This is a genomic window from Sodalis sp. (in: enterobacteria), assembly GCF_051710625.1.
Taxonomy (GTDB): Bacteria; Pseudomonadota; Gammaproteobacteria; order Enterobacterales; family Enterobacteriaceae; genus JBPESN01.
In genome coordinates, this window is sequence record NZ_JBPESN010000017.1 from 1 (window position 1) to 45,952 (window position 45,952).

Here is a 45,952-nt window from a genome sequence, read left to right on the forward strand (position 1 = left end):
GAACGCCATGCAGGGGGCGGTCATCAATACCCAGATCGAGCAGAAAAATATTCTGACGGCCGCCGGAATGCAGCCCAATCCGGCGCAACATAACCAGCTGGCCGAGGCCATCAAGGGGTTGATTGCGGAAGCCCGGCAGGAGAATGAAAAACGCAGCCTGCTCAGGAAAAACAACGGCGCAGATATCCCGGATAAGGCGGCGTTCGTAACTAATCTGGGGTTAAAAAATACCGTTGAACAGGCACAAAACGCACTGGACAAACGTACCGGTGGCACGGTTAACGGCAGTCTGCAGATCACCCATTCGGTCAATGTCGGCGACAGCGATTCAGGGCTGATTGCCAGTGGCAAAGGCAGCGTGGCGCTGTACGCCAACAATGTTAAAACCGGCGAATGGAATACCCAGCGCCTGCATTGGGTACAAGACCTTGAAGTGGGTGGAAAACTGACCGCCAGTGGTGGAGCGACCTTTGGCAAAGCCGTCTCGCTATCCGGTGGCGGCTATCTCATGGATATTCTCCATTTTTATGGCCGGGGCAAAGCGGCAACGAGACACGTTCAGGTGAATGCCGCTATTACCCTTATCCAGGCAATCCCATGAGCGCGGAATTTTACGGTACCGATGTGGTGGGCAGTCATTATGAACATCGCCTTATTATTAATCGCGGTAACGATAACATTAAGTGGTTCGTTTTTAAGGATGACGGTAGCGCTTATGCCATGCAGGGGCACTGGCAAAATAACTCGGACCGGCGAATAAAAAGCGATATTGCGAAAAATAGAAAATGGCCTTGCAAAAGTCGAAACGCTGACGGGCTACACGTATGTCCTTGTCGAACATCGTCAGGTGGGTGTGATGGCCGATGCGTTGGAAAAGGCCCTGCCTGAGGCAGTAGGTAATTCGGGGGATTACCACGAGAGTGATGGCACGGTTGTCAAGAATGTAAAAGCCGTCGCCTACGGCAGTATCACAGCGTTGCTGATTGAAGTAAAAGACCTGTCCGCGAAAGTGAAAGCGCAGCAGGCAGAGATTGAGGCACTGAAAACCGTAATGTGCTCAGCTCTGGACGTGGCCGAATCACTGGCACAGACTCAGAATATGGATAATGACGGGGAGACACCCTAAATGAAAGAGATTATTTCGCCAATCGACACTGCCAATGGCCTGTTCCATGATGGCGACCCGTCTACCCGTGCTGAGGTGTAGTGGCACACTGAATTTGGCCACCTGAACAGAGGTGATATGCTCACCTTAGAACAACACGGGTGCACCAATGAAAAGGAAAAATTTTAGTCCTGAATTCAAACGCTAATCCGCTCAACTGGTTATCGACCAAAATTACACCGCCGTGCCAGCAGCAAAAGCCATGGACGTCGGCCTTTCTACGATAACGAAATGGGTAAAACAACTGCGTGATGAGCGACAGGGGAAAACGCCAAAAGCCTCTCCCATAACCCCGAAACAAATCGAAATACATGAGCTCAAGAAGAAGGTACAACGCATTGAAATAGAAAACAAAATATTAAAAAAGGCTACAGCGCTCTTGATGTCAGACTCCCTGAACAGTTCTCGTTAATTGGGAAAATCAGAGCGCATTATCCTGTGGCCACACTCTGCCACGTGTTCAGGGTTCATCGCAGCAGTTACAAATACTGGAAAAGTCGTTCTGACAGGCCAGACGGCAGGCGAACGGTATTTGCGCAGTCAGGTTCATGAACTGCACAATATCAGCCATGGTGCCGCTGGCGCGAGAAGTATCGCCACCATGGCAACCCAGAGAGGCTTCTGGATGGGGCGCTGGCTCGCAGGCAGGCTCATGAAAGAGCTGGATATCGCCAGCTGCCAGCTACCGGCTCACAAATACAAACGCGGCGGCAATGAACACGTTGAAATACCGAATTATCTTGAGCGCCAGTTCACTGTAACGGAGCCAAACCAGCTATGGTGCGGCGATGTGACGTATATCTGGACCGGGAAACGCTGGGCATACCTTGCGGTTGTTCTTGATCTGTTCGCGAGGAAAGCGCTGGGCTGGGCTATGTCGTTCTCCCCTGACAGCAGACCGACCATCAAAGCACTGGAAATGGCATGGGAAACGCGTGGTAAACCAGGCGGAGTGATGTTCCACAGCGATCAGGGTAGTCACTATACGAGCAGGTAGTTCCGACAGTTGCTATGGCGTTACCGGATTAAACAAAGCATGAGTCGGTGTGGTAACTGTTGGGATAACAGTCCGATGGAGCGCTTCTTCAGAAGTCTGAAAAACGAGTAGATGCCGGTAACGGCCTACATAAGCTTCAGCAAAGCAGTTCGCAAAATTACCGACTATATCGTGGGATATTACAGCGCACTCAGGCCGCATGAATATAACGGTGGGTTGCCATCAAACGAATCAGAAAATAGATACTGGAAAAACGCTAACGCGGTGGCTAGTTTTAGTTGACCACTACAAAAAGCCCCAAACTGATTTTGAAGAGGTCCTGAAAGCCAGCAGCATGCCGACCACAAAAGAGGCATGTGCGTTCCCGTTTTAATGCAGTGTGGTGGCTGATGAAGGGCTGATTACTAATACGTCGCGAATGTCGCCGTTCTGGCGGCTGGTCACCGCGATAGTGATTGCGCAGGTCATATGGCTGAAAGACGCCATGGTGTCTACCGTGCTGGCGAATATGTTTATCGCAACAACGGGCGGACAGATGTTGCGGCTTTTGGTGTAGGCGGTAAACGTGACGCCAAAGCCCGCCAGCGCGGCACAAGGGGTTATCCGGTTTTATAAAGAGATTGCCGACGACGTGGTAACGGTTAAAGCGAATACCCTGATACAGACGGAGCGGTTCAACGGAACGGTTTATGAACTGGCGACCATGACCGATGTTGTCATCCCGGCCGGAACGGCGAATGCGTTGATCCCTGTTAAGGCCACCGGCAGCGGCGGCGCCTATAACCTCGCCCCCGGCTATTATCGCATCTTGCCGGCCGCCGTTGACGGTATCAGCCATGCCGCCAGCGAAGAGGATTGGGTGACGATACCGGGAGCAGACGAAGAAAGTGATGATGAACTGCGTGAGCGGTGCCGCAATCAGTTTAACTTAGTGGGCAACTATCATACCGATGCGGTGTACCGGTCCGTGATCGCCGGCGTGGTGGTGTCAGCATTAACCGTATCTATTTTGAACATGACGCGCCGCGCGGGCCGGGTACGGCAAACGCCTATTTGCTACTGGATAGCGGCGTGGCGTCCGGGCCGTTTATCGACGAAATCAACGACTATATCAGTACCCAGGGGCATCACGGCCATGGCGATGATATGCAGTGTTTCGCTATGCCTGAGACGCGGCATGACCTGTCTGTTACCGTCTGGGTAAATGACCTGGCTAACTATGAGCGCTGAGGAAAGCGACACGTTGAAATCAGACGTTGAAAATCTAGTGCGCTGCGCCTTTCATGAAAACACGGATTACGAGGTGATGAAAACCTGGCCTTATTCACGGTTTCCCTTTTCCCAATTGGCAAAGAAAATCCATCAGGCATTTCCCGCTACGGATTCGCTAACGTTTTCTCTGGACGATATTACCAGCGCGCTGAGTATACTGCGGCTTGATAGTCTGGCGGTGAACCTGAAAAATGGATAACTTCATAAAAAAACTGGCGGCTTTGGCGCTGCCCTTTTGGATGAATGCCGGCGAGCCGGCCAAATTATTGTCCGCCGCCCGGGCATTCTGGACGCGGGTGTATGGGTGGATCACCTGGCCTCTCAATCAGTTTGACCCGCTGACCTGTGCCGCGTCACTGTTAACATTACTGGCTTATGATCGCGATATCACCCGTTTCGACGGTGAACCGCAGAGCCTGTTCAGAAAGCGCGTGACTTATGCGTTTGTTAACGCCGCCGATGCGGGGTCGGTGCAGGGATTTATCAATATATTTGACCGGCTGGGCATCGGCTATGTTGAGTTGCTGGAGCGACAACCGGGCATTGACTGGGACGTGATCATGGTGCGGGCTACCGATAGCCAGGTCTCTGACAATAGGCAATTGATGCTTCAGATTATCCGCCAGTATGGCCGGACTTGCCGCCGCTATTAATTTGAAGTTATGACCTGTGAAACCCTAGCTATTCGGGCAGGGTGGGACCAGGGCGAATTAATCACTTATTCGGCGGCGCTGGGCTTGACCGGAAATAACGACGCAATTTTTAGCGCGAAAGTGTAAGGAAACACAATGTCACAAACCATTATTACGCTGGCGTTTGAGCAATGGAAGGCCCAGCAGGCCGTCACCCAGGATGCAATTGTGCTGGACGAGTTTGTTTTTGCGCATGTGCCGGAACTGGATCCTGATACGCCTATCGATCGCAAGGAAGGTATGCCGCCGGCGGCGCAAATTGTTCACCGCCAGGCAGTAAGCCGAAAGGGGTGGTTAACGATAACGCGGTGGTCCATTCGGTGGTATTGGGTGCCGAAGTGGGAGATTTTTCGTTTAACTGGATAGGGCTTATCAACAAGACCAACGGCGCGCTTGCCATGATTGTGCATGCGCCGCTTCAGCAAAAACTCAAAACCGTCGATGGCCAGCAAGGTAATGTGCTGACGCGCTCTTTTCTGATGGAGTTTGATGGTGCCCAGGTTGAAACCGGCATCAATACCCCGGCAGAGACCTGGCAAATAGACTTTACCGCGCGTATTGCCGGTATGGACGAGCGCCAGCGTCTTGAGAATATGGACCTTTACGGGGCGGCGGCATTTTTTAGCGATGGCTGGCTGGTTGGCAAAACCGGCAACCAATTTTTCATTACAAAAGGCGCGAGCTATGTGGCCGGCTTGCGTGCCGAGCTGTCCGCCGACAAAAGTATTACCGTCACCGAGACACCCATTACTGTCTGGCTGGATGTGTGCTGGACAGGGACGTTAATCAGCGTTTGGGGCGTACAAAGTGATATTAAACCGGCTGACAATTTAGCGGATTATGAAAAAAATGGCGTGCAGCATTATGTGTTTGCTTTGGCCAGCATTGGCGCAGACGGCCCCATAACCGACTTACGCCCGCACGGCACGCTTGACGGGCAGGCCGGCTAGCGATGCCTTAAAACGGCATGAGCAATCACGCAATCACCCGGATGCCAGCTTGTCCGCAAAAAACTTTGTCCAGCTCAACAGTGCCACCAACAGCGTAAGCGAAAAACATGCCGCGACGCCGAAAGCTGTTAAAGAGGCCAATGATAACGCCAATAATCGTTTGTTAGCGGAAAATCGTCTGTCGGAATTTGAAGCAGCAGGGGGTGAAGCGCAGCGGGAAGCTCAAAAAAATATCGGTTTGCAAGCTTACGGCATACAGCCCGTGCTAAATTTTGAAACGGGCACGGACGTTAATAGCCTAAAAGAGAATGGCCGCTTTGCTATCAATGAGCCGGTCAATGGCCCGATCACTGAAAAGGCCGGGTATTGGTTAATCGATGTGCAAAGTTTTGATTCCCAATCGACGGGTGATCCGTTACGCATTATCCAGACTGCCAATGGTTATGGCACGTCAGGCTCGTATCAAAACCGGACATTTCGTCGCACTTACAAGGGGCGCGCGACCTGGACTAATTGGATTGAAATCTATTTGGAAGAGAATGAACCAACGCCGGCGGATATTGAGGCGTTTCCGGCCGCTGGTGGCTCGGTGGGATCCCGTGACGTGACCACGCCATCACTGGCGGTCACCAAAAAAGCATCGTTTAACAGCATGGTAAAAATGCTGGGTGAGGGTAAGAACAACAATGGCGAGGTGAGATCGGCAGGCAGCATATTTTACCCCTATGGTGATACGAGTGATCAATCGGTGGAATTCTATACTATCGACATGGCCAACTCCTATTTGGAATGCCGCGTGATTGTCAACAAAGCGGATAAAAGGCATTACTTTCGGTTTAAAGATGATGGTGCTTTTTTGGCGAAGGGTGAATGCCAGGCGGTCAATGGTCAGGCGCGGTTTGCGACAAATGGTGATCTTTATGGCAGTCAATGGGGCGGTTGGCTCAGGGACTGGGTTAATAATAACTTTCTGCCCCGTACCCAAAATCAGGACACTATCGGCACATTTGCTTTAGCGTGGAGAAATACGGGCAATGTCGATATGAATACGGTGGTGTCAGGCGGTAATTTATATCTATCTACAGCTGACGGTACTTACCTTGATTGGGCATTGCCAGGGTCATGGTGCTGTTGTGGCGCGATGCGAACCACCAACGATGCGCATCGTGTATCATTATAGCAAGGGGTAAATTGATAATGGCAAACAAAGAACTAGAAACGGTGATTAAAAATCCTCGTAGTCGTGATCCCTCTGTATCAGTTGACGTCGATGTGAGTATCCGAAATGCAGAATTTATTTCATTTACGGCGATGCCGACTGATATCGCAGGCAAAGGTATTTACAAGAGGGCGATTGCGGGTGAATATGGCGCTATTAGCCTGATACCCGCACGTGATTATTATTGGTCAAACAGTGAATGGACTGCACCGACACAGGAGGAGCTTACACGTATCGCGGAGGGGCGTAAAGCCACTCTAATGCAAGAAGCCAGCGTCGCTACATGATGCGGTTGAACTGGACATAGCAACAAAAGACGAAAAAGAACTCTACGACGAATGGCGAAAATATCGGGTCATGTTAAACCGTGTTAATACGAGCAAAACAACGAATATTACCTGGCCTAATAAGCCCAATCAATCATAGTGCTTTCCTTCATATTGAGGCGTTTTCTTTCGGTTGATAAGTTTCAAAAGTGCAATGGGCAGTAATATGACCAGAAGGCATGCAAATACGTAAAATAAAACCATAGTCGTGATTTCCCTGTTTTGTTAACGATTATTTATTTTTTGATATAATTTAGGCTCGTTGCTGCTTAAAAACAAATAAATCGTATTCACTGTATAATAATATGAGTTTGCTTATGGTTTTTAGCGGGAAAGTAGATGTTCTTTGGGTGTTATATTAAAAGATAATGTAAATATTTAAAATATAGTTAATGAAGTGTCGCCGAGGATGGTTATTATGTGGTGTGAAGCCAAGCTGGCATTTACGGATTCTGTTGGAGCACTGGAGTGCTCCGTCATATCCGCGCATCCCTGGGTTTACGGATTGGGGCAACAGACAGAAAACGGTGCCTATCTGAGTCCTGTCAATGCCATTTCTTATTTGGCACAGAAATTAGCCGGTACGGGTAGGGTGGCTGACATCGTGATTATGATGGTGGTCGGCCAGACTCAGGAAACTTTCATGGCAAAGCTGAATCAGCTGATTGACGTTTTCCTGGCGCCGACTTTCACACAAATAAATCGACAAGCGCAGGCAACGGCAGAACTGGCAAGCTGCAGGATGCAAATCCTAATAAAGTACGGCAAAGGGCTACCCGACGCCATGACGCTATCCATCCCAACCAGTCGTGCCGCGTTATCCTGTGCCACTTTGACGGCGGCGGCGGATAGCGCGGCATCGGCGGTTGATGTGGCCAGCCTTAAACAACAGGTCAGTGGTTTTTCAAACCAGCGCGATAGCATGCTTGGTGATATTGCAAGGGGTCTTGATGCATTACAGGGAAAAAGCGCTAAAGCCTGGGTGTTTACCGCCAGTGGTGATCTTCCCTCGACACTGATTGCACTAATCAAAAAGATCCCCGTGCCATCGGCCGTTTACACCGCAGCGATGATGCTAGTCGGCGATAATCTGGACGGTATTAAAGGAATGACACATGACATCGATCCCGACGCTGGCGCTTAATGGCGAGGCTATTTTAATGAAAAACATGCGCGTCACCTTAACACAGCAATTTAAAGAGAAAGACCAATCCGGCGAAACCAGTGCCACGACGAAATCGGAACAGAGAATGAAAGGCAAAGAGCCGCGCATCTCGAACGAAGTGCCGTTTAAAACGCCTGAAATCCTGAGCTGCATCTTCAAGCTAGCCAGCGCCACAGATGCCGGCGGCCAACGACAGCTTTATCGTGTGGCGCATGATGTGGCGCGGGCGATTAACTTCCGCGAGACGATATTTACCGGCACGCTGGATACACTACAACAGGACGGGAAAATGGCCTGGCTAGTGACATTTACGTTGACCGAACATCTAAGCGTGTAAGAGAAACGTGAAGCGCGGGCAACAAGTAAAACAACGGCGCAGAAGCAAACAGTCAATAACGGCGGGCAACTTGCTGAGGAAGCACCTAAAAAACTGACATGGTTTGAAAGTCGGGTATTGAAACCGTTTAATGATGCACTGGGGGGGGCGGATGAAACCTGTTAAACAGCTGTATCTGTCTAACGATGAAGTCCACGCAGCTGACAGTAATCTTGTGCTGGAGCTTAACAGCTGCAGCTGCGGCCGCGGGTTTATCACGGCGGAGACGACAAAGGATTACACCGGCAAACTGGTGCGTCTTGATGTAGGATATGCTGATTTGTTGCTGCGTTGGTTTACGGGCTATGTGGAGCGGGCGCAGCCGGCAGAAAACAGCTATCAACGGCTGTATGTGCGGGAACTAGTCGGGGTATATGAACGGTTATAACCATGCTCGTTTCAGCACCCCACCTTGCGCAGTGTGGCCAGTTGGCTAGAAGAGTAAAGCGGGATAGCCATTGGTGTGCCGTATGTTGACTATGCGGATAAGCCTATCCCGCATTTCACGCACAGCGGCAGCGGTTTCCAGCTGCTGGATAATCTGGGCAGTGCATTTGGCATCAATGATTACATTTGGTATCAGCTGCCGGATGGCGACGTGTATGTTGCCGCCGCGGAAAAATCGTTATTTGCCGGTAAAGCCATGGATTTCCCGGCCGGGTTCAGCCAGCGCGTTGCCGGGGGTAATTTCTTATCATTGCCGGTTATCCAAAGCCCTGCAGCCCGGCGTGGAAATGAACGGGGAGCGCTTGACCAAAGTTCACCTGAACAACGGCATCATGACGGTATTCTGGCCACCGCGAAATAAAGCCACCGGCAAATCATTACAGAAAACGCCGCTTCAGCGCCAGATGGAAAGGCATTACCCTGAACTGGCATTAGGTTTACATCTGCCCAAGTTTGCACGAGTCATCGCGCCACAGAGGCGGTCACTGACGGCAACGTTGCTGATCCGCTTCGCCCGCGCTATGCAGTGGATGTGCAATTATTGGACGCAGACGGCAACACGGATAACGCGACGCCGGTATATTCCGCTGTGGCATTGCCGGTACCGATGGCCGGTAATGACTCCGGGTTGTTCTAGTTTCCCCCTGAGGGCACACTGGTAGAGATCGGTTTTACCGGCGGCAGGCCAGATAAGCCCTTTCTTTATCCGCCAGACGGTCCCGGATGGCAGCAGTCTGCCGGCGATCCAACCGGGAGAACAGTTACAGCAGCAGCGCGCCGAGGTCTCGTAGCGCGTTACGCAGGCGGGAGATTGAGTCAGGCAAACGGACCAGAGCATTAGCGAAAGCTCAATGATCCGTGTTGTCAAGGCTGATACCGAAAACCGCGAAATCGTTAGCCAGGAAACGACCATCAAAGCGAGGGACAAGACCTGTGTGCTGGGTGCCGCCACGCTGATGGCCGGGGCTATCCAACAGATTAGCTTTGGATATTATAGCCAGGCGGTGCAGGGTATAATCGGCTGGCTAACGTGGGCGGTGATGATGAAACAGAGATAGCCGGAAACAAATCAACCACCACGGGGCAGAATCTGACTGAGCAAATTAGCCAAATTCGCAAAAGGGTAGGGGCAATCAAACAGGAAATTATCACCCCGGCAGTATGGGTTGGCTCTGATATCGTCAATCTGGCGCAGTTGATGCTCAATACTCTCGATGTGGTTAAGCTGTTGGCGGAGCAGACGGCCAGCCATAGCCATAGCCATAGCAACACCGGCACGCCGCCGAACGCGGACGCGATAAGGGAAGCAGGAGCGCAGGCTGATAACCTGACCGGCAAATATTCGCCGTTCATAGCCTGATAAATTATTGCTCACTTACTGGTCGCCTCTTGGTTTTGCTTGAAACAATCTGGCGAGACAAAAAAATGGATATGGATTGCCATAAGGCGTCAGATACAGGGATAAGGAAAATGAGTACACTGGAAGATATGCAGATTGCGCTAGCCAAAGCGTCTACCGATAAAATGGAAGTTCAGGCGCGTTTCGCTGAGGTTGTCGAAGCCATCAAAGGGAGGTCCTCAGAAAAATAGAAAACCTTGCCTGAACCCACACACACACGACTCCTGCCAACAGACTAAACCCGCATCATGCGGGTTTTTTCATACCCCACGCCAGACCACACAAAATGCTTTTAGCGCGACGCGTTAGCCGCGCCATTGCTACTACCCCTTACCACAACAAGCGCAGCGGCATAGCGTGGCGCTTGCCCAGCATTACATCCACGAAGTAACGAGGGAAGTGACGAAAACGGCGCTACACCGCACCCGCCTGCGGTTTTCGAGATGAAAATGATTTCAGTTTTCCCTAAGATACAAAACATCCGGCCAGCCTGCGCCATCGCTGGCAGATTTGCAAAAAATCTAAACTGAAAAGAGTGAAAGTAATTACAGTTTTTTCCAAAAAAGGGTCTGCGGTAAAATTGAGGAGAAATGCAATCATTTGAAAAATATGATAAAAAATCTTTATTTAAAGAGGGGTAGGATCAGATGGCGTCAAGTTAAGCAAATCGAAAAAAACCCGCGATTCCAGTATTGGCGCGGGCTTTTGCAGGATGGCGGCGTTTTGCTAAACTGAAAAAAGTGGTTTGATTATATTGCGCGCAACTCAGTTAACAAGGAGGGGTCGCGTTCAATCATCAGTAATAATTTTAGAGAAGAGCCAGACGGCACGCGGCAGTTTTGTTCCCAGCTTTGTACTAGAGAAGGACTGACGCCTACGGCTTCAGCAAATTCACCTTGCGTCAGTTCGCTTGATGCCCGCATGCTTTTAACGTCAGGTAAGTGGTCGCGGTGAACGGCGTCTGGGGGCAGTTCGCCTTTTTCGATGGCCACCATTTGTTCCATGCTTTTGGTAAGCTGGTCAAAGAGTTTTTTTTCCATCGTATAGCCTCATTAGTTGAGGCCGCTACTGCGGCCTGTTTAACATCTGTGAAATCTGGTTTAGTACTTTCTTCTCTTGCTCAGTAAGGCAGTAGTAAATAACTGGCACACCACCTTGCTTCCCTTTTCCTTCCAGTCCCCAGCGAATTTTTTCGTATCCGCCTGTTTTACTAATGGTGTCGCCGTCTTCGTGGCTTTTAAGCAAAAAAGCCTGAAACTTCTGAAAACTGTCATCATCAATCAGTTCTGAGCGCTACTTATGGAAAACCGGGGTTTCTATGGATTCGAAGTATTTCATCTCTCCTCCTTGAAAATATAATACTCGTACAGAGTACGACTGCCAACAGAAGGTTGTACAGGGTACGAGTTTAAAGCGTTTGTAAATTACGAAGGCAGGATGAGCAAAATAATCTGGAAGAAAGTTCGTGCGACACTTTTGCGACACTTAGTAAACAATAGACAAAAAAGCCACCGTGAGAGATGGCTTAAATTAATGAGTTTAATAACTAGATTTGGTAGCCCCTGCTGGACTTGAACCAGCGACCAAGCGATTATGAGTCGCCTGCTCTAACCACTGAGCTAAGGGGCCAAGTGGGCGTTGATTATAAATGATGCCTCCAACCAGGTCTATAGTGACTCCCGCCAGATGAATGATTTATCGCCGTTTTTTGGCTAAAATTGTTAATTATCGGCGCCACGGCTAGAGATAAAAGAGAGGGTTCAATGATAGAAAATATTCTCCGGCAGGGACTGAAGGTGGTGTTCTGCGGTATCAATCCTGGGTTATCCAGCGCGCATAAAGGGGTACATTTCGCCAATCCTAACAATCGCTTTTGGAAACTCATCTATCTTGCAGGCTTTACGGCGCATCAGCTGCCGCCGGAGGAGGAGCAGCGGCTGCTGGAAACGAAGTGCGGGATCACGATGCTGGTGACGCGCCCTACCACCGAAGTTTCAGAGGCGTCGCTGGCGGAATATCGCCAGGGTGGCGAGCGGCTGGTGGCCAAAATAGAAACGTTCCAGCTGCAGGCGCTGGCAATTTTAGGCAAGCAAGCTTATACTGCCAGGCATTTCGGGTAAGAAATGCGCCGTGGGGGCGACAGGAAATGCGCATTGGCGCCACGCAGTTGTGGGTTTTGCTTAACCCCAGCGGGCTAAGCCGCATAAGCGGTGATGCACTACTGGTGGCGTATTGCGACCTGGCCGGCGCGCTCCCCCGCCGCATTCGCTTACCGCAGGCTTGCGCATTTTCCAGCGCTCATGGGCGACGGGCAATAAAAAGCCCCGCGGCGTGCTGCGGGGCGATGTTTTGAGCGCCTTAAGGGAAAGGGCCGCCAGCAAAACCGGAACTTAATCGTCCAGGAAGCTGCGCAGGACCTCAGAACGGCTCGGGTGACGCAGCTTACGCAGCGCTTTTGCTTCGATCTGACGGATACGCTCGCGGGTGACGTCAAACTGCTTGCCGACTTCTTCCAGCGTATGGTCGGTATTCATGTCGATACCAAACCGCATGCGTAGGACCTTGGCTTCACGCGCGGTCAGACCAGCCAGCACATCGTGGGTGGCTGAGCGCAGACTCTCCGAGGTGGCGGAATCCAGCGGCAGTTCGAGGGTGGTGTCCTCGATAAAATCCCCCAAGTGCGAATCTTCATCGTCGCCGATGGGCGTTTCCATGGAGATAGGCTCTTTGGCAATCTTAAGCACCTTGCGGATTTTATCTTCCGGCATCAGCATGCGTTCCGCCAGCTCTTCGGGCGTCGGTTCGCATCCCATTTCCTGCAGCATCTGCCGGGAGATACGGTTAAGTTTGTTGATGGTCTCAATCATATGCACTGGAATACGGATGGTGCGCGCCTGGTCAGCGATAGAACGGGTGATGGCCTGACGGATCCACCAGGTGGCGTAGGTGGAAAATTTGTAACCACGACGGTATTCAAATTTATCCACCGCCTTCATCAAACCGATATTGCCCTCCTGGATCAGATCCAGGAACTGCAGACCGCGGTTGGTGTATTTTTTGGCGATAGAGATAACCAGACGCAGGTTCGCCTCGACCATTTCTTTCTTGGCGCGGCGCGCCTTGGCTTCGCCGATCGACATACGGCGATTGATATCCTTCACCTGCTCGATGGTCAAACCGATTTCTTCTTCAATCTGGCGCAGTTTCTGCAGGCTGCGGTGCACGTCATCATCGACTTCGTGCAGTTTTTCCGACCAGGGCTTGTTCATCGCCAGCGCGGCTTTGAACCAGCTTTCGCTGGGTTCATTGCCGGCAAACAGTGCGACGAAGTTTTTCTTGGGCATCTTACTGATTTCAACGCACAATTTCATGATCAAACGTTCCTGGGTACGCACGCGATCCATCATGGCGCGCATGTTGTTGACCAGGTAATCGAACTGCTTCGGCACCAGGCGGAACTGTTTGAATACATCGGAAAGGTTTAGAATCTCAGCGGCCGATTTAGCGTGGCGGCGCCCGTTGGTTTTAATAACGTTACGGGTGATTTCGTACTGCTCGCGCAGCTCGACAAATTTTTGCCGCGCCAGCTCCGGATCGATGCTGTTATCATTAACCGTGCTGTCGTCGTTGCCGTCCTCTTCATCCTCGTCGTCGTCATCAGCGATTTCGTCGGCGGAGATTTCGGAACCGATATGGGTCGCGGTAGGAGGCATATCTTCTTCCGCGTTAGGGTCGACAAAGCCGGTGATAAGATCGGACAGGCGGGCCTCGCCGGCTTCGACGCGGTCGTACTGTTCCAGCAGGTAGGTGATAGCCTCAGGGTACTCGGCGACCGAGCACTGGACCTGATTGATGCCATCTTCGATACGCTTGGCGATATCGATCTCGCCTTCGCGAGTCAGCAGCTCCACGGTGCCCATTTCGCGCATGTACATGCGCACGGGGTCGGTGGTGCGCCCAATTTCGGACTCCACGCTGGACAAGACCTGCGCCGCGGCTTCCGCCGCATCTTCGTCGGTGTCGGAGGTGGTTTCGGCCAGCAGCAGGTCATCGGCGTCCGGTGCTTCTTCCATCACCTGGATGCCCATGTCATTTATCATCTGGATAATATCTTCGATCTGATCGGAGTCGACGATATCCTCCGGCAGATGGTCATTGACCTCGGCAAAGGTCAAATAGCCTTGCTCCTTACCACGTGTGACAAGCAGCTTGAGCTGTGACTGCGGGTTTTGCTCCATAAGACGGTGTCCACACTTCAGAGTAATATTCGGTGTTGGTTGGTGAAAGCGCATCACTAACAAGAGATCTGGGCTTTGTTTCGCGCCGCAGCCCAATACGGCATTGCACAGGGTCTGGCCCTGCCAGATATAGGCAATTAAGCCTTGTCATTCAGGTTTTTTTCGCCAGCGCCTGATTCAGCGACCAGAGCTCCTGGCGTTCTTCGGCCGTCAGGCCGTGAGTCCGGTCGCGGGCGATAAGCGCTTCCTGGCGGTGTTCAAGTATGGAGTCGTAAAGGCTCGCCAGGGTATCGACAAATGTCGCCTCGATCATCTCATCTATGATCATGTGGTTCCAGGTCGCCAGGGTTTCAAGCTGGGAGTAGAATTTATTCTCCCGATAATGCTCCAGCAACTGGCCGGTGGTTAACCCCGGCTGACCCTGGCAGGCCTGCACTAATTTAACAAATAACGGCACGCCCGGCTGACTTGCCTGCTCCAGACCCTGCACAGTAGGTACCAGGGCGGAAAGCCGCGGATGCTGCACCAGCAATCCTATCAGGATACGCATGGTTGTGCGTTTTATCCGCGGCTGTGGTGAAATATTTGCCTTAAGGGCCGCCTTGGGCAGCAGTTTCTCCAGTTGACTGTCGTCAAGGATCCCGAGTTTATTGCCCAACTGCTGGCGCAGGTAGAGACGCAATGTCTCGCCCGGTACCTGGCCTATCAGCGGCAGCGCCAGCGTGCTCAGCTTGGCGCGGCCGTCGGGGCTGCTTAAGTCCACCTGGGGCATCAACGTTTCAAATAGAAACGTCGACAGCGGCTGCGCCTGTCCGATGTGCTGCTTAAATGCCTCTTTGCCGATTTTGCGCACCAGCGTATCGGGATCCTCGCCGTCGGGCAGAAACATGAAGCGTAGCTGGCGGCCATCGGTCAAGTAGGGCAGCGCGTTTTCCAGCGTGCGCCAGGCCGCTTCCCGTCCGGCGCGGTCACCGTCATAGCAGCAGATCACCCGATCGGTGGCGCGATACAGCAATTGGATATGCTCCGCGGTGGTCGAGGTGCCCAACGAAGCCACCGCGTAGTCGATACTGAACTGTGCCAGCGCGACGACGTCCATATACCCTTCGACCACGAGCAGCCGGGATAATTCCGGATGCTGCCGCTGGGCCTCATACAGACCGTACAGCTGGCGACCTTTATGAAAAATATCGGTTTCCGGCGAGTTCAGGTATTTCGGCTGACCCTCGCCCAATATACGGCCACCAAAAGCGATAACCCGCCCGCGTTTGTCGCGGATGGGAAAGATAATGCGATCGCGAAAACGGTCGTAGGTGCGGCCGTTGTCATTCACAACCAGCATACCGGCATCGTTGAGCGAGGCGCGATCCTCCGCCGAACGCCCAAAACGCTTATAGACGTTGTCCCAGCCCGGCGGTGCGAAACCGATGGTAAAATGGTTGATGACCGCTTTGCTTAGCCCGCGCTGTTGCAGATAGTGGCGCGCATCCAATGCCGTCTGCGCCTGTAGCGCCTGTTGATAGAAGCCGCTAAGTTTGTCCATCAACTGGTACAGGCTTTGTCGCTGGTGGCGCTCCTGCTGGTTCGGGCCGGTGCCCGTTTCATAGGGCACTTCCAGGCCGTGCTGGGCGGCAAGCTCTTCGATGGATTCGATGAACTCCAGCCGGTCGTAATTCATCAGGAAATTGATGGCGTTGCCATGGGCGCCACAGCCGAAACAATGGTAAAACTGCTTTTCGCCGTTCACGGTAAACGACGGGGTTTTCTCATGATGGAATGGACAGCAGGCGTGAAAATTCTTGCCCTGCTTTTTGAGCTTCACCCGTTCATCGATCAGATCGACGATGTCGGTTCGCGCCAACAAGTTATTGATAAAGACACGTGGGATTCGTCCAGCCATAAGCCCCTGTCAGGTAAGCACTTGAACGACTACAAGTTGCACGATCCTTCCGGATGGCATGGTTTCGTATGCAACAGCTAAGTCTGCGGATTAATCACGCGGCCGGGGTTGATCGCACCCCGGAAAATCAATACAGACGAGTGCGGCGTGCGTTTTCGCGAGCCAGTTTTTTGGCGTGACGTTTAACGGCGGACGCTTTAGCGCGCTTACGTTCGGTCGTCGGTTTTTCATAGAACTCGCGACGACGAACTTCGGCCAGAACACCCGCTTTTTCGCAGGAACGTTTGAAGCGACGCAGTGCTACGTCGAACGCCTCGTTTTCACGTACTTTAATTACCGGCATCTGCCGCTCACCTCGATAGAATTCGGATTTTGTCGCTGACCAGTGCCAGCCTTTTCAAAAAGGTTCGGGATTTTACTCTAAGCCTGCCTGCTTTGTAAAGCGCCGCATTGCGTGATTTTACTCGCTGCACGTCGGTTGCCACACAACCCGCTGATGTCAGGCGTAAATTCGGGCAAAAAAGTGGGCACGAAATCGACCCTGAACGGGGCATCACGACGCAAAACCCCCGATCCGGCGGCGCGGACGTTCATTGACACCGTCCGCGGGCAAGCGGCGGGATCGCGGTGAGCTACCGTGGGATTCTGCCGCTTGCCCGGCGATCGTCGGGTCGGCTTTTGTAGCATGACGACCGACGAGAAGAAAGGGCTTTGCGCCAAAGCAGCCGTCCGTAGGCCACGCAGCGGCGCAAATATGGTAAACTGTGCGCCGCAAAAAAGGGCGGTAAAGATTATGCGCGTATTGGGTATTGAGACGTCATGCGATGAAACCGGCGTGGCGATTTACGATCAACAACAAGGTTTGCTGGCTAATCAGCTCTATAGCCAGGTGAAACTGCACGCCGATTATGGCGGCGTAGTGCCGGAGCTGGCGTCCCGCGATCATGTCCGTAGAACCGTGCCGCTTATCCAGGCGGCGCTGGCCGAGGCCGGCCTGCAGGCGTCGGATATCCATGGGGTGGCCTACACCGCCGGTCCGGGGCTGGTGGGCGCGCTAATGGTCGGTGCCACCGTCGGCCGCGCGCTGGCCTATGCCTGGGGGGTGCCGGCTGTCGCCGTCCACCACATGGAGGGGCATTTGCTGGCGCCGATGCTGGAGGTGAATCCGCCGGCATTTCCGTTCGTGGCGCTGTTGGTTTCCGGCGGTCATACCCAGCTTATCGCCGTGACCGGCATTGGCGAATATCAATTGCTGGGGGAGTCTATTGATGATGCCGCCGGCGAAGCCTTTGATAAAACCGCCAAGCTGCTGGGGCTGGACTATCCCGGCGGCCCGATGCTCGCGCGTCTGGCGCAGCAGGGCGTGCCGGGGCGTTATAAATTTCCGCGTCCGATGACCGACCGTCCGGGGCTGGCGTTCAGCTTCTCCGGGTTGAAAACCTTTGCCGCCAACACCGTGCGCGCCGGTGCCGATGATCACCAGATGCGCGCGGACGTCGCGCGGGCGTTTGAGGAGGCGGTGGTGGAAACGCTCATGATAAAATGCCGCCGCGCGCTCGATCTGACCGGATTCCAGCGGTTGGTGATGGCCGGCGGCGTTAGCGCCAATCAGTCGCTGCGCGCGAGTATGGGCGAAATGATGCGCCAACGTGGCGGAGAAGTGTTTTACGCCCGTCCCGAGTTTTGTACGGATAATGGCGCGATGATCGCTTACGCGGGCATGGTGCGGCTGCAGGGCGGGTCGCAGGCGAGTCTGGCGGTGTCGGTACGGCCGCGCTGGCCGCTGGAGGCGTTGCCGGCGCTGGGCGCGCCTGAGTCAGTGCTTGCTTTGTTGCCGGTCGATATCCCGATCTTTTTGCCGGCGGCGTCAGATGCGGCTTTCCTGGCCGCGCCAGAGTCGCTGGATATTGTCGTGGTGACGCAGGAGCACCAGACAGGAAAGCATCACCACCGGAAAGGTAAACTGCGGTTTGAACCACCAGACGTAGAAGGGGGCGATTAGGGCGCTGACGATAGCCCCTAGCGAAGAGTAGCCAGAGAGCAGCACCGTTAAAAGCTAGGGGCCTATCATTAAGCCGGACAGGTCATAGCCAATGGGCGCAATGGCCCCCAGCACGGTAGCGACCCCTTTACCGCCGCGAAAATAGAAGAAAATCGGATAAATATGGCCAAGACAGGCGGCGATCACCACCAAACCTAGCCAGAACGGCGGCAGGCCGAGGCCGTAGCTTATTCACACCGGGATCATCCCCTTCAGGACATCGAAAACCATTACGCCCGTGGCCTCCAGCTTACCGCCGAGCCGCAGCACATTGGTGGCGCCGGGATTGCCGGAGCCGCTGGTGCGGGGATCCGGCAGGCGGGCGAGCCTACAGATCAGAATCGCGCTGTAGACTGAACCGCACAGGTAGGCGAAGATTATCATGCCAATCGCGATAGCATTCATAACCACATTCCATTTATCAACATTCGTTTTATTTCGCTATTTATGGATAATACGCATATTCCCGAGGAAGTGGTATCCGATAGCCACAAAAACCGAGTATGGCATATGGACATTGTATTTATTGAGCAATTAACGGTAATGGCGGTGATAGGCGTCTATGACTGGGAACAGCAACGGTTGCAGAAATTGGTGTTCGACCTGGAGATGGGCTGGGACAACCGCCCGGCGGCGCGTAGCGATGATGTTGCCGACTGCCTGAGCTATGCAGATGTCACCGACGCCGTGCTGTCGCTGGTGAGCGGCAAGCGTTTCGCACTGGTGGAGCGCGTCGCTGAAGAGACGGCGGAGCAGCTGATGACCCAGTTTAAACTGCCCTGGATACGTATCAAAATCGGTAAACCCGGCGCGGTGCCGCAGGCGGCCAACGTTGGCGTTATCATCAAGCGCGGGCGGCGAAAAGTCTGAAAATAGCGCAGCGGTAATCATTTGGCCATGTGATTGCAACCAAATTATCGTATGTTTGTCGCAATTTGCGGGAGATTTAGCGGTTGATCTGTTTACATACCGCCGCTTTTTTATTGTCGTAACTTTGAGGAGAACGTTGTATGGCGGATATGCACGAGTGGGTTATCGCGTTCATTCTGGGGGTGGTGGAAGGGTTAACGGAGTTTCTGCCGGTTTCTTCGACGGGACATATGATATTGGTCGGTAGCCTGCTTGGTTTTACGGATGATAAAGCCAAGACCTTTGAGGTCATCATCCAGCTGGGCTCAATTCTGGCGGTGGTGGTGGTGTTTTGGCGCCGGCTGTTTGGTCTTATCGGTATTTGTTTTGGCCAGGTGCTTCACGAGGGTATCGGCAGCGGTCGCCTGCGTCTCGGTCATATTTTGCTGGGCATAATCCCGGCGGTGGTGCTGGGGCTGGTGTTTCATGAGCAAATCAAAGTTATTTTTGCCCCGATTTACGTGATGTATGCCCTGATGGTCGGCGGTGTGCTTTTGCTGGCGGGGGAATGGCTGAAGCCCAAGGTGCCGCGCGCGGCGGGCATCGACGATTTGACTTATCTCCAGGCGTTTCTCATCGGCTGTTTCCAGTGTCTGGCGCTGTGGCCAGGCTTTTCCCGCTCCGGCGCCACCATCAGCGGCGGCCTGCTAGTCGGCGTTAGCCGTTACGCCGCATCGGAGTTTTCCTTTATCCTGGCGGTGCCGATGATACTGGGCGCGACGGTGCTGGATCTGTACAAAAGCCTGCCGTTTCTCGCCTGGCAGGATTTTCCGATGTTCGCTATCGGCTTTGTTGCCGCCTTTGTGGTGGCGCTGCTCGCTATCAAATTCTTTTTGCAAATTATTAAGCGTATTTCGTTCGTGCCGTTTGCTATTTACCGCTTTATTCTGGCGGAGGTGGTGTATTGGATCTTGATTAACTGATTAACTGATTAACTGATTAACTGATTAACTGATTAACTGATTAACTGATTGGCTGGCTGGTGACTGCTGTTTTTGCTGCGCCGCCGGTGGGAACGATAGCCGCGGGGCCGCCTGGGCGTTATCCGCCCGGCGCCATGGGCACTGCATGTCTGACGGCATATGCAGTATTTAAGGCAATATACGCGGTGCAGTAAGGGTCAGTCCTGAATGGTCTCGGTATCGCTGTTCCCTTGCTGTCGCTTCCAGCTCGCCAGCGCCTGCTGGCGTCGCCGGTTGAGCTCCTCGCCGATCTGCGTGCCGCTGAATCCCGCCGCCATCACATCGCGCGCGCTGACTGAACTGGCTACGCGGAACGCGTCGCGCAGAAAATCCCCCTGCGGATAGGCATGGTTCTCAAAACCGGTACGGCCACGGGCGTCGGCTTTGCTGGCGAGGATCATCTGCTCCAGGCGCGCCGGTCGGCGCCAGACATCAATGGCGCTGAACAATTTTATCAGTGTCTTTGGCGTCAGGCTCTGGGCACCGTGCAGCAGATCATGGTAGCGGGCCACGATCGTGGCCAGATCGAGCAGCGGATTGGGTACCTTCAGGCGCTGGCACAGCGCTTCCACCACCTTCACCCCCGCCTGGCCGTGGCCGTAGTGGCTGGGCCACAGCTCGCGCGGCGTGAGCGCCTTGCCCACATCGTGGCAAAGGGTAGCGAAGCGTACCGCGATATCGTCCGTTAACTGGGCCGCCATCGACACCGTCATCAGCGTGTGGATGCCGGTATCGATTTCCGGGTGCCATTTCGCCGGCGCCGGGACGCCAAATAGCGCGTCCACCTCCGGAAACGGCGCTTTTAACGCCCTGCAGTCGCGCAGGACCTGAAAATAGACCTGCGGGTTGCGGGTTAGCAGCGCCCGCTCCGTCTCTTTCCAGACACGCTCAGGCGCCAGCAGCGGCAACTCGTCGGTCATCTGCTGCATCAACGCCATCGTTTCCGGCGCGATGTGGAAATTCAAATGGGCGAAACGCGCGGCAAAACGGGCGACCCGCAGTACGCGCAGCGGATCTTCGCCGAAGGCGTCGGAGACATGGCGCAACCAGCGCTGGCGGATGTCCTGCTGTCCCTGATAGGGATCAATCAGGTTACCCTCGTCGTCGCGGGCGATGGCATTAATGGTGAGATCGCGGCGGCGCAGATCCTCTTCCAGCGTGACTTCCGGCGAGGCGTAGCAGATGAAGCCGGTATAACCCTGACCGGATTTACGTTCTGTACGGGCCAGCGCATACTCCTCGCGGCTATCGGGATGCAGAAAAACCGGAAAATTTTTGCCGACCTGCTGATAACCTTGCGCGAGCATCTCCTGCGGAGTTGCGCCGACCACCACCCAATCTCGTTCCTTGACGGGGAGCTGTAACAGACCGTCACGCACGGCGCCGCCGACCAGATATTTTTTCACAATTCTCTCCTGGCAAAGCCGGTGTTGCCTTTATCGGTACTTGTCCATTGAGTGTAGCCGTATCTCGCGCGCGATTCATCGCCACCCGTGTCGCGGGCGGCTCAGTTCATCCAGCGGTTGTCTCTTTTGCGCCGGGGAATGATATGGGGCAGCAGCAAACCCAGCAGTAGGGCCACACCAGCCACACCGCCGCCATACATGAACCATTGCATGATAATGGTACGCTGTTTGTCGTCAAGCTGAACCTCCGCCGCATTGACCTTTTTCTGTGCGGTCGAAAGTTGATCCTTCAGCGCCTGATTCTGTTTCTTGAGATCGTTGATCACGCCGTCGCTGGTGGATACTTTTTTCTGCATGTCGGCCGTGCGCTGATTCCAGCTCGCGTCGATAGTATCCAGCTTTTGCGTCAGATCCTGCACCTGCTTCTCCAGCGCCGGCACCCGGGTGCGCAGACTGGGCTGGGCGCTCAGCTGATCCTAGGGGATCCAGGCGGTGCCCCCCTTTTCGTCGCGTACCCGGGCGAAGCCGGTGTCATTATTCTGGCCGAGAAGCGTAACGGCGTCGTCGGAATTCAAAGTGCCGACAATGCGGTATTGATTACCCGGACCGCTATGGATATAGATCAGCAGGTTGTCTGAGACATAACGTGGCTCGTCGGTGTTGGCGGCGCAGGCGAAACCCAGACCGACCGCGATGAAGTAAATATGGCGTAATTTCAGCATTAGTCCGTCATTTTTAAGCAAATGGTGCACGATAGTGGTGGCTTCAGTTTGACGACGCAATGTCGGGTCCGAAATGAGAACACTCTTATCGGACGAAGCGCATAGCCGTTGCTGCCCCCAGCACGATGATGCCGGCGTCTACAGGCCGGCGCCACGCAGTTACGGCGCGGCGTACCCTCTTCGCCGCCGGCGGCGGGTGGGAGGGACGACAATGACAAAACGCGTCAAAAACGATGAGATTTTCGGACCTCTCGTCACACGAAAAGTGCCGTTGGGCTTGTGCGTTTTGTCCATTAAGGCCATGATTAGGCGTTAACACTTGCCATCTTAAGCAATAAGTCGCCACCAGGGATGGCTTAAGCGTCAATGTATTTTACCGGTATGGCCATATAACACTATGAATGAAGAAATCGAGTTAAAATTTATCGTTCAGCCCGAGATGCTGTCTGCGTTGCGGCAGTGGTTATTGGCGATGGGCCATGACGGTCATGCGCTTCGGCAATTGACCAATACCTATTTTGAGACGGATGGCTTTGATTTTCGCCGCCAAGGCATAGGGTTACGTATCCGTTAGGTGAACGGACAGTGTGAGATGACAATGAAAACCGCCGCCCAGGTCATCGGCGGCTTGCATCAGCATCCGGAATTTAATGTGCCGCTGCCGGGGGCGATGCTGGATCTCGCTCGGTTACCGGCACAGGCATGGCCGCCTGAGCTTGATCCCGCCGCGCTGTAATCGCGACTCAAGCCGCTATTTACCACCGATTTCGCCCGCGAGAAGTGGCGAGTGAGGCAGGGTGAAAGCGAGATCGAGCTGGCGCTGAATCGGGGCGAGGTGAGTGCCGGCGCGCTGCATGAGCCGATCTGCGAGCTGGAAATGGAATTACTGAGCGGTAACGCCCGCGATCTATTCGTTTTCGCCAGCACGCTGAGTGATGCCGGTGGCCTTCGTCTGGGTAGCCTGAGTAAAGCCGCGCGCGGTTATCATCTTCAGCAAGGAAATCCCCCGCGCGCCATCCGGCTTAATCCCGCCGCGCAGGCGACGGTGGAGGAGGGCATGAGCGCGGCGCTGCACCTTGCGCTGGATCATTGGCAATATCATGAGAAGCGTTGGTTGCGCGGGCTTGCGCCGGCCTTGGCCGGCGTGCTGAAGGGCATCACGCTGATACGCGAGACCTTTCGCGTGATGGGGAATCTGGTCAGCCGCAAAGCCACCTCTGCGCTACGCGGGCTACTGGCGGATATCGTGCCGTTAATCGGCGCTGAACAGGCTGATCCGCAGGTGATTTGTTATCAGCCCGTCTATCTGCGTACCAAGCTGGCGCTGACGTCCTGGCTGTTGTTCAGCGTTTGGCAGAACACCGCTGATAAGGACACGCGCAAGAAGCTCGCCGGCGCCTACCGGCAATTCGCCGATATGACGTTTGCGCGCTGCGGCGTGGAATTGAAGGTCGCGTTTAACCGTACGCTCTCCCATGAAGAATACCTGCAGCAGTTGCCGCGGCTGGAGCGCCGGCTGATGGGATTTCATGTCTTGTCCGGCGCCTATCGGCCGACCGAGGTGGTGGCCTGTTTGATGCATTGGACAGCGCTGCATCAGTCTATCGTGCAGCCAGGATCCGATGATAGGGAACATTTACGGCGTTAGGCGTTGGCGCAGGTGGGATTCTGGCTAAAATAGCGAAAGCCTGGTGTTAACACTCCGCCGGAGAGGCATGTTTGTCTCCAGGGAATATTGACCATGAATACGCGACCTTTACTGCCGCTCCTGCGTAAGCAAGGACAGCAGTCGGCGGCCGGATTACCGGCGCCGGTGGACGACGCAACCCCTGCGGGCGCTCGCCATGAGTGATTTCATCAGCGACGCGCTGCAATGCCATCCAGCGCGGCAGCAGGCGCTGGCGACGTAGGTGCCGCAACCCGGCGAATGGCGGGATTATGCCGCGTTGCTGGCCGCCCGGCTGGCGGCAATTGATGATAAATCCGCGCTGATGCGCGAGCTGCGCTTGTTCCGGCGCCGTATGCTGGTGCGTATTGGTTGGGCGCAAATTCTCGGCCTCTGTGATACCCGCGAAACCCTGGCCCAGCTAAGCCAATTGGTGGAAACCCTGATTATCGCCGCGCGCGACTGGCTGTGGCAGGCGTGTTGCCGCGAATGGGATACCCCCTGCGGTGCGGACGGCACGCCACAGCCGCTGCTGATTCTGGGCATGGGCAAACTAGGCGGCGGGGAGCTGAATTTTTCCTCCGATATTGATTTGATTTTCGCCTACCATGAAAACGGGTTCACCCGCGGCGGCCGCCGCGAGCTGGATAACGCCCAGTCTTTTACCCGGCTGGGTCAGCGGGTTGATTAAGGCGCTCGACCAACCGACCGTGGACGGCTTTGTTTATCGGGTCGATATGCGGCTGCGGCCGTTCGGCGATAGTGGGCCGCTCGTGCTGAGCTTTGCCGCGCTGGAGGATTATTATCAAGAACAGGGGCGGGATTGGGAACGCTGCGCGATGATCAAAGCGCGGCTGTTGGGCGGCGATGGCGATCCCTACAGCCAGGAATTGCGCAGCATGTTGCGTCCATTTATCTATCGCCGCTACATTGACTTTAGCGTCATCCAGTCGCTGCGCAATATGAAGCAAATGATCGCCTGCGAGGTCCGGCGGTGCGGGTTGAAGGACGATATCAAACTGGGCGCCGGCGGTATCCGTGAGATAGAGTTTATCGCTCAAGTGTTTCAATTGATTCGCGGCGGCCGCGAGCCGCGCCTGCAGTCGCGCGACGCGCGCCTTATTGCCGACGCTTGAGACCATCGGCGCGCTTGGCCTGCTCACGCCGGCGCAAAGCGCCCGTCTGAGTGCGGCCCACCTCTCTACCTGCGACGGTTGGAAAATTTGTTGCAGAACATCAATGATCAGCAGACGCAAACTTTGCCTACCGATCCGCTCAATCAGGCGCGTCTCGCCTAGGGAATGGAGGAGGCGGACTGGCCGCAGCTCACCCGCCCGTTGGACGCCCACATGCAAGCGGTCAGGGTGGTGTTCGATGAGCTGATTGGCGACGACGATGCCCCCGATGCTGAAGATAACGATACGCCCGGCCCGGCGGCCGCGCTGTGGCAGGAGCCGATGTCGCAAGCGACAGAGGCCGACGGGGAAGGCGTGCCCTGGCCGCGTCTGACGCAGTATGCAGTATGTCGCTGATTTCCGCCGCGATGTCGCCAACCGCACACTAGGCCCGCGGGGCCGGGAAGTGCTGGACGCGCTTATGCTGCGGCTTCTGACGCACATCGGCGAACGGGACGCGGCGGACGAGGTGTTTGCTCGTCTGGCGCCGATGTTGCTTAGTATCGTCTCTCGTACCACCTACCTTGAACTGTTACTAGAGTACTCCGGCACGCTGGAGCACTTGGCTCGTCTGCGCGCCGCGTCCCGTTCGCCGATGTGCGCCAGCCAGTTGGCACGGCATCAGCTGCTGCTGGACGAATTGTTGGACCCCGCGACCCTTTATCACCCCCCCCTCCCGGCGCCGGAGGCCTATGGCGACGAGCTGTGCCAATATCTGCTGCGGGTGCCCGAAGAGGATAAGGAGCAGCAACTGGAGGCGCTGCGGCAATTCAAGCAGGTGCAACAGTTGCGCATTGCGGCCGCCGATATTGCCGGCGTGCTGCCGGTGATGAAGGTCAGCGATCATTTAACCTATCAGGCGGAAGTTATGATCCAAACCGTGATTCGGCAGGCGTGGAAATCAATGGTCGCGCGCCACGGGCGGCCCTCGTATCTGCATGACGGACAGGACGGCGGCTTTGCGGTCATCGGCTACGGTAAATTGGGCGGCTGGGAGTTAGGCTACAGCTCCGATCTGGATTTGGTGTTTTTGCATCAGTGTCCTGATGACGCCGTGACCGATGGACCGCGCGTCATCTACGGACAGCAGTTTTATTTGCGGCTGGCGCAGCGGGTCATGCATCTGTTCAGCGCCATGACCCCGGCGGGGGTTTTGTATGAAGTGGACGCCCGGCTGCGGCCATCCGGCGCCGCTGGGATGCTGGTGAGTACGCTCACCGCGTTCGAGGACTATCAGCTTAATGAGGCCTGGACCTGGGAGCATCAGGCTTTGGTGCGCGCGCGGATGGTGTACGGCTCCCCAGCATTGCAGGAAGGTTTCAACGCCATTCGCCGTCGCGTGCTGTATCTTACCGCACGATCCCGCTACGCTGCGCCGTGAGGTCAGCGAGATGCGCGCCAAGATGCGCCTGCACTTGGCCAGCAAGCAGACAGACGTTTTTGATATCAAGACCGACGAGGGCGGTATTACCGACATCGAATTTCTGGCGCAGTATTTGGTGTTGCGCTACGCTGCAGAAAAGCCTGAACTGACGCGCTGGTCGGATAATGTCCGTCTCTTCGAGCTGATGGCCAAGAAGGGGATCATGGACGGCGACGATGCTGATGGGCTGCGCGCAAGCTACACCACGCTGCGCGATACGCTGCATCATCTGGCGTTGCAGGCGTTGCCCGGCCGGGTGCCGGAAGCGCAGTTTGTCCGCGAGCGCGCTTTGATTGTCCGCTGCTGGCGTCTCAGTGGCTTGATTGAGCGGCGCCGGCACGGTGGTCTGTAAGGGCAGCGCGCCCGCGCGTCACACTTAACTTCAGCGCCCGCCGCCGGCAGGGCTCGATTAAGCGGCATAGGCTCCGCCGCCCGGTGCGATCCGGCGCCGCAGGGGGCGAATTTTTCCCGCCTGTGATATGATTCTGACCCTTGAACAGGATCTCTTTGGAGCGAGTGGATGAAAGTGACCTTGCCTGATTTCCGCCGGGCGGGCGTGCTGGTCGTGGGCGATGTGATGTTGGACCGATACTGGTACGGCCCCACCAGCCGGATCTCACCGGAAGCGCCGGTGCCTATCGTAAAAGTGGACGCCATTGAGGAGCGTCCCGGCGGCGCCGCTAACGTCGCGATGAATATCGCCGCGCTGGGCTGCCATTCGCGCCTGGTCGGTCTCACCGGCATTGATGATGCCGCCCGCGCTCTGGGAGCGCGACTCAGTGAAGTCGACGTGACCTGCGATTTTGTCGCCGTCGCGACCCATCCCACGATTACCAAACTGCGGGTGTTATCGCGTAATCAGCAGTTGATCCGCCTCGATTTCGAGCAAGGTTTCGACGATGTCGACGCGGCTCCCATGATAGAACGTATTCAGCTGGCGCTGCCAAAAACCGGCGCGCTGGTGCTATCCGATTATGCGAAGGGCGCGCTGGCGCGCGTGCGCGAGATGATCACGCTGGCGCGAGCCGCCGGCGTGCCGGTGCTTGTCGATCCCAAAGGCACGGATTTTGACCGTTATCGGGGCGCAACGCTGCTGACCCCGAATTTGTCAGAATTTGAAGCGGTAGCCGGGCCCTGCAAAGATGAGAAAACGCTGGTAAGCCGCGGCATGACACTTGTCGCCGACTATCAGCTATCGGCGCTGCTGATTACCCGCTCGGAACAAGGGATGACCCTGTTGCAGCCGGGTAAGGATCCGCTGTATTTACCCACGCAGGCGCAGGAAGTTTACGACGTTACCGGCGCCGGCGATACGGTCATCGGCGTGCTGGCTGCCGCTCTGGCAGCGGGTAACGGTCTAGAAGACTCCTGTTTTCTAGCCAACGCCGCCGCGGGCGCGGTGGTTGGGAAATTAGGCACCTCCACCGTTAGCCCAATTGAGCTAGAGAACACCATCTGCGGACGAGCCGAAACAGGCTTTGGCGTCATGACCGAAAGCGAGCTGAAGCAGGCGGTAGCGCTGGCGCGTCAGCGCGGCGAGAAAGTGGTTATGACCAACGGTATCTTCGATATCCTGCACGCGGGTCACGTCAGCTATCTTGCTAGTGCCCGGCGGCTGGGTGACCGGCTTATCGTGGCGGTGAACAGCGATGAGTCCACGAAGCGTCTGAAAGGGGAAAGCCGTCCGGTAAATCCCCTGGCGCAACGTATGACCGTTCTGGCGGCGCTGGAGGCGGTCGATTGGGTAGTGCCTTTCAGCGAAGATACGCCGCAGCGGCTCATCGCCGATGTGCTGCCGGATGTCCTGGTCAAAGGCAGCGATTATCAGCCGCACCAGATCGCCGGCAGCAAGGAGGTCTGGGATAACGGCGGGGACGTGCTGGTGCTGAATTTTGAAGGCGGCTGTTCCACTACAAATATTATCAACGCCATCAAGCGCGGCGAACGGAGTTAGGCTTCAGACCAAGGGGAAAGGTTGCGCCCGGCAGTGGTCAGCTCCGCGCGGGCGATGATGATGTCTGCCGCTGGCCTCAGCAAGCGGCGGCGGCGATTATAGCTTTTTGAAGGTGTCTTTAGCCGGTTTGTCGTCCGCGACGCCGGCATCCGGCGCGGTGCGATCCGCGGGAGAAACGCTGGTAGTGTCGTCTACGTCGTTCACGCCTGCAGGCTTCTTACCCGCCACCGGCGCGCCTGCAGCCGACAGGCGGCGCCGGGCTGACGACCGGGTCGCTTTTCGGCATGGTTTCCAACGCATTCAGGCACAGTTCCAACTGACTCAGTTTCTCCCGGGTGCGTAACAGCACCTGGGTCTGTACGTCGAATTCCTCGCGGCTGACCAGGTCCATACGGCTGAACTGGTTTTGCAGCACCTGACGGATCTTTTTCTCCACATCGTCGCCCAGATCGCGGATGCCTTTCGGCAGCGACTCCTGCACCTGACGGGCAAGCTGTTCAAATTTCTTTGGATCAATCATTGTTAGTTCCCTAACTGGTCAGAATGGGTTAAGTGTAATGCCTGTTTCCCCTGAGTGGAAACAAAAGCATTCATTAAAATTATGCGTTTGCTAATTGCCTCAGCTGCGGGTTGGCGCTATAGTATTTCTGCTTATCCTCAGGGCGGAGGGGGGGCAATTCCCCACCGGCGGTAAACCTGGCTAAAGTATTGCACAGAAAGCCCGCGAGCGCTCAGGTTGCATTGCAGTCTGAGGTCAGCAGATCCGGTGTAATTCCGGGGCCGACGGTAACAGTCCGGATGGGAAAGAGTAACGACGTCCAAGCGGGCTACGGCCCGCTACCGTTATTACTTGGCCCGTTCGTGGTCGCCCCTAAGTCTGCCCTGATTCTGGTAATCCATAACAATTATGAGGTTCTATTTACCATGAATCAGACTCTTCTTTCCAAATTCGGTTCCCCGTCCCAACGCGTGGAAAACGCGCTGGAGGCGCTGCGCAATGGTCGCGGGGTGCTGGTACTGGACGATGAAGATCGTGAAAATGAAGGCGATATGATATTCGCCGCACAAAACATGACCGTCGAGCAGATGGCGCTGACTATCCGCTACGGCAGCGGCATCGTGTGCCTGTGCCTGACCGAAGAACGCCGCCAGCAGCTGGCGCTGCCGATGATGGTGGAACGTAACAGCAGTCATTATCAGACGGCGTTTACCGTCACCATTGAAGCGGCTGAAGGGGTCAGCACCGGGGTATCCGCCGCCGATCGCCTGACGACAATCCGTGCCGCCATCAAAGACAACGCCAAACCCAGCGATCTCAACCGCCCTGGGCATGTCTTCCCGCTGCGCGCGCAGCCGGGCGGCGTGCTGGTGCGTGGCGGTCACACCGAAGCAGCGGTGGATCTGACCACTCTTGCCGCCCTAAAACCGGCGGGCGTGCTGTGTGAAGTGACCAATGACGATGGCTCTATGGCGCATGCGCCGGAGATAATTGCCTTTGGACGGCGTCACAACATGCCGGTGCTGACCATCGAGGATCTGGTGGTCTATCGTCGCGCCCTGACGCGCGAAGTGAGCTAACGTCCTGCGGATCCGGCGTGATAGCCGCCGGCGTCCTGCACTAACGCCTGCATTTCCGAACAGGTGTAAATGTTTACTTCGCCTGTAGGGAGTTGAGCGGCGGCAACCATCGCCACGGCGATATCCGCCGCCGTAATAGCGCGGTGTTTTTGCGCTCTTCCGCGCAATACGAAATTAAGCCGTGGCCAGACACGATTTAGCCCTTTCTCCAGCGGGCGGTGCTCCCGTTTCTCACCCAAAATCATACCAGGTCGGAAAACGTGCGTCCGGGCGGCGTGCAGGGCGATGATATCCCGTTCTACTTCCCCTTTAACGCGCAAATTAGGACGCGTACGAGCCGATGCTGGCCCCCGCCGATGACACCAGCAAGATTGAGCGCGCGCCATGCTCAAGCGCCCGCCCCGCCGCCAGCAGCGGATAGTTGTGATCGATACGGTAGTAGTCCCGCGGGTCTGGGCTGTTTTTGCGCGTGGTGCCGACGGCGATAAACAGATCCTCCGCCGCCGGCGCGGCCGCCTGTGCGGGTTGGCGCTATCGCCGATAAGCTTTAACTGCGGATGGCGCAGCGGCAGTTCGCGCCGCACCACCGCAATCACCTGCTGGTAGGCAGAATGGCGCAGCAAGGTGGACAGCAGGTGACCGCCCACTAATCCGCTGGCGCCAAATAGCAATGCTGTTTTCATGGGAGGGCTCAGTTATTCAATTTTCCTGATTATCTTCATCATGTTTATATCGGTTCATTGCAGGGCGAAAAGGCGTAATGTGATGCCATCAGCCGCCGCAAGCGTCGCACAATGAATAAGGATACACAATGAGTAGCCCACGCATGCCCGCCCTTTTCCTCGGTCACGGCAGTCCGATGAACGTACTGGAAGACAACCGCTATACCCGTAGCTGGCGGCAACTGGGTCAGACGCTGCCGCGGCCGGAGGCAATATTGGTTATCTCGGCCCATTGGTACCGGCAGGTCACCGCCGTGACCGCCATAACGCAACCGCGCACGATTTTGGTGGTTTTCCCCAGGCGCTATTTGACCAACGTTACCCGGCCCCGGTTCGCCGGTGCCGGCGAACCGGGGGCCGTCTCTATTGGCACCGGTACCGGTGCAGGCCGACATCGACGAATGGGGACTGGATCACGGCAGCTGGGGCGTGTTAATTAAAATGTATCCCGAGGCGGATATTCCGGTAGTACAACTCAGCCTCGACGCGACGCGAGATGCCGCCTATCATTTCACCCTCGGGAAAAAACTGGCCGCGCTGCGCGATGAAGGCGTGATGCTGGTGGCCAGCGGCAATGTGGTGCATAACCTGTGTACGGTACGCTGGCAGGACAATGCCGAACTTTACCCGTGGGCAAGGTCGTTCAATCAGTTTGTGCGCGACAATCTCGGGGCGCAAGGGGAACCGCATCCCTTGATTGCTTATCAACAGCACCAGGATGGCGCGCTGGCCAATCCCTCGCCGGAGCATTTTTTGCCGCTGCTCTATGTGTTGGACAGCCGGATAGGCGATGAACCCATCTCGGTGCCCGTGGACGGTATCACGCTGGGATCAATCAGTATGCTGTCGGTGCAAGGTTGGCTAAAACGGCAGCGCGGCGTCACCGCGCTGCCGAGGCAGAATCAATCAAGAATAATGTGGGGATAAAAGCGGGAGAGATCCTGGGTAATAATTTGCCGGTCTTCGCGCAGGCCGATGCCGCAGGGCTCATCGTTAACCAGCCAACTACCGATAACCGTATAGCTGTCGCCAAAGCGGGGCAGCGGGCAAAACGCCTGTACAATGGAGCCTTCCTCGCCATAAGGGCCGTCTACGCGTGCGGTTTCGCGTCCCTGCTCGAAGACGCGCACGTTGGCGCCCTCGCGGGAAAACAGCGGCTTCACCACGTAATTGTCCATCGGCGGGTAATCGTCTTCGGCAAAATAGGCCGGCAGCAGGAGGTTGGGATGGTCGGGAAACATCTGCCAGAGCATCGGCAACAGCGCCTTGTTGGACAAAATGCATTTCCAGGCCGGCTCAAGCCAGCGCACGCCGGCATCCTCCAGCTTGGTAGAGAACATCTCGCGCAGCATGAATTCCCACGGATAGAGCTTGAACAGGTTGCTGATGACCTGATCCTGCATATCGGTGAACTGCCCTTTCTCTCCCAGCCCCAGCTCCTCAATATACAGAAACGTATTGGGCAATCCGGCTTCCGTGGCGCAATCCTGCAGATATTGCACCGTGCCGCGATCTTCCTCCGTATCCTGGCAGCACGCCAGATGCAGCAGGCTGAACCCGTGCTGTGACTGCAGTTCGGCGAAGCGGGCGATAAGCTTCTCCTGCAGGCTGTTGTACTGATCGGCATTGGCCGGTAGCTTGCCGGCGTTAATCTGATCTTCCAGCCAGATCCACTGAAAGAACGCCGCTTCGTACAGCGAGGTCGGCGTATCGGCATTGTTTTCCAGCAGTTTAGGCGGATGCTGGCCGTCATAAACCAGATCCAGCCGCGAGTACAGCGACGGCTGACGCGTTTGCCAGGCGTGGCGCACGAACGACCAGGTATGGCGGGGAATACGGAATTTGGTCATCAGCTCATCGCTTGCCACGACCTTTTCCACTACCTGCAAACACATCTGGTGGAGGTCAGCGGTGGCCTCCACCAGCGTCTCGATTTGCGCCAGGGTAAACTGATAGTAAGCCTCTTCACACCAATAGGGTTCGCCGTACAGAGTATGAAAATTGAAGCCGTATTCGGTGGCTTTTCCCCGCCAGTCCGGCCGTTCGTCGATAGTGACTCGTTTCATGTCCCGTTAGCCGCCCATGGTGCGGTGGGGCGTAGCGCTGCTGCTGCGCAGGGCGTTCTGCTTGGCGACGGTCTCGCCGAAGCCGCCGCGGGTGATGGTCTGCGTGGTCGCCGGTTTTGGCGCCAGGGCGGCCTTCGGTACCGTCATCGAACGGCCGCTGGTCGCCGCCCCGTAGTTGCGGCCGCTGGCGTCGACAAAGTGGCCGCGCGCCGGACTGTTGGCGGCGCGTGAGGTGAACAGCGGCTGCTGTGCATAGCCGCCACCGCCCATCATGCGACCCATCATATAGCCCGCCATCAGCGGCATCCACATGCTGCCGCTGTGCTGTGACTCCTCCGCCATGCCGGCCTGCGCCGGGACTTGGGTACATTGTTCTTCACCGAATTCCGCCACACAGTCGGCGCGGGAGGCGTATTTGGGCGCGGTTTTCACCGCTTCCTGCTGCGCGGCGTTGTAAGCGGTGGTGCACTGTTCGCTTAAGGAAGGATTGGCGCGGGCGCAGTCGTCACTGTTCATGTACAGCGAGACGTTTTCGTCGCTTTTTTCACAGCCGGCCAGTACAAAAGCGGCACCGACGGCCAGCGCGACGGGCGCCATGCGGTAGGCGCGCCAATGCTTGCAAAAGCTGGCGTGGTTAATCTGTTTAGTGCGTTTCATTATTATCCTGCTTTATTGATATTGAGATCGACCCAGAGAAAGTCACTGTAGAGTAAAGGAAAAACGGTGAAAAATGAAGCATGGGCGGTCTGCGGCCGGCATTTTTACGTAGTTATACACTTCCCTGTGATCGTCCCCGCGGGCAGTGACGGGCAACGGGACGTGCCGGCGCCCGTCAGGGGAAAGCAAAGACTGGCCTTGGCCGCCGGGAAAGAACTTAATGCTGGAAAGGATTACGTCCGCTAGCGCGACCGGTGCCGGTAGCTGGCGCGGTCGTCACGCTGGCCGCGCGCGGCTGGACGGCCGTTTGCGCAGCACTATTGCGCGCGGGACTGGCGCCAGGCGACGTACCGGTGCCATCGGCACGGGCATCCTGCGAGGCATTTTCCGGCGCTACCGTCTGGGGATCGGTCGGCACCGTTTTACCGAGCGTATTATTCAATGTCACCAAATCCGTTTCATTTAGCGTGCCGAGTGTAGTGGTCAACTAAAACTGGCCACCGCGTTAGCGTTTTTCCAGTATCTATTTTCTGATTCGTTTGGTGGCAACCCATAGTTATATTCATGCGGCCTGAGTGCGCGTAATATCCCACAATATAGTCGGTAATTTCATGAACTGCTTCGCTGAAGCTTATGTAGCTCGTTACCGGTATCCACTCGTTTTTCAGACTTCTGAAGAAGCGCTCCATCGGACTGTTATCCCAACAGTTACCACGCCGACTCGTGCTTTGTTTGATCCGGTAACGCCACGGCAACTCTCGGAACTGCCTGCTCGTATAGTGGCTACCCTGATCACTGTGGAACATCACTCCGGCTGTTTTACCACGCGTTTCCCATGCCATTTCCAGTGCTTTGATGGTCAGTCTGCTGTCCGGGGAGAACGACATAGCCCAGCCCACCGGTTTCCTCGCGAACAGATGCAAGAACAACCGCAAGGTATGCCCAGCGTTTCCCGGTCCAGATATACGTTACATCGCCGCACCATACCTGGTTTGGCCCCGTTACAGCGAACTGGCGCTCAAGATAATTCGGGATCGCAACATGCTCCTGACCGCCACGCTTATACCTGTGCGTCGGCTGCTGACAACTGACCAGCCCCAGCTCTTTCATGAGCCTGCCTGCGATCCAGCGCCCCATCCGGAAGCCTCTCTGGGTTGCCATGGTGGCGATACTCCTCGCGCCAGCGGCACCATGGCTGATACTGTGCAGTTCATGAACCTGACTGCGCAATACCGTTCGCCTGCCGTCTGGCCTGTCAGGACGACTTTTCCAGTATTTGTAACTGCTGCGATGAACCCTGAACACGTGGCAGAGTGTGGCCACAGGATAACGCGCTCTGAGTTTCCCGATTAACGAGAACTGTTCAGGGAGTCCGACATCAAGAGCGCTGTAGCTTTTTTTAATATTTCGTTTTCCATTTCAATGCGTTGTACTTTCTTCTTGAGCTCACGTATTTCGATTTTTTCCGGGCTTATGGGAGAGGCTTTTAGCGTTTTCCCCTGTCGCTCATCACGCAGTTGTTTTACCCATTTCGTCATCGTAGAAAGGCCGACGTCCATAGCTTTTGCTGCTGGCGCGGCGGTGTAATTTTGGTCGACAACCAGTTGAGCGGATTCGCGTTTGAATTCAGGACTAAAATTTCTTCTTTTCATTGGTGCACTCGTGTTGTTCTGAGGTGAGCATATCACCTCTGTTCAGGTGGCCAAATTCAGTGTGCCACTACATTCACCTGGGAGGTGACAAATCCCCCGCTATAAAGCGGCACATTCAGACTCAGGCCGATAGCGTTGCCGCCAATATGCTTATCGGGATTGTTCACAGGATCGTTGCGCGAGCCATTGTAGTCGGTATTGATCACCGTTGACGAGGCGTTAAGATCTAAAGTCGGCAAATGGCCGGCCTGATAGTAACGGATCTGTTCACGAGGCAAATCCTGCGACAGGCGCGCCGATAACAGGCGGAGGTTACGGTTTTCCGCTTCTTTTAACAGGCTGGTGATCGCATCGGGACGTTGGGTTTTGAAACTCACGATATTCAGCGTCGCCAACTGCGGATATTCCATGCCGGTAATCTAGCGTAGCGCTTCCAGCGCATTATCCAGATCATTGCGGGAGCTGACTTCAGAAGCCAGAACGGTGTCATATTCCGAGCGCGCATTTTGCACATCCGTAATGGCGACCAGACCGACATTAAAGCGCTGGGTAGTTTGGTCCAACTGGCGATAAAGCGCCTGCTTCTGTGCCTCGGTATATGACATTGTATCAATGGCGTTCAATACGTTAAAATAGGCGGTAGCGGTATTGAGAATTAACGATTCCTGGTCTCGTTTGATACGAGACATCCTGAATACCCGCCGTTTTTTCTTGGAGGGTCAGGGCACGCCATTTGGATATATCCAAAATGGTCTGGGTCAACTGCAGTGCGGCGCTGGCCGCATTGGAATTGATATCACGTTTGTCGCGAAAACACTGGGTATAGGTGTAATCTGCTCCCAATTCCAATTGGGGCAGCAGCGGAGCGCGCTGTTCATTAATTTTTTCAAAGGCTGCATCGTGATCGGCGGCGGAGCGGCGAAGATCCGGGTTGGAGGATCTGGCTTGCTGATACACCTGTAGCAGATTTTCTGCCTGACCCATTGCACTGAAACCACCAAGACTCAGTCCAGTAAGGAGGGGCAGTTTCTTTATGTGCATTCCTTTTGAAACGGCAAAATTGCTATGGTAGCGCTATTAGAAAAATAGTGGCTAATTCTGGCAGACACTGCCGGACGGAATAGGTGGCTTAACGTGCCATGCCGGCGCTATTTACGAAATCTATCATAAACCGCTAGATTCCGGCAGACTGATTTGGCCAGCCGCCGGGCGGCGTTATTTGCTAATAGGAGCGTTATGATGACCTCATCTTTTGTCACGCCGGTGACATTTGGCCGTGATGATGTTGAAATGCTTTCCCGCGAGACGCTGTATGACGGATTTTTTAAGATGGAGCTTTACCACTTCCGCCACCAACTGTTTAATAACGGCATGAGCCAGACGGTGACCCGGGAAATTTTCGAGTGCGGACATGCGGTGGTCCTATTACCTTATGATGCGCGGTGTGAACAGGTGATATTATTAGAGTAAATTTGCATCGCCGCTTATGACAGCAGCCCCACCCCCTGGCTGCTGGAGCTGGTCGTCGGTATGATTGAGCCGGAAGAAACGCTGAAGCAGGGGTTGCCCGGCGCAAGGCAGTGGAAGAGACGGGACTCACTGTGGGGAGCTGCAAACGGATGCTGAGCTATCTGGCCAGTCCCGGCGGCACCAGTGAACGCCTGACGGTCATGGTGGGGGAGGTAGACGCGCTGAAAGCCGAGGGTATCCATGGACTGGTGGAAGAAAATAAAGATATCCGTCTCCATGCGGTAAGCCGCGAACAGGCGCACCGCTGGGTGGAGGAAGGAGTGATCGATAACACCGCCTCTGTCATTGCCCTGCAATGGCTGGCATTACACCATGAATCCTTGCAAAAAAAGTGGGCCGATTAATAATGAAGTGCTACACGCCCGATTTCCCTGAAATGATGCGGTTGTGCGAAACCAACTTCGCCCAGCTGCGCCGGTTGCTGCCGCCGATTAATGAGGCGGGTGAAACCATCGCCTATCAGGTGTATGGCGCCAGCTACCGGCTGACCATTCAGGAGTCCACCCGCTATACGACGTTTGTGGAAATCACCCAAACCGCGCCGGTCGCCAGCTACTGGAGCCTGCCCTCGATGACCGTCAGGCTTTATCATGACGCCATGGTTGCGGAAGTGTGTTCCAGTCAGCAGATCTCTCGCTTCAAAGCGCGTTATGATTATCCGAATAAAAAGTTACATCAACGTGATGAGAAACATCAAATCAACCAGTTCCTTGCGGACTGGCTACGCTGTTGTTTGGCGTATGGTGCCATGGCGGTTCCTGTTTGTTAGGCAGATTTCGATAACCAAGGACAATCTTTGGAAAGGCTGTTGAAACTTCCTGTGGCGCGTGGAGCCAATATCAGGATTTTACAAATCACCGATACTCACCTGTTTGCAGGTGAGGACGAGACGTTGCTCGGGGTGAATACGTTTCGCAGCTACAGCGCGGTGCTGAAGGCGGTACAGGCTGAACAGCGGCATTTTGATTTGGTGGTCGCTACGGGCGATCTGGCGCAGGACCACTCGCCGCAGGCTTACCGGCATTTCGCCGCCGGCATAGCCCGGCTGCCAGCGCCCTGCGTCTGGCTGCCGGGCAATCATGACTTTCAGCCGGCGATGGTCGATGTGCTGGCGGAGTGCGGGATTTCCTGCGCCAAACAGGTGTTGATAGGCGATGAATGGCGATTGCTGCTGCTGGACAGTCAGGTTTACGGCGTGCCCCACGGCGAACTGAGCGACTACCAGCTCGAGTGGCTGGCGCAGGCGCTGGCTGGCCAGCCTGAGCGCCATACGCTGCTGTTGCTGCATCACCATCCTTTCCCCTCTGGCTGTATCTGGCTTGACCAGCATAGCCTGCGCAACGCCCACATGCTGGCGGAGGTGCTACAGCCCCATCCGCGGGTGAAGACCCTGCTGTGCGGCCACATACATCAGGAATTGGACGTTGATTGGCTGGGCCGGCGCGTGCTGGCGACGCCTTCCACCTGCGTGCAGTTCAAGCCGCACTGCACTAATTTTACCATTGATACCCTGGGTCCCGGCTGGCGCTATCTCGACCTGCTGCCGGGCGGCCTGCTACAGACCGAAGTGCACCGGCTGGACGGGGCCGAACACCAGCCCGACACCGATTACGAAGGCTACTGATGGCGACGCTGATGTACCTTCACGGATTCAATAGTTCCCCCTTGTCTGCCAAGGCCACCGCCCTCGGTGCCTGGCTTGCGCGCCATCATCCCGAGATTGAGCTGCTGGTGCCGCAATTGCCGGTTTATCCCGGCGACGCGGCGGAAATGATGGAGACCCTGGTGATGGAGCGGGTCGGGGAAACGCTGAGGCTGGTCGGATCGTCCCTCGGCGGCTATTTCGCCACCTGGCTGTCGCAATCCTTTTTGTTGCCGGCGGTGGTGGTTAATCCGGCGGTGCGGCCGTTTGATCTGCTCACGGGATATCTGGGGGAAAACCTAAACCCCTTCACCGGCGAGAAATATGTTCTGGCGCCGCGGCATATCTATGATTTAAAGGTGATGCAGATCGAGGTGCTGGAGTCGCCAGATCTTATTTGGCTGCTGGCGCAAAGCGGCGACGAGATCCTTGATTATCGCCAGGCGGTGGCCTACTACACCCACTGTCGCCAGACCGTCGAGTCCGGCGGTAACCATGCATTCGTGGGATTTGACCATTATTTCTCCTCTATCGTGCATTTTTTGGGGCTTACCGTCGGGTGAGGCCGCAAACCGGGCGGCACAGAATATCTGCTTCCCGAAGGCCGGCCTTTGCGGTAGGCTCTCCAACAATTTGTCACGAAATGTGATTTAAGCCATGACTCAATCAAGTTATAACGCCGATGCGATAGAAGTACTCAGCGGACTGGAACCGGTCCGCCGCCGCCCGGGGATGTACACCGATACCTCGCGGCCCAATCATCTTGGACAGGAAGTCATCGATAACAGCGTCGACGAGGTGCTTGCCGGCCACGCCCAGCGCATTGATGTGATTTTGCACCCCGATCAGTCGCTGGAAGTCACCGACGACGGGCGCGGTATGCCGGTGGACATTCACCCCGAAGAGGGTATGACGGCGGTGGAATTAATCCTGTGCCGGCTGCATGCCGGCGGTAAGTTCTCCAACAAAAACTATCAATTTTCCGGTGGTCTGCACGGCGTAGGCATCTCGGTGGTCAACGCCCTGTCAGCCCGAGTCGAAGTGACGGTGCGCCGCAACGGCAACGTATACCGCATCGCGTTTGAAAATGGCAATAAAGTCGAAGACCTGAGCGTGGTCGGTACCTGTCCCAAGCGTAATACCGGTACCAGCGTGCATTTCTGGCCGGACAAACGTTTTTTCGACAGTTTCCGCTTTTCGGTATCGCGCCTGACCCATTTGCTGAAAGCGAAGGCGGTACTGTGCCCTGGCGTGGAAATCGTTTTTCAGGATCGGGTCAATAATACCGAGCAGCGTTGGTGCTACGAGGCGGGTCTGACCGATTACCTGAATGGAGCGATCAACGGGCTTATCACGTTGCCGGAGACAACCTTTGTCGGTGCGGTGAGCGGCGATACCGAAACGGTGGATTGGGCGCTGTTATGGCTACCGGAAGGGGGGGAACTGCTGACCGAGAGCTATGTCAACCTGATCCCCACGCCCCAGGGTGGAACGCACGTAAACGGGTTGCGTCAAGGGTTGTTGGACGCGATGCGCGAGTTTTGCGAATACCGTAATATCCTGCCGCGCGGCGTCAAGCTGTTGGCGGACGACATTTGGGAGCGCTGCGCTTATGTGCTCTCGGTGAAAATGCAGGATCCGCAGTTCGCGGGCCAGACCAAAGAGCGCCTATCGTCGCGGCAAAGCGCCGCCTTCGTTTCTGGCGTGGTGAAAGATGTTTTTATTCTGTGGCTGAACCAGAATATACAGGTGGCGGAACAGCTGGCGGAGCTGGCGATCGCCAGCGCCCAGCGTCGCCTGCGCGCGGCGAAAAAGGTGGTGCGTAAAAAGCTGACTAGCGGGCCGGCGCTGCCGGGCAAGCTGGCTGACTGTACCGCCCAGGATCTGGCGCGCACGGAACTGTTTCTGGTGGAAGGGGATTCGGCGGGCGGATCCGCTAAGCAAGCGCGCGATCGCGAATATCAAGCGATCATGCCGCTAAAGGGGAAAATCCTTAATACCTGGGAAGTCTCCTCCGATGAAGTGCTGGCCTCCCAGGAAGTACACGATATTTCGGTGGCGCTGGGTATCGATCCCGATAGCAACGATTTAAGCCAGCTGCGTTACGGTAAAATCTGCATCCTGGCGGATGCCGATTCCGATGGTCTGCATATCGCCACGCTGCTGTGCGCTTTGTTCATGCAACACTTTCGCAAACTGGTAGAAGAGGGGCATGTCTATGTGGCAATGCCGCCGCTCTACCGTATCGATCTGGGTAAAGAGGTTTATTACGCCCTTGATGAGGAAGAAAAAACCGGTGTGCTGGAGCAGTTGAAGCGCAAAAAGGGCAAACCCAACGTACAGCGTTTTAAAGGTCTGGGTGAAATGAGCCCGTTGCAGCTGCGCGAAACGACGCTTGATCCCAATACCCGGCGGCTGGTGCAGTTAACGGTTGGCGCGGACAACGTGCAGCAAACGCTGGCGATGATGGATATGTTGCTGGCGAAAAAACGTTCGGAAGACCGTCGCAACTGGCTGCAGGAAAAGGGCGATGAAGCAGAAATCGAGGTCTGAGCGTCCAGCACTGCCGATGTATCCATCAGGCGTCGCGGATTTCTGCTTTCCGGCGTGATGCTTAGGAGCCGCTCATCGCTAGCGCTGTGCGGTGGCGGTGGCCCGGCGGGCAACCTGCAAGACGTCGTCGAGCTGTTTTTTTATCTCCCCACTCCTTTCCTGACAGTGCCGGATTTTGGCGTCAAAGGCTTTCAACAGTCACTCTAGGCCAAACCTTCCCCTTCCACGGTAGGCCCCGACGTTAGATTGCTGGCGTCTGACGTCGGTGTTAGCATTTGGCTGTCAAGACATGTAAATGGCTAGATTCCCGGATGGCACCCCTTCGGCGGATCAAACAAGGACGCTTATGGCGGAAAATATGCAATTGGCTGAACTGGTCGCCGCCTGCCATTGGATAGGGGCGAAGGGCTGGAGCCCGGCCACCGGCGGCAATATGTCGCAGCGGCAAGACGCGCACAGCTGCTATATCACCGAGTCCGGCCTGGATAAATGCCATCTCGACGCCGACGATTTTCTCACGGTGGATATCCAGACGGGCGCGGCGCAGCCCGGCCGGCGGCCTTTGGCTGAAACCGGCTTACATACTTTCCTCTACCGGCGTTTCCCCGAGGTCGGCTGCGTGCTCCATATCCATTCGGTCAGTGCAACAGTGCTGTCGCGGGCGGAGTAGGGAAGCGCTCTGCGGTTGTCCAATTACGAGATGCAAAAATTGCTGCCGGGACAAACCGATCATCGTGAGGAAGTGGCGATTGCCGTTTTTGATAATTCTCAGGATATTACCGCGCTGGTGCAGCGCATTGTCCGGCAAGATGTGCTAACCCCCTGTGCTATGGTTTTCTGACGCGTGGACATGGACTGACCTGCTGGGGGCGGGGGGACGTGCGCGAGGCCCGGCGCCATCTGGAAGGTCTCGAATTTTTGTTTGAATGCGAGTGGCGCCGCCGTCTGCTGGAGGCTCAATGATCCAGGCGGTGATTACCGATATTGAAGGCACTACCAGCGATATTCGCTTCGTGCATGAGGTGCTGTTCCCCTACGCCCGTGAACGTATGGCGGAGGTAGTGCAAACCCGCGCCGCTGATGCTGAGGTCGCACAGGCGTTACAGGAGCTGCGCGCGGAGATCGGTCGGTATGATGCCGACAACGCGCACCTGTTGACGGCGCTGTACGGTTTTATGGCTGAGGATCGTAAATCACCCGCGCTGAAAACCCTGCAGGGCATTATCTGGCGTGAAGACTATCGGCAGGGGGGGGGGACTTCCTTGGTCATGTTTACGATGACGTGATGCCGCAGCTCACGGCCTGGCACCGCCAGGGGCTGCTGCTTGGCGTTTATTCGTCGGGATCGGTCGAAGCGCAGCAGCTGCTGTTTGGCCATAGCGTCAAGGGCGATCTGCGACCGCTCTTCAGTCATTATTTTGATACCCGCGTGGGCGCGAAACGGCACTGCAACGCCTATCAGATTATCGCCGCCGAACTGGCGCTGCCGCCGGAAGCTATTTTATTTTTATCCGATGTTTATCAGTAGCTTGATGCAGCCCGTGCTGCCAGATGGCGTACCTATCAGCTTATTCGCGACGAGAATATCGCCGGCGACAGCCATCCGCAGGCGCATCGTTTTGATCAGATAAACCTGCAGGAGCTTGTTTAATGAGCGCACTGACTATTTATTCCGATACTGATGCCGCGACGCCGCGTTGGCAAAGCCACGAGGGTGACGCCATCCAACGTGAGCTGAACGCTATCGGCGTGCGTTTCGAGCGCTGGCAGGCCGATAGCGAACTGGGGGAAAACCCCGACGCCAACACGGTCATTGCTGCCTATCAGTATGCTATCGATCGCCTGGTGGCAGAAAAGGGCTATCAAAGCTGGGATGTCATTAGCATGCGTCCGGATAATCCCCAGCGCGAGACCCTGCGCGCCAAGTTTCTGGCGGAGCACACCCACGGCGAGGATGAAGTGCAGTTTTTCGTCGAGGGCGCCGGTTTGTTTTGCCTGCATGTACAGGGAAAAATCTATCAAATACTGTGCGAAAAAAATGATTTAATCTCGGTGCCGACCGGCACGGCGCACTGGTTTGATATGGGCGAAGCGCCCAGCTTTACCGCTATCCGGGTGTTTGACAACCCGGAGGGGTGGATTGCCCGTTTTACCGGAGATGCCATTGCTGATGCGTATCCGCGCTTGGTGCGTTAAGTTAGCGGTAGCGGGTTACTGATGGCCGTAGCACTCACCTGATCGGTTCGGTCTGCGTCTGGCGGTGAAAGAAGCGTTTTCTCGGCGCAACACCGCCTTAGCCTAACAGCCGGCTGAACAGACCTTCTGCTACCTGCAGCGGCGTCACGATGCCAACCGGTAGCACCCAGCCGTCAACCAGCGCCGCCGGCGTGACGTCGAAGGCCGGATTGTAGACCTCCGCCCCGGCCGGCGCCCACTGGCACTGGCTGAAGCTGCCCCGGCGACGCCGGTTACCTCAGCGGCGTCGCGTTGCTCAATGGGGGTCGCCTCGCCGTTGGGGCAATGGGCGTCGCAGGCGGTATGAGGCGCTGCCACATAAAACGGCACTCCGTGCCAGCGGCCCAGTACAGCCAGGCTATAGGTGCCAATCTTGTTGGCCACATCGCCATTGGCAGGCAATTCTGTCGGCGCCGACCCAGACGGCGTCCACTTGGCCGCGCGCCATAAGGTCGGCCGCCATGCCATCGCATATCAGCCGATAAGGTATGCCCAGTTCGCCCAGCTCCCAAGCGGTAAGCTGGCCGCCCTGCAGCAGCGGTCGGGTTTCATCCACCCACACTTGGGCGATACTGCCCTGACGGTGGGCGAGAGCGATGACGCCCAGCGCGGTGCCGGTGCCCGCCGTCGCCAGCACGCCGGTATTGTAGTGGGTCAACAGGCAGCTTCGCGGTCTGACCGTCGTGACGCCGTGCTAGGCGATGGCGTCGTATAGCGCCCGATCCTCCGCTACCAAGCGCTGCGCTTCCTACCCCATGGCGCTGACGAAATCCGGTGGCGCCAGCGCCTGCGCCATGCGCGCCAGATTATTCATCAGGTTAACCGCCGTCGGACGCGCTGTGCGCAGTATCGCCAGATCGCGCTCAAGCTGCGTCCTGCTCTCTGTCCGCCCTCCGCCAAGAGCGCCAGCAGCAGGCTGGCGGACAGAACGATGAGCGGCGCACCCCGCACGCGTAGCGCGCGGATATGCTCAACCAACTGCGCCACATTCTCCGCCGGATGCCAGCGCTGCTGCTGCGGCCGCGCCTGCTGATCCAAAATTCATAGCTGATTATCCCTGACCTGCAGGCTGGTAGTGCTAAACGTCTGCATCGCTATTATCCCTGTCTGGTTATTGCATCTGGTTTGCTATTCTGCCAACATGCCATTAAGATGTATAAACGTCTACATGGTTTTATGCCTTTACGGCCTTTTTACAGCTTATCAGAGAAGTCGCTATGACCGCTTACCGTACCCTTACCGCCGCTGACGCGGTACCCTATGCCCGCCGTTTTGCCGGCCTAAGCCACCCCGAAACGCTTTGCGCCGTGCAGGAGGTCGGTGACGACGGTAATCTTAATTTGGTGTTTAAAATTGTCGACGCTGATGGCGTCAGCCGGGTCATCGTCAAACAGGCGCTGCGGTATGTCCGCTGCGTGGGTGAGTCCTGGTCGTTAACGCTTGACCGCGCGCGTATCGAGGCGGAAACGCTGTTGATTCATGGCCGTTATTGTCCGGCTCATACGGTGCGGGTCCTTCATCATGATCCGCAACTGGCGACGATAATGCTGGAGGATCTTTCCGACCACCGTATTTGGCGCAGCGAGCTGGTCAAGGGCGGCTGGTATCCTGAGGCCGACCGCCAACTGGGCGAATATCTGGCGCAGGCGCTGTTTCACACCTCTGATTTTTATCAGCCCCTCGAAGAGAAAAAAACGAAGTTGTCCGTTTCGCTAATCCTGAGATGTGCCGGATAACGGAAAATCTGTTTTTTACCAACCCCTATCGCGTCCATGAGCGCAACGCCTATGAGCCAGAGCTGGCGCAAGACGCGGCGGCGTTGCGTGACGATCGGGAACTGAAGCTCCGGGTGGCGGGCGCTGAAGCACCGTTTCCTGACGAAAGCGGAATCGCTGCTGCATGGGGATATTCACAGCGGATCCCTTTTTGTCGCCCACGAGCGACTGAAAGTGATCGATGCTGAATTTAGCTACTATGGCCCGGTGGGTTTTGATATCGGCACCGCGATCGGCAACTTGCTGCTTAATTATTGCGGTTTGCCGGGGCTGTGTTACGGCTGCGTGAGGCCGCGGCGGGACGCGAGCAACGTCTGCGTGACGTGCAGGTGGTTTGGCAGGCGTTTAGCAAAGGGTTCCGCGCCCTGGCGGCGGAAAAGAGCCGGGATGTCGCGCTGGCCGAACCGGGTTATGTACAGCTGTTTTTGCGTGAGGTGCTGTAAGATGCCATAGGGTATTGCGGCACCGAGCTTATCGGGCGCACGGTAGGGCTGGCGCACGTGAGCGATCTTGACGGCATTCAGGATCGCCGGGATACGCCATGCCTGCCAGCGCCAGGCGCTGGGCAAAGGGCTTATCCTCGCTGCGCCGCAGATTCACGAGGCCGCCGCGCTGGATGCCCGCATACGTCAACATGCCTGAGCGGCCGCCGTTACCTGGGGCCGGGCGCCGGTTTTTCCCTCACACGCCCGGCCCGCACCTGCATGGGCGGAATGGCTTTCTGTCCGGCGCGGTCCGTTGCGCGAGGAACAATTTTCTTGCTATTGATACGGTAAATCCTGATTCCTCTTCTATACTCAAATAACGATATCATCGACTTATGGTCATAACGTTAATCACTTAACGAGAAGGAACAGGGAATGAAAATATTTCTCTGGATAATTGCTATTATTTTTATCGTCGGCCTGCTGACGTTGACCGGTGTGTTTAAATTGTAGTGGTCAACTAAAACTAGCCACCGCGTTAGCGTTTTTCCAGTGTCTATTTTCTGATTCGTTTGGTGGCAACCCGCCGTTATATTCATGCGGCCTGAGTGCGCTGTAATATCCCACGATATAGTCGGTAATTTCATGAGCTGCTTCGCTGAAGCTTATGTAGCCCGTTACCGGTATCCACTCGTTTTTCAGACTTCTGAAGA

The 45,952-nt window shown here is 55.8% G+C and carries 33 protein-coding genes, 1 tRNA gene, 21 pseudogenes and 1 riboswitch; of the genes and pseudogenes, 38 read left to right on the forward strand and 17 right to left on the reverse strand.

All coding sequences use genetic code 11. The features are described from left to right. The 13 genes and pseudogenes from ACTBDU_RS06570 to ACTBDU_RS06630 all read left to right on the forward strand — a co-directional run. Nucleotides 1-601: pseudogene (locus ACTBDU_RS06570) on the forward strand (hypothetical protein); the annotation flags it as partial. Between the two features lie 168 nt (nt 602-769). Continuing rightward, nucleotides 770-1,126, forward strand: coding sequence for a tail fiber domain-containing protein (locus tag ACTBDU_RS06575; protein WP_438805933.1), 357 nt, complete (start codon nt 770-772; stop codon nt 1,124-1,126). 196 nt (nt 1,127-1,322) lie between these two features. Then, nucleotides 1,323-2,444 (forward strand): annotated as a pseudogene (locus ACTBDU_RS06580) (IS3 family transposase). Between the two features lie 100 nt (nt 2,445-2,544). Then, complete coding sequence (locus ACTBDU_RS06585) at nt 2,545-2,718, forward strand: hypothetical protein (protein ID WP_438805934.1); 174 nt, start codon at nt 2,545-2,547, stop codon at nt 2,716-2,718. A 9-nt stretch (nt 2,719-2,727) separates the two neighbouring features. Further along, nucleotides 2,728-3,366, forward strand: a complete 639-nt coding sequence (locus ACTBDU_RS06590; RefSeq protein ID WP_438805935.1) for a baseplate J/gp47 family protein — start codon at nt 2,728-2,730, stop codon at nt 3,364-3,366. 15 nt (nt 3,367-3,381) lie between these two features. Then, a complete protein-coding gene (locus ACTBDU_RS06595) occupies nt 3,382-3,633 on the forward strand; it encodes a hypothetical protein (protein WP_438805936.1) in 252 nt (83 codons plus the stop codon). After that, a pseudogene (locus ACTBDU_RS06600) lies at nt 3,626-4,213 on the forward strand (phage tail protein). Before ACTBDU_RS06595 ends, ACTBDU_RS06600 begins: the two are co-directional and overlap by 8 nt. 9 nt (nt 4,214-4,222) lie before the next feature. Beyond that, nucleotides 4,223-5,252 (forward strand): annotated as a pseudogene (locus ACTBDU_RS06605) (phage tail-collar fiber domain-containing protein); the annotation flags it as partial. Nucleotides 5,253-6,273: 1,021 nt separating this feature from the next. Continuing rightward, a complete protein-coding gene (locus ACTBDU_RS06610) occupies nt 6,274-6,582 on the forward strand; it encodes a hypothetical protein (protein ID WP_438805937.1) in 309 nt (102 codons plus the stop codon). 16 nt (nt 6,583-6,598) lie between these two features. Beyond that, entirely contained in the window at nt 6,599-6,721 is a 123-nt protein-coding gene (locus tag ACTBDU_RS06615) for a tail fiber assembly protein (protein ID WP_438805963.1), read from the forward strand. A 318-nt stretch (nt 6,722-7,039) separates the two neighbouring features. After that, entirely contained in the window at nt 7,040-7,765 is a 726-nt protein-coding gene (locus ACTBDU_RS06620; protein WP_438805938.1) for a hypothetical protein, read from the forward strand. Beyond that, a pseudogene (locus ACTBDU_RS06625) lies at nt 7,737-8,288 on the forward strand (hypothetical protein). The gene ACTBDU_RS06620 and the pseudogene ACTBDU_RS06625 overlap by 29 nt, the downstream one beginning before the upstream one ends. After that, nucleotides 8,275-9,969: pseudogene (locus ACTBDU_RS06630) on the forward strand (hypothetical protein). Before ACTBDU_RS06625 ends, ACTBDU_RS06630 begins: the two co-directional pseudogenes overlap by 14 nt. Nucleotides 9,970-10,757: 788 nt before the next feature. Here ACTBDU_RS06630 and nadS read toward each other — a convergent pair. Together nadS and ACTBDU_RS06640 are read right to left on the reverse strand one after the other, a co-directional pair. Continuing rightward, the gene (gene nadS, locus ACTBDU_RS06635; RefSeq protein WP_438805939.1) at nt 10,758-11,048 is read right to left on the reverse strand and encodes a NadS family protein; all 291 of its coding nucleotides are present in this window, start codon (nt 11,046-11,048) and stop codon (nt 10,758-10,760) included. A gap of 513 nt (nt 11,049-11,561) precedes the next feature. Then, nucleotides 11,562-11,637, reverse strand: a tRNA-Ile gene (locus tag ACTBDU_RS06640). Nucleotides 11,638-11,771: 134 nt separating this feature from the next. Here ACTBDU_RS06640 and mug point away from each other — a divergent pair. Further along, nucleotides 11,772-12,271: pseudogene (gene mug / locus ACTBDU_RS06645) on the forward strand (G/U mismatch-specific DNA glycosylase); the annotation flags it as partial. Nucleotides 12,272-12,398: 127 nt separating this feature from the next. Here mug and rpoD read toward each other — a convergent pair. The 3 genes from rpoD to rpsU all read right to left on the reverse strand — a co-directional run bounded on the left by rpoD (nt 12,399) and on the right by rpsU (nt 16,489). Beyond that, complete coding sequence (rpoD, locus tag ACTBDU_RS06650; RefSeq protein WP_438805940.1) at nt 12,399-14,246, reverse strand: RNA polymerase sigma factor RpoD; 1,848 nt, start codon at nt 14,244-14,246, stop codon at nt 12,399-12,401. A 151-nt stretch (nt 14,247-14,397) separates the two neighbouring features. Then, a complete protein-coding gene (gene dnaG, locus ACTBDU_RS06655) occupies nt 14,398-16,146 on the reverse strand; it encodes a DNA primase (protein ID WP_438805941.1) in 1,749 nt (582 codons plus the stop codon). Nucleotides 16,147-16,273: 127 nt separating this feature from the next. Beyond that, nucleotides 16,274-16,489: a 30S ribosomal protein S21 gene (rpsU, locus tag ACTBDU_RS06660; RefSeq protein WP_438805942.1), complete on the reverse strand. Its 216-nt coding sequence runs from the start codon at nt 16,487-16,489 to the stop codon at nt 16,274-16,276. Nucleotides 16,490-16,939: 450 nt separating this feature from the next. On the opposite strand from rpsU, the pseudogene tsaD reads away from it, so the two are divergent. Next, nucleotides 16,940-17,947, forward strand: a pseudogene (tsaD, locus tag ACTBDU_RS06665) (tRNA (adenosine(37)-N6)-threonylcarbamoyltransferase complex transferase subunit TsaD); the annotation flags it as partial. Between the two features lie 66 nt (nt 17,948-18,013). Here the strand turns inward: tsaD and plsY are convergent. After that, nucleotides 18,014-18,592, reverse strand: a pseudogene (gene plsY, locus ACTBDU_RS06670) (glycerol-3-phosphate 1-O-acyltransferase PlsY). A gap of 105 nt (nt 18,593-18,697) precedes the next feature. On the opposite strand from plsY, the gene folB reads away from it, so the two are divergent. Both folB and bacA read left to right on the forward strand, forming a co-directional pair. After that, on the forward strand, nt 18,698-19,057 hold the full coding sequence (gene folB / locus ACTBDU_RS06675; RefSeq protein WP_438805964.1) for a bifunctional dihydroneopterin aldolase/7,8-dihydroneopterin epimerase: 360 nt from the start codon (nt 18,698-18,700) through the stop codon (nt 19,055-19,057). Nucleotides 19,058-19,197: 140 nt separating this feature from the next. Next, on the forward strand, nt 19,198-20,019 hold the full coding sequence (bacA, locus tag ACTBDU_RS06680) for an undecaprenyl-diphosphate phosphatase (RefSeq protein WP_438805943.1): 822 nt from the start codon (nt 19,198-19,200) through the stop codon (nt 20,017-20,019). Nucleotides 20,020-20,216: 197 nt separating this feature from the next. On the opposite strand, the gene ACTBDU_RS06685 is transcribed toward bacA, so the two are convergent. Together ACTBDU_RS06685 and ACTBDU_RS06690 are read right to left on the reverse strand one after the other, a co-directional pair. Continuing rightward, nucleotides 20,217-21,464, reverse strand: a complete 1,248-nt coding sequence (locus ACTBDU_RS06685; RefSeq protein ID WP_438805944.1) for a multifunctional CCA addition/repair protein — start codon at nt 21,462-21,464, stop codon at nt 20,217-20,219. Nucleotides 21,465-21,565: 101 nt separating this feature from the next. Beyond that, nucleotides 21,566-22,186, reverse strand: a pseudogene (locus ACTBDU_RS06690) (TIGR04211 family SH3 domain-containing protein). A gap of 397 nt (nt 22,187-22,583) precedes the next feature. Here ACTBDU_RS06690 and ACTBDU_RS06695 point away from each other — a divergent pair. From ACTBDU_RS06695 to hldE, 10 genes and pseudogenes are all read left to right on the forward strand, one after another. Beyond that, entirely contained in the window at nt 22,584-22,760 is a 177-nt protein-coding gene (locus tag ACTBDU_RS06695; RefSeq protein ID WP_438805945.1) for a CYTH domain-containing protein, read from the forward strand. A gap of 18 nt (nt 22,761-22,778) precedes the next feature. Further along, nucleotides 22,779-22,922 (forward strand): hypothetical protein, encoded by a 144-nt coding sequence (locus ACTBDU_RS06700; protein WP_438805946.1) that lies wholly within the window; start codon nt 22,779-22,781, stop codon nt 22,920-22,922. Nucleotides 22,923-22,940: 18 nt separating this feature from the next. Further along, nucleotides 22,941-23,159: pseudogene (locus tag ACTBDU_RS06705) on the forward strand (CYTH domain-containing protein); the annotation flags it as partial. A 42-nt stretch (nt 23,160-23,201) separates the two neighbouring features. Next, nucleotides 23,202-23,834, forward strand: a complete 633-nt coding sequence (locus ACTBDU_RS06710; protein WP_438805965.1) for a CHAD domain-containing protein — start codon at nt 23,202-23,204, stop codon at nt 23,832-23,834. Between the two features lie 262 nt (nt 23,835-24,096). Beyond that, on the forward strand, nt 24,097-24,543 hold the full coding sequence (locus ACTBDU_RS06715) for a hypothetical protein (protein WP_438805947.1): 447 nt from the start codon (nt 24,097-24,099) through the stop codon (nt 24,541-24,543). A gap of 46 nt (nt 24,544-24,589) precedes the next feature. Further along, nucleotides 24,590-25,150 (forward strand): annotated as a pseudogene (locus ACTBDU_RS06720) (hypothetical protein). Between the two features lie 51 nt (nt 25,151-25,201). Then, nucleotides 25,202-25,384, forward strand: coding sequence for a hypothetical protein (locus ACTBDU_RS06725; RefSeq protein WP_438805948.1), 183 nt, complete (start codon nt 25,202-25,204; stop codon nt 25,382-25,384). Further along, a complete protein-coding gene (locus ACTBDU_RS06730) occupies nt 25,368-26,408 on the forward strand; it encodes a hypothetical protein (protein ID WP_438805949.1) in 1,041 nt (346 codons plus the stop codon). The genes ACTBDU_RS06725 and ACTBDU_RS06730 overlap by 17 nt, the downstream gene beginning before the upstream one ends. Before the next feature lie 10 nt (nt 26,409-26,418). Then, the gene (locus ACTBDU_RS06735; protein ID WP_438805950.1) at nt 26,419-26,802 is read left to right on the forward strand and encodes a hypothetical protein; all 384 of its coding nucleotides are present in this window, start codon (nt 26,419-26,421) and stop codon (nt 26,800-26,802) included. A 168-nt stretch (nt 26,803-26,970) separates the two neighbouring features. Continuing rightward, on the forward strand, nt 26,971-28,404 hold the full coding sequence (hldE, locus tag ACTBDU_RS06740) for a bifunctional D-glycero-beta-D-manno-heptose-7-phosphate kinase/D-glycero-beta-D-manno-heptose 1-phosphate adenylyltransferase HldE (protein WP_438805951.1): 1,434 nt from the start codon (nt 26,971-26,973) through the stop codon (nt 28,402-28,404). A 217-nt stretch (nt 28,405-28,621) separates the two neighbouring features. Here the strand turns inward: hldE and ubiK are convergent, their stop codons facing one another. After that, a complete protein-coding gene (gene ubiK / locus ACTBDU_RS06745) occupies nt 28,622-28,924 on the reverse strand; it encodes a ubiquinone biosynthesis accessory factor UbiK (protein ID WP_438805952.1) in 303 nt (100 codons plus the stop codon). 129 nt (nt 28,925-29,053) lie between these two features. Next, a riboswitch (FMN riboswitch) is annotated at nt 29,054-29,218 on the forward strand. Nucleotides 29,219-29,328: 110 nt separating this feature from the next. On the opposite strand from ubiK, the gene ribB reads away from it, so the two are divergent. Then, nucleotides 29,329-29,982, forward strand: coding sequence for a 3,4-dihydroxy-2-butanone-4-phosphate synthase (ribB, locus tag ACTBDU_RS06750; RefSeq protein WP_438805953.1), 654 nt, complete (start codon nt 29,329-29,331; stop codon nt 29,980-29,982). Here the strand turns inward: ribB and ACTBDU_RS06755 are convergent. Next, nucleotides 29,979-30,665: a hypothetical protein gene (locus ACTBDU_RS06755; RefSeq protein ID WP_438805954.1), complete on the reverse strand. Its 687-nt coding sequence runs from the start codon at nt 30,663-30,665 to the stop codon at nt 29,979-29,981. The genes ribB and ACTBDU_RS06755 overlap by 4 nt on opposite strands. A gap of 128 nt (nt 30,666-30,793) precedes the next feature. On the opposite strand from ACTBDU_RS06755, the pseudogene ygiD reads away from it, so the two are divergent. After that, a pseudogene (gene ygiD, locus ACTBDU_RS06760) lies at nt 30,794-31,631 on the forward strand (4,5-DOPA dioxygenase extradiol). On the opposite strand, the gene ACTBDU_RS06765 reads toward ygiD, so the two are convergent. The 5 genes and pseudogenes from ACTBDU_RS06765 to ACTBDU_RS06785 all read right to left on the reverse strand — a co-directional run. Further along, on the reverse strand, nt 31,607-32,770 hold the full coding sequence (locus ACTBDU_RS06765) for a glutathionylspermidine synthase family protein (RefSeq protein ID WP_438805955.1): 1,164 nt from the start codon (nt 32,768-32,770) through the stop codon (nt 31,607-31,609). The pseudogene ygiD and the gene ACTBDU_RS06765 overlap by 25 nt on opposite strands. A gap of 6 nt (nt 32,771-32,776) precedes the next feature. Next, nucleotides 32,777-33,427 carry a DUF1190 family protein gene (locus ACTBDU_RS06770; RefSeq protein ID WP_438805956.1) on the reverse strand — a complete coding sequence of 217 codons (651 nt, stop codon included), beginning with the start codon at nt 33,425-33,427 and terminating at the stop codon, nt 32,777-32,779. Nucleotides 33,428-33,644: 217 nt separating this feature from the next. Further along, nucleotides 33,645-33,914, reverse strand: a complete 270-nt coding sequence (locus tag ACTBDU_RS06775) for a hypothetical protein (protein WP_438805957.1) — start codon at nt 33,912-33,914, stop codon at nt 33,645-33,647. Further along, nucleotides 33,911-35,079: pseudogene (locus ACTBDU_RS06780) on the reverse strand (IS3 family transposase). Before ACTBDU_RS06780 ends, ACTBDU_RS06775 begins: the two are co-directional and overlap by 4 nt. 74 nt (nt 35,080-35,153) lie before the next feature. Further along, nucleotides 35,154-36,120, reverse strand: a pseudogene (locus ACTBDU_RS06785) (TolC family outer membrane protein); the annotation flags it as partial. Nucleotides 36,121-36,318: 198 nt separating this feature from the next. On the opposite strand from ACTBDU_RS06785, the pseudogene nudF reads away from it, so the two are divergent. From nudF to ACTBDU_RS06825, 8 genes and pseudogenes are all read left to right on the forward strand, one after another. Beyond that, nucleotides 36,319-36,953, forward strand: a pseudogene (gene nudF / locus ACTBDU_RS06790) (ADP-ribose diphosphatase). A 2-nt stretch (nt 36,954-36,955) separates the two neighbouring features. Then, nucleotides 36,956-37,378: a DUF1249 family protein gene (locus tag ACTBDU_RS06795; protein ID WP_438805958.1), complete on the forward strand. Its 423-nt coding sequence runs from the start codon at nt 36,956-36,958 to the stop codon at nt 37,376-37,378. Nucleotides 37,379-37,405: 27 nt separating this feature from the next. Beyond that, nucleotides 37,406-38,233 carry a 3',5'-cyclic-AMP phosphodiesterase gene (gene cpdA / locus ACTBDU_RS06800; RefSeq protein WP_438805959.1) on the forward strand — a complete coding sequence of 276 codons (828 nt, stop codon included), beginning with the start codon at nt 37,406-37,408 and terminating at the stop codon, nt 38,231-38,233. Beyond that, complete coding sequence (gene yqiA, locus ACTBDU_RS06805; RefSeq protein ID WP_438805960.1) at nt 38,233-38,814, forward strand: esterase YqiA; 582 nt, start codon at nt 38,233-38,235, stop codon at nt 38,812-38,814. The genes cpdA and yqiA overlap by 1 nt, the downstream gene beginning before the upstream one ends. A 94-nt stretch (nt 38,815-38,908) precedes the next feature. Continuing rightward, nucleotides 38,909-40,804, forward strand: coding sequence for a DNA topoisomerase IV subunit B (gene parE, locus ACTBDU_RS06810; protein ID WP_438805961.1), 1,896 nt, complete (start codon nt 38,909-38,911; stop codon nt 40,802-40,804). 346 nt (nt 40,805-41,150) lie between these two features. Then, nucleotides 41,151-41,767, forward strand: a pseudogene (locus ACTBDU_RS06815) (methylthioribulose 1-phosphate dehydratase). Further along, nucleotides 41,764-42,455, forward strand: a pseudogene (gene mtnC / locus ACTBDU_RS06820) (acireductone synthase). The pseudogenes ACTBDU_RS06815 and mtnC overlap by 4 nt, the downstream one beginning before the upstream one ends. After that, the gene (locus tag ACTBDU_RS06825) at nt 42,455-43,000 is read left to right on the forward strand and encodes a 1,2-dihydroxy-3-keto-5-methylthiopentene dioxygenase (protein ID WP_438805962.1); all 546 of its coding nucleotides are present in this window, start codon (nt 42,455-42,457) and stop codon (nt 42,998-43,000) included. Before mtnC ends, ACTBDU_RS06825 begins: the two are co-directional and overlap by 1 nt. Nucleotides 43,001-43,097: 97 nt before the next feature. On the opposite strand, the pseudogene mtnA reads toward ACTBDU_RS06825, so the two are convergent. Continuing rightward, nucleotides 43,098-44,080, reverse strand: a pseudogene (gene mtnA / locus ACTBDU_RS06830) (S-methyl-5-thioribose-1-phosphate isomerase). A gap of 176 nt (nt 44,081-44,256) precedes the next feature. On the opposite strand from mtnA, the pseudogene mtnK reads away from it, so the two are divergent. Beyond that, nucleotides 44,257-45,456, forward strand: a pseudogene (gene mtnK / locus ACTBDU_RS06835) (S-methyl-5-thioribose kinase). 299 nt (nt 45,457-45,755) lie between these two features. Here mtnK and ACTBDU_RS06840 read toward each other — a convergent pair. Further along, nucleotides 45,756-45,952, reverse strand: a pseudogene (locus ACTBDU_RS06840) (IS3 family transposase); the annotation flags it as partial.

What these genes read in the sequence shown, in the direction of transcription:
- ACTBDU_RS06620 (WP_438805938.1), top strand. Translation starts at nt 7,040, where the DNA reads ATGTGGTGTGAAGCCAAGCTGGCATTTACGGATTCTGTTGGAGCACTG.
- hldE (WP_438805951.1), top strand. Translation starts at nt 26,971, where the DNA reads ATGAAAGTGACCTTGCCTGATTTCCGCCGGGCGGGCGTGCTGGTCGTG.
- ACTBDU_RS06730 (WP_438805949.1), top strand. Translation starts at nt 25,368, where the DNA reads ATGCAGTATGTCGCTGATTTCCGCCGCGATGTCGCCAACCGCACACTA.
- ACTBDU_RS06765 (WP_438805955.1), bottom strand. Translation starts at nt 32,770, where the DNA reads ATGAAACGAGTCACTATCGACGAACGGCCGGACTGGCGGGGAAAAGCC.
- parE (WP_438805961.1), top strand. Translation starts at nt 38,909, where the DNA reads ATGACTCAATCAAGTTATAACGCCGATGCGATAGAAGTACTCAGCGGA.
- ACTBDU_RS06725 (WP_438805948.1), top strand. Translation starts at nt 25,202, where the DNA reads ATGCAAGCGGTCAGGGTGGTGTTCGATGAGCTGATTGGCGACGACGAT.
- yqiA (WP_438805960.1), top strand. Translation starts at nt 38,233, where the DNA reads ATGGCGACGCTGATGTACCTTCACGGATTCAATAGTTCCCCCTTGTCT.
- ACTBDU_RS06695 (WP_438805945.1), top strand. Translation starts at nt 22,584, where the DNA reads ATGAATGAAGAAATCGAGTTAAAATTTATCGTTCAGCCCGAGATGCTG.
- rpsU (WP_438805942.1), bottom strand. Translation starts at nt 16,489, where the DNA reads ATGCCGGTAATTAAAGTACGTGAAAACGAGGCGTTCGACGTAGCACTG.
- ACTBDU_RS06610 (WP_438805937.1), top strand. Translation starts at nt 6,274, where the DNA reads ATGGCAAACAAAGAACTAGAAACGGTGATTAAAAATCCTCGTAGTCGT.
- ACTBDU_RS06770 (WP_438805956.1), bottom strand. Translation starts at nt 33,427, where the DNA reads ATGAAACGCACTAAACAGATTAACCACGCCAGCTTTTGCAAGCATTGG.
- nadS (WP_438805939.1), bottom strand. Translation starts at nt 11,048, where the DNA reads ATGGAAAAAAAACTCTTTGACCAGCTTACCAAAAGCATGGAACAAATG.
- ACTBDU_RS06825 (WP_438805962.1), top strand. Translation starts at nt 42,455, where the DNA reads ATGAGCGCACTGACTATTTATTCCGATACTGATGCCGCGACGCCGCGT.
- ACTBDU_RS06795 (WP_438805958.1), top strand. Translation starts at nt 36,956, where the DNA reads ATGAAGTGCTACACGCCCGATTTCCCTGAAATGATGCGGTTGTGCGAA.
- ACTBDU_RS06700 (WP_438805946.1), top strand. Translation starts at nt 22,779, where the DNA reads ATGACAATGAAAACCGCCGCCCAGGTCATCGGCGGCTTGCATCAGCAT.
- ACTBDU_RS06735 (WP_438805950.1), top strand. Translation starts at nt 26,419, where the DNA reads ATGCGCGCCAAGATGCGCCTGCACTTGGCCAGCAAGCAGACAGACGTT.
- ACTBDU_RS06595 (WP_438805936.1), top strand. Translation starts at nt 3,382, where the DNA reads ATGAGCGCTGAGGAAAGCGACACGTTGAAATCAGACGTTGAAAATCTA.
- dnaG (WP_438805941.1), bottom strand. Translation starts at nt 16,146, where the DNA reads ATGGCTGGACGAATCCCACGTGTCTTTATCAATAACTTGTTGGCGCGA.
- ACTBDU_RS06755 (WP_438805954.1), bottom strand. Translation starts at nt 30,665, where the DNA reads ATGAAAACAGCATTGCTATTTGGCGCCAGCGGATTAGTGGGCGGTCAC.
- folB (WP_438805964.1), top strand. Translation starts at nt 18,698, where the DNA reads ATGGACATTGTATTTATTGAGCAATTAACGGTAATGGCGGTGATAGGC.
- bacA (WP_438805943.1), top strand. Translation starts at nt 19,198, where the DNA reads ATGGCGGATATGCACGAGTGGGTTATCGCGTTCATTCTGGGGGTGGTG.
- rpoD (WP_438805940.1), bottom strand. Translation starts at nt 14,246, where the DNA reads ATGGAGCAAAACCCGCAGTCACAGCTCAAGCTGCTTGTCACACGTGGT.
- ribB (WP_438805953.1), top strand. Translation starts at nt 29,329, where the DNA reads ATGAATCAGACTCTTCTTTCCAAATTCGGTTCCCCGTCCCAACGCGTG.
- ubiK (WP_438805952.1), bottom strand. Translation starts at nt 28,924, where the DNA reads ATGATTGATCCAAAGAAATTTGAACAGCTTGCCCGTCAGGTGCAGGAG.